This window comes from Hymenobacter daecheongensis DSM 21074, assembly GCF_900141805.1.
GTDB classification, from domain to species: Bacteria; Bacteroidota; Bacteroidia; order Cytophagales; family Hymenobacteraceae; genus Hymenobacter; species Hymenobacter daecheongensis.
The window spans coordinates 1-56,692 of the sequence record NZ_FQYN01000013.1; the positions used below are offsets into that span (position 1 = coordinate 1).

Consider the following 56,692-nt stretch of genomic DNA (forward strand, 5'->3'; position numbering starts at 1 on the left):
AAAACCGCTTCCCACACGCCTTTTTGGGCCAGGCGACGGAAGCGACGACAGACGGAATTGGGCTTACCGAAACGCTCAGGCAGGTCCGCCCACGCGGCCCCAGTGCGCAAGAGCCACACCACGGCGTTGAAAAACAAGCGGTTGTCGGCTGCTGTCACGCCGCAATCCGTGGTTTTGCCCGGCAGCAGCGGCGCGACCAACCCCCATTGCCGGTCCGTGATTTCATGACGATGCATCTTCTCCTTGTAGTTTACCGAAAGGTAATTGTCCTCACGCTCTAGACTCGCTTTGGGAAAACGCATCGACAGTTGACACAAAAAGCGGCACCCGATTCGTCGGGTGCCGCTTTTTGTGTCAACTATAAAACGTAGCGGCTACTTCTTCTCCGCCACCTTCGTCTCAATGCTCAGCTCCTTGAGCTGAGCGCCGGAAATCACCGAGGGCGAGTCGATCATCACGTCGCGGCCGGAGTTGTTTTTGGGGAAGGCAATGAAGTCGCGGATGGAATCGGCGCCGCCGAAGAGGCTGCAGAGGCGGTCGAAGCCGAAGGCGATGCCGCCGTGGGGCGGCGCGCCGTACTCGAAAGCATCGAGCAGGAAGCCGAACTGGGCCTTGGCTTCCTCATCCGAAAAGCCCAGCAGCGAGAACATGCGGGCCTGCACGGCGCGGTCGTGGATGCGGATGGAGCCGCCGCCCACTTCTACGCCGTTTATCACCATATCATAGGCATTGGCCCGCACCTGCCCGATGGTTTCGGGATTGTCGAGCAGGGCCATATCTTCGGGTTTAGGCGAGGTGAACGGGTGGTGCATGGCGAAGTAGCGGCCCTCCTCCTCGATGTATTCGAGCAGCGGAAAATCGACCACCCACAGCGGCGAAAAGTCGTTTTTATCGCGCAGGCACAGGCGCTGGCCCATCTCCAGGCGTAGCTCCGACATGGCCTTGCGGGTTTTGTGAGCCGGGCCGGCCAGCACCAGCAGCAGGTCGCCGGGGTTGGCCCCCAGCGCCGCGCTCCACTTCTGCAGCTCTTCCGGCGAGTAGAACTTATCCACCGACGACTTCACGTTGCCGTCGGCATCCACGCGGGCGTAGACCAGGCCGGTAGCGCCCACTTGGGGCTTTTTCACGAACTCGGTTAGCTCGTCGAGCTGCTTGCGGGTGTAGTGGGCGCAGGTATGCGCGTTGATGCCCACTATCAGCTCGGCGTTGTCGAACACGGGGAAGCCCTGGCCTTTCACCACGTCGTTCAGCTCCACGAAGTGCATATCGAAGCGCGTGTCGGGCTTGTCGTTGCCGTAGAGGCGCATGGCATCGGCGTAGGTCATGCGGGGCAGCTTGCCGATGTCGAGGCCCTTCACCTCCTTAAACAGGTACTGCACCAGGCTCTCAAACGTGTTCAGGATGTCTTCCTGCTCCACGAAGGCCATTTCGCAGTCGATCTGGGTGAACTCGGGCTGGCGGTCGGCGCGCAGGTCCTCGTCGCGGAAACACTTCACGATCTGGAAGTAGCGGTCGAAGCCCGACACCATCAGCAGCTGCTTGAACGTCTGGGGCGACTGCGGCAGGGCATAAAACTCGCCGGGGTTCATGCGCGAGGGCACCACAAAGTCCCGGGCACCTTCGGGCGTGCTCTTGATGAGCACCGGGGTTTCGACTTCGATAAACTGCTGGCCATCCAGAAAGCGGCGCACGGCCTGGGCCATCTGGTGGCGCAGCATCAGATTCTGGCGCACGGGGTTGCGGCGCAGGTCGAGGTAGCGGTACTTCATCCGCAGGTCGTCGCCGCCGTCGGTTTCGTCTTCAATCAGGAAGGGCGGCAGCTTGGCCGGGTTGAGCACAGTGAGCTTTTCGACCCGGATTTCGATGTCGCCGGTGGGCAGCTTGTCGTTTTTGGAGTAGCGCTCGGCTACCTGGCCAGTCACGGAGAGCACGAATTCGCGGCCCAGGTGGCGGGCCTGCTCGCGCACTTCGGCGCTTTCCACGCCTTCTTCGAGGGCCAGCTGGGTGAGGCCGTACCGGTCGCGCAGCACAATCCAGGAGATGCCGCCCGCGTCGCGGGTGCGCTGCACCCAGCCGGTGAGCGTGACGGTTTGGCCAACGTGGTCGAGGCGAAGTTCGCCGCAGGTGTGGGTACGAAGCATAAGCGGAGGTAGTCAGGGGAAGAGGCCGGGGCCGGCCGCAAAGATAGGATTCATGGGCGGCCGCACCACACGCGCCGGGCGCGGGGGCCAAAATCGGCGGGGGAAGCGCCGGTTTCGGGCGTTTATTTGGCGGCGCGGCCAACTGCCGTCGCGCCAACTGCGTAGCTCAGACGCGCGGCCGGGCCAGCGGCCAACTTTGGCCCGGATTCTGCAATGCGCCTCCCCGACCCTGCTTTTTCGCCTTCTTTCTCCCTTCTTTTGCATATGAAACGTACCGCTCTCCTCGCCGCCGCCGCGCTGCTGACCTTCGCCACCGCCCAGGCGCAAACCACGCCGACCAAGGTCAAAACCAAATCGAAATCGGAGGCCACGGGCACCACGGTGAAAACCAAAACGGACGTAAATGCCGAGCCCGTCACGCTCAACGGTCCCATCAAGCGGGTAGAAACCCTGTCGGGCATCGACGTATTTCCGGACCCTAACTCGGGCACCATCTTCCTGAGCTTCACCCAGCAGTTTACCAAGCCCGGCACGCTGGTGATGACGGACTACAAAAACAAGGCGATTTACAGCACCGCCCTCGACCCGGCCAACAACACCGGCCAGCCCGTGGATCTGGGCCGCATTCCGGCCGGCACGTATATGGTAGAGGCCAAAACCGGCAATTACGTGTACTGGAAGAAGGTGCGCATCAAGTACCCTTCGGCCCCGGTATCGCGCAAGCGCCGCTAGCGCAGGCCCATTTTCAGCCTTTCTCACCTCCGAAATCCTTCTGGTTTCGGAGGTTTTTGTTTGGGGCCCGCGCCGGCCTGGGCGGCCGGGCGTTGGGCCGCTATTAGTACCTTGCCCCCGCAACTATGAAAACCAACCCGCTCCTTTTGCGCCTCGCCGCCCTGCTGCTGGTGCTCACGCTGGCCGCGTTCAGCAGCCCTAAGCTCACCAAAACCACTATCACCAAAAACCTGGCGGTGGGCGTGCCCCGCGGCTTTGTGCCCCTGCCCGATGATGGCATTGCGGCCAAATACCCCGCCGCTCGCCGCCCGCTGGCCGTGTTCACCGACCCCAGCGGCCGCATCGACTTCAGCGTGGCCCAGAAGCCGACCACTTTTAATGACCGCGACTACGGCCTGCTGCTGAAAATCTACAAGGCCAGCATTCAGAATATGTACTCCAAGGTGCAGTTTCTGGGCGAAGACATCCGCACCATCAATAAGCGCGACTTCATCATGCTAGAGTTCGTCTCGACGGTAAATGACACGCGGCGCGGCAGCAACTTGGCCCCCATCCGCAAGTACCAGCTGGTGCAGTATGCCATCCAGGGCGACCAGCTGTTCGTGTTCACCTTCGATGCCCCCGCCGACGAGCAGGCCCAGTGGCAACCCACCGCCCAAGCCGTGATGAAAAGCATTATGATGAAATGATTCTGATGTGCTGATTTTTTGATGTGCTGATGTGCTGATTGTTAGTTTTCAAAACCTGCTTACCTGCCTCTGTCAGCACATTCAGCAAATCAGCACACTAACACATTCAACCACATCAGCACATTAAAAAATCAGCACATCAACCCATGACCCTTTCCCTCTACTCCGACGAGCACTATATGCGGGAGGCGCTGAAGCAGGCGCGGTATGCGCTGGCGGAGGACGAAATTCCAATTGGGGCGGTGGTCGTGATGGATAAGCAGATCATTGCCCGCGCCTACAACCAGACCGAAAAGCTGCGCGACGTGACGGCCCACGCCGAGATGCTGGCCCTCACGGCGGCGGCTAACTTCGTGGGCAACAAGTACCTGGCCGACTGCACGCTCTACGTGACGGTGGAGCCCTGCGTGATGTGCGCGGGGGCCAGCTTCTGGGCCCAGGTGCAGCGCGTGGTGTATGGCGCCGCCGAGGAAAAACGCGGTTTCCGCCGCTACGGCAATCTTTTGCACCCGCGCACCGAGCTGGTCACGGGCATTTTGCCGGGCGAGTGCGCCGAGCTGATGCAGCAGTTCTTCCTGCGAAAGCGGAAATAATCTACTTTTGAGCGGCCCCGCGCCGGTGTGTGTAACCATGCACCGGCGCGGGGAGTTAGTACCTGAGTACTCACCCGTTTCCCTTTTCTTCCACTCCAATTCCCCAAGCTATGGCTTTCGAACTCCCAAAACTGCCCTACGATTACAGCGCCCTGGAGCCGCAGATTGATGCCCAGACGATGGAAATCCACCACGGCAAGCACCACCAGGCCTACGTTACGAACCTGAACAACGCCATTGCCGGCACCGATATGGAAGGCAAGAGCCTGGAAGAGCTGCTGCACAACATTGCGGCTGCTCCGGCTGCAGTGCGCAACAACGGCGGCGGCCACTGGAACCACTCCCTGTTCTGGACCATCCTCGGCCCCAACGGCGGCGGTGAGCCCACCGGAGCCGTGGGCGAAGCCATCACCAAGTCGTTCGGCTCCTACGAGAAATTCAAGGAAGAATTCACCAAAGCCGCCACCACGCGCTTCGGCTCGGGCTGGGCGTGGCTCTGCAAGCAGGCCGATGGCTCGATGCAGATCTGCTCGACGGCCAACCAGGACAACCCGCTGATGCCCGACACGGGCTGCAAAGGCATTCCGGTGCTGGGCCTCGACGTGTGGGAGCACGCCTACTACCTCAAATATCAGAACCGCCGCCCCGACTACATCGCGGCCTTCTACAACCTGATCAACTGGGACGAAGTAAACCGCCGCTTCAGCGAAACGAAGTAGCAGCAGCTATTTTTCCAGTAAAAAAAGCCCGCTCCGGTTCCGGAGCGGGCTTTTTGTTTGCGCCTTGCAGGCAGGTTCAGGCCGAGCCGGGCGGCTTGAGGTATCGCTGCAGCGCCTGCACGTACGTCTCGAAAGCGGTGACGCCCTGCGGGGTGATGGCGCAGCGGGTGAGCGGGTAGCTGCCGTTCATCTCGCGCGTCAGGGTCAGGTAGCCGGCGTCTTTGAGCTTGCCCAGCTGCACGCTCAGGTTGCCGGCGGTGGCGCCGGTTTTCTCCTTCAGAAACGTGAATTCGGCCTCACGCACACTCAGCAGCAGCGACATCACCGCTAGGCGCAGCTGGGAGTGCAGCAGCGGGTCGAGTTCCTCAAACGGCGCGGCCACGGCGGAAGCGAGCTTTGAGCAGATGCCCGGGAATGATGTAGCTCACCAGCACGGCGGCCGCTACCAGCAGCAGCTGCGTCGGAAACGGCACCAGGAAAGCCGCCGTGGCCAGCAGCCAGCACGCTGCCCCGCCATACACCAGCGGCCGAAACCGCAGCGCCCCGCCGCTCACAAACGTGCCCAGGCCATACAGCGCAATCAGCAGCGGGTAGGCCTGCTGCCAGCCGTAGCGCATGCCCACGCCCAGCACAATGATCAGCAGCACGCTGAAGCCGATCCATAGAAAGCTCATGAAGTCGCTGAGCGGGGTGCGGGCCGTGCGGCGCTTTTCCTGCCGGTAGTGGTAGATGCCCGACACCACGCCGCCCAGCGGCATCAGCGCCCAGGGCAGCCAGGGCTTGTCGAAGTGAGCGAGCAGCAGCATGTAGTGGGCCAGGCTGGCTACCATCACCAGCCAGCCCCAGAACAGCAGATCGAAGGAATTGTCGCTCAGGTCTTCTTTGGCGGCCTGAATCATCTGCTGGATGATAAGCAGGCTTTCGGGGCCGGTAAGCGGTTTTTCGGTGGTTTCCATGAAGGGAAGGAAAGAAGTATGAAGCGCGGTTGGCTTACAGGGAGGAAGTGAAAAACAGGTCAAAAAACGGATTGCAGCGCATTTCGGCGGCCGACAGCTGCGGGGCCGGCACCACGGCCAGAGCCGTCGGCTGCGGGCGCGGTGCGGTAGTGCCGGCTTCTGCAGCCCGGCCCCGCACTAGCGCGGCGGCTGCTTCCAGCCACGCCCCGCCCAGGCCGTGGCGCAGCCAGCCACTTAACGCAGGCGTATCAGCAGAGCTTGGCGAAGGATTCGGGAAAGCTTTCATGACGACAAACCAAAGGAAAAAGAAAGGACCGAAAGCAGGCCGCCTACGCCCGAGTGGCGGCGCGCAGCACAGCGCCGGGCAGCAGCAGCGCGGCAGCGGCACCGGCCGCCAGCAGCAGCATTTGGTCGGCGGGGGCGGGCAGGCGCAGGGCCATCGTGGCGAAAACCCAGGCGGCAGCCCCGCCAAAAATCAGGGTGCGGCGCTGTAGAATGCCACCGGCCACGAAGGTGCGCGTGCCCATGGCAAACAGAAGCAGCGGCAGCACTGTGGCCCAGCCCAGGCGCGGCACCAGCGCCGGCAACACGGCCAGCAGCACCCAAGTGGCCAGGCGCAGCAGCCGCACGGCCTCGCCCTGCCCCGAGCGCAGCTCCTGCCGCAGCCCCCGGTAGAAGTGAAACCCAAACGCCGCCAGTCCGGCTCCGGCCACGGCCACCCGGAAAGACAAACCCTCCAACTCCGGCGCTACGGCCTGCACGATGGCCGCCGTGCCCACGGCCGTGCCCCACAGCAGATAGTCGGTGGCATTAGTGGCCAGTTCCTGCGGCGTGATGGCCAGCGGATGGTCGGCGGCAGAAAGCTGGGCGGGCGAGAAAGTGGCGGGGGTTTGCATGGCGAAAAACAGTTGGGGTTGTGGATGACTGCTTGAACGATACAAACATAAACCACTTTACATTATAAACCAAACTATTCGGCAAACTTTATTTATAACCCCACGGCTCGCCCGAAAAAGGCCCGTAGCAGCGTTTCCGATTTTAGTTATCTTTGGCATTCCGGCCCTCATCACCGGAGTTGTGATTTGCCTTTTGCAGCTTTCTATGAACTGATTTACCGGACTGCCGGGCTGGTCCTGGCCTCCCTCCTTCCGCCGGGGGCGCGGCCACCTGGTGGCCCGACCGGCTCCCTGGCAGCTTCCCCGACTTGCCCGATTTCTCTTCCGCCAACTTCGCCTTCCCAAGGTAATCCGGCTCTCTCTTCAAACCCGGATTTCCTTTTTCCCACCCAACTCAACCTACCCTGCATGAGTACCAAGCTGCGCCTTATTGTATTGAGTTTCCTACAGTTCTTCATCTGGGGCTCGTGGCTGATAACCATTGGGGCATACTGGTTCCAGACCATGAAGTGGTCGGGAGCGGAGTTCGGGGCCATCTTCTCCACTATGGGCATCGCAGCCATCTTCATGCCCTCTTTAATGGGCATCGTGGCCGATAAGTGGGTGAATGCCGAGAAGCTTTTTGGTATCCTGCACATCCTGGGCGGCCTCGTGTTGTTCACCGTGCCCATGGTCTACAACCCGACGACCATGTTCTGGGTGATGCTGCTGAACATGATATTCTACATGCCCACGCTGGCTTTGGCCATTGCCGTTTCGTATTCGGTGCTCAAAAACAAGGGCGGCGACGTGGTGAAGGACTATCCGCCCATCCGGGTGTGGGGCACCATCGGCTTCATCGTGGCCATGTGGACGGTGAGTTTGCTGGGTATCGAGAAGTCGTCGAGCCAGTTCTATGTAGCGGCCGCGGCGGCTATTCTGCTGGGCTTCTACTCCTTCACGCTGCCTGCCTGCCCGCCGCCGTCGCGCAATGCGCCCACCCGCTCCTTCGTCGATGCGCTGGGCCTGAAGTCGTTTGCGCTGCTGCGCGATACCAAGATGGCCACGTTCTTTGTGTTTGCCCTGCTACTGGGCGCGGCTCTGCAGCTCACCAATGCTTACGGCGACACCTTCCTGCACGATTTCGACAAGGTGCCGGCCTACCAGGGCTCCCTGGCGGTGAAGTATCCGGCCATCATCATGTCCATCTCGCAGATTTCGGAAACGCTGTTTATCCTGGCCATTCCGTTTTTCCTGCGGCGCTTCGGCATCAAGCAGGTTATGTTTTTCAGCATGATTGCCTGGGTGTTGCGCTTCGGTCTGTTCGCCTACGGCAACCCCGGCTCGGGCCTCTGGATGATCATTCTCTCCTGCATCGTCTACGGTATGGCCTTCGACTTCTTCAACATCTCCGGCTCGCTGTTCGTCGAAACCCAGACCGACCCCAGCATCCGAGCCAGCGCTCAGGGGCTGTTTATGATGATGACCAACGGCTTTGGGGCCGTGCTGGGCAGCTCGCTGAGCGGCGTTATCATTCAGGAATACTTCACCCTGGCCGATGGCACCAAAGACTGGCATAGCATCTGGCTTTCCTTTGCCCTGTATTCGCTGGTCATTGCGGTGCTGTTCCTGCTGCTGTTCAAGCACAAGCACACCCAAGCCGTGGCCGTGGGCGAAGGCCACCCCGAGCAACTGCTGACCGTGGAGCAGGCGTAGGCCTGACCATTTCGGGCCGTTTAGCACAAAAAAGGTTTATAAATAGTCTACTTCTGGCAAATAAAAAATCCCGCTTTGCAGCCTGCAAAGCGGGATTTTTGTTGAAAAGCGCAGCAGGCTGCGGGCCGAAGCTTAGAACTGCTCGTCGGCAGCGAAGAAGAAGTCGCCTTCGATTTTGGCGTTGTCGTCGGAGTCGGAGCCGTGCACGGCGTTGGCTTCGATGCTCTTGGCGTATTTCTTCCGGATGGTGCCTTCGGCGGCCTGCTCGGGGTTGGTAGCGCCAATCAGGGTGCGGAAATCAGCCACGGCGTTGTCCTTCTCCAGGATGGCAGCCACAATCGGGCCTGACGACATGTACTTCACCAGGTCGCCGTAGAAGGGCCGCTCGGCGTGCACTTCGTAGAATTTGCCGGCGCGCTCGGCCGACAGATTGAGTTTCTTAAGCGCGACGATGCGGAAGCCCCCGGCCTCGATCATGCTCAGGATACCACCAATGTGGTTTTCCTGGGTTGCGTCGGGCTTAATCATCGTAAACGTGCGGTTCGTGGCCATGCGGAAAATAGTAAGGCTGAAAAATGAGAGGCTTGGGAAGGCGCAACTGTTCCAATTGCGGGCGCAAAAATAGGCGAATATTACCGGACAACTAAAAGCGCCGCCGCAAAACGCCGAAAACGCCGCCCTGCCCGCCCCTGCCGGCGGGGCCGCGGCCTCCAACACCGCGCTGCTACTCAGCCCTTCCCGAACCCAAACGCCCCTTGGGTTTGTTGGCACAACGCATATCTGGAGAATATTTCCGACTTTTGCCGCCTTGCTCCGGGCTTAACACCCCGAATTTCAGCCACCTATCAGTAGGCAATGTCCACCATCAGCGACCTGAAGGAGCTGCTCGCGCAGCCCCGGCAGATTTTCATCACCACCCACCACAAGCCCGATGCCGATGCCCTCGGCTCCTCGCTGGGCCTGGCGGGCTACCTGCGGAAGAAAGGCCACCACGTCACGGTGGTCACGCCCTCCGATTACCCCGATTTCCTGGCCTGGATGCCCGGCAACGACGAGGTTATCATTTATGATGCGCGGCGCAACGATGCGCAGGTCCGCGAAATCATTCGCACGGCGGAGGTCATTTTCTGCCTCGATTTCAGCTGCCTGGGCCGCATCAACGAGATGGGCGAGTACATCCGGCAGGCCCCCGGCACCAAGGTGCTCATCGACCACCACCTGGAGCCCGAGCAGTTCGCCGACCTCGACTTCTCGAACCCGAAAGCGGCGGCCACGGCCGAGCTGGTGTTCGAGGTAATCCGCGACCTGGGCGACCAGGATATGATTGACGTAGGCATGGGCGAAAGCCTGTACGCGGGCATCATGACCGATACAGGCTCCTTCCGCCACCCCAGCACCTCGCGCAACGTGCACCTCATCATTGCCGAGCTGCTGAATGCCGGCATCGACCTTTCCTCGGTGCATCGTCGCATCTACGATTCGCACTCCGAGATGCGCCTACGCTTTCTGGGCTTCGTGCTGAAGGATAAGCTGGTGGTGCTGCGCGAATACAACACGGCCTATATTGCCATTACCCAGGACGAGCTGCGCCAGTACCAGTCCAAAACCGGCGACACGGAAGGACTGGTGAACTTCGCGCTCAGCATTGAGGGCGTGGTGTTTGCCGCCGTGCTCATTGACCGCGGCCAGGCCGTGAAAATCTCCTTCCGCTCGGTGGGCGACTTCTCGGTGAACGAGTTTGCCCGCAAAAACTTCAACGGCGGCGGCCACCATAATGCGTCCGGCGGCATCAGCCACGAGCCGCTGGAAGCTACCGTGGAGCGCTTTCTGGCCCTGCTGCCCGAGTATCAGACCAAGCTTGTGACGGCTCCGCTAGCGGTTGCGCCGCCCGCGGCGTAACTTGCCCCAAAATCTCTTCCCCCAACTCTTCCTTTTTCATGCTTCTTCAACGCAATTTTCTGAGCCTAGCCCTGGCGGCCGGCGTTATGGGCCTAGCCTCCTGCAACAAAGGCGGCGGTGATTTCGCCAAAACGGCTTCCGGCATCGAGTACCAGGTTTTCAAAAACGAGGGCGGCAAGTACAGCAGCCGCGAGGTGGCCGCCACCGGCGACGACACCTACAAGACGCGCATGGGCAAAATTCTGGCCCTGAACGTGGAATACCGCACTTACAAAGATTCCGTGCTGTTCAACTCGCGCAAGCAGCAGGGCCTGCCAATGCGCATTGAGCTGCAGGACGTGAAGGTGAAAGGCGGCATTGAGGAAGCCATTGCCATGCTGCAGCCCGGCGACTCGGCCATCTTCCGCTTCAACGTGGATACCATTTTCGCCAAGTCGTTCAAGCAGCCCGTGCCGCCGTTTATGAAGCCCAAAGCGGCCAAGGATGCCAAAGCTGCTACTTCGTTCATGACGATGTATGTGAAGGCCGAGAAGCTGCAGACCCGCGAGGAGGCCACCGCCGACCAGCAGAAGCAGATGGAAGAGCAGCAGAAGAAGATGATGGCCTACGCGGAAACGCAGCTCAAAAAGGACGACATAATTCTGCAGGACTACATCAAGAAAAATAGCCTCACGGCCAAGAAAGACCCTTCGGGCATCTACTACGTGGTGACCAAGCCCGGCACCGGCGCTGTGCCCAAGCAGGGCCAGACGGTTTCGGTGCTGTATAAAGGCACGCTGCTCGACGGCAAGGTGTTCGACTCGTCGGAGAAGATGGGCAACAAGCCGATTGACTTCCCGCTGGGCGTGGGCCAGGTGATTCCGGGCTGGGACAAGGGCATTGCCCTGCTCAACAAAGGCACCAAGGCCACGCTGCTCATTCCCTCGTCGCTGGCCTACGGGCAGCGCGGCGCGGGCGCCGACATTCCGGCCGACGCGCCCCTGCGCTTCGACGTGGAACTGGTTGACGTAAAGTAGTCGTTAGCTTCTGAGTACAGGCCGTCGTATCCTGCGCCCTTGGGACGGGTACGACGGCCTTTTTTTTAGATAAAGCACTCCATGAAAAACCGCGTTTCGGGGCCGGCCTTCCGGCTTTTGCTCCTGCTATTGCTCGGCTCGGCCAGCTTGCTCACGGCCTGCAAAAAGGACTACGAGAAGATTGATGAAGCCCTCATCAAGAAATACATCGACGACAACAAGCTGACCGGAGCGCAGCGCCAGAACTCGGGCCTGTACTACGTGCCGGTATCGTCGGCGGCCAGCACGGTGCAGCCCAAAACCGGCCAGACCGTGTCGGTGCTCTACACCGGCCGCCTGCTCGACGGCACCGTGTTCGATGCCTCGTCGCGCAACGGCAACAAGCCGATTGAATTTTCGCTGGGCCGCGGCCGCGTTATTGCGGGCTGGGATGAAGGCATTGCCCTGATGCACAAGGGCGACAAAGCCATGCTGCTGATTCCGTCGGCGCTGGGCTACGGTAAGCCTGGCTCGCCGCCCACCATTCCGGCCAATAGCGTGCTGCAGTTTGAGGTGGAGCTGGTGGATGTGAAGTAAAACTCGGAGGCGTTGTCGCGCTTGGGCAGCCTATGCAACTCAAGCAGGCAGTTTTTCCTCTACTTAAGCATGAAGATGAACATTTCAACGAACCGACTGGCCCTCACGCGCCTGGTGGCGCTCCTGCTGGTACTGCTGCCGCTGCTATCGGCCTGCAAAAAGGAAAACGACTTTCAGAAGGAAGCGCGCGAGTACGAGGAGAAGCACAAGATTATCGATGAGGCCCTGATTCAGGGCTATTTCACTCGCAACGGCATTGCCAGCGGCAGCTACACCCGCCTGGAATCGGGCGTGTACCTCATTACGCTGGCCGAAGGCACCGGGGCTACCATCGTGGCCGGGCAGAAGGTGCAAACCAAATACACCGCCCGCTTTCTGAGCCAGGAGCTGAACGACGTGGTATTTGAAAACACCTATGACAACCGCACGCTCTGCAAGTGCGTCGAACTGATCGTGGATCAGAGCACGTCCATCATCAAAGGGCAGCACGAGGCGCTCAAAACCATGAAGCTGGGCGGGCGCAAGAAGATTTTTATCCCTTCCTACATGGCCTATGGCCGCGGGGGCTATGCCCAGTTGGGCGTGCTGCCTGATGAGCCCGTATGGCTCGACCTGGAAGTCACCAAAGTTCTCTGATCCGCTTGCGCGCTGCCGCTATGTCCCGCTTTTGCTCTTTCGCAGCCTTGGTCTGCCTGCTGCTGGCGGCTGCGTCGGCGGCCCACGCCGGCCACCGCGCCATGCCCACCGACACCGTGCGGCTGGCCAGCGGCGTGCGCTACGTAGTGCGGATGCCAGGCTCCGGCGCGCCGGCCCGCCCCGGCGACCGGATGGCGGTGCATTACACCGGCTTTCTGCCTGATGGCCGCATGTTCGACTCGTCGGCGGGCCAGGGCCGGCCGCTGCGGCTGCGTGTGGGCCGGGGCGAGGTTATCCGGGGCTGGGACGAGGTGCTGCTGCTGCTGCCGGCGGGCACCCGCGCCTGGGTTTCCATTCCGGCCGAGCAGGCCTATGGCAGCCGGGGCGTGCGCAACCCCGACGACGAGAGCCGCTTCCTGATTCCGCCGAATGCCAACCTGGTTTTTGAGCTGGAAGTAGTTCGAATTCGGTAGATGATGAAACGAAAAAAGGCCTCTCTACATCGGAGAGGCCTTTTTTGATTTCATCTGTTTAGGTGGTCATTCCTCGGCTGCGCTCGGAATGACGTGCTTTTGACCTCCCGTTTCTACTCAGCCAGCACTTCCGACAGCACGGCCAGGGAACGAATGTCGCCGAGCTTTTCGACGTGGAGCTGGTAGTAGCGGATGAGCACGGCCAGCAGCTCGCGGCGCACGCGGCCGTTGGGAATGGTGGTGCGCGTAGGGTCCAATAGCAGCTCATCGAAATAGTGGTCGAACTCGCGGAAGCGGAGCGCGACGGGGCCGGCCGTATCGGTGGCGGTGGCGGGTGCGGCGCCGGCGAAAGCCACCTGCGTGGTCACCTCGGCCCCGGTTTCGATGCCGAAGCCCAAGTAGCCGGCCAGCTGGAGCAGGAAGCTCAGGGCAAAGTTTTCGTAGCCTTCCGTCTGCTGATCGAAGGCCAGAATGGAGTCGTGCAGGAAGTTGAACAGGGGCTCGTTCTCCTCCTCTTCCAGCAGCGTGCGGCCCACTATTTCGGCCAGCACCAGCACCACGCTGCTCTTATACACATCGTAGGGCAGGCTGCTGAAGGGAATGGCGCACCGGTATTCCGACAGCCGCGTGATGCCGCCCTGCCGCGAAGTGTACGCCACCAGATCGAGCAGGGTGAAGGGCTGAAACAGCGCAATGCGGCCCGGCGGCTTGGCCTTGCGCACGCCGTTCACGATGTACGTCTGCAGCCCCAGCCGCTCGGTATACACGCGGGCAATGATGGACGTTTCGCGGTATTTGATGTAGCTCAGAACGATGCCCCGGGTTTTGATCAGCATAGGGTTTCAATTAAAAATTAAGAATTGAGAATTAAAAAGCCGGCGGTAATTTCGGAAACCTGAGCCGGCGGCGGCCCGACAGAATAACCGTTGAGCGGACATTTTTAATTTTTAATTCTCAATTTTTAATTGCCTCAGCGAGCTACCACCGCCACTTTGCTGATGCAGCCATTCTTGCCATCGGCATCCGACGACAGCACCAGATACACGCCCGACTGCACCTTGCGGCCGTTGTAGTCGGTCAGGTTCCAGACTACGGTGCCGCCATTGGGGCGCGTCTGATACACGAGCTTGCCGGTCACGTCCGTAATTTTCACGTAGCCGTTGTTGGCCAGACCCGAAATACCGACCTCGCCGCTGAAATCGGTGCGCACGGGGTTGGGCGAAACTTTAGCGCAGCTCACCTCGCCTTCCGTGACGGTGGCCGAGCCCCGGTACGCCACCACGCCGCCCGTGGTGGCCACGAATACTTCGCCGGTGCGGTTATTTATATCAATATCAACGATGTTGTTGGAGGGCAGCGGGCTGTTTTCGGTGGTGAAGTGCTGCAGTTCCTCGTCGCCATCTTCGTTGAACAGCCACAGGCCGCGGTCGGTGCCGAACCACTTGCGGTTGCCGCCATCCACGGCAATGGCGTGCACCACCTCATCGCGCAGCACCGGAAAGCCCGCGCTGATGCCGGTGCGCACGATGGGCGTGCGGAAATCCACGGTATTGCCGGCCAGCAGCGCCTGGCTGGGGTCGTTGTACACGGCCACGCCCTTGATGGTAGCGGCCCAGATGTCGCCTTTGCGGTCTTTCACCAGGTCATATATCTCGCCGGAGGGCAGGCCCGCCCCGCCCGAGAAGTGACGGGCAGTTTTGGTCTTGTCGTCGTAGCAGTCGATGCCGTTGCCGCCCAGCCGGGCCTGCGAAACCCAGGCGAAACCATTGTCGTCCAACACAATACGGTCCAGGTTTTCGGAGCCCGCGAAGTAGGCGGCGGTCCGCCAAGTATTGGCCCCAGGGCTGTAGATGTGCAGCCCCGGCAGCCCCGGCCGCTGGTGGCGGTTGACGACCCACACGCTGCCGCCCGCATCCACGGCCACATCCGTAACGCGCGTGTAGGCCGGATCGGTGGGGATGGCCGAGCGCAGCGGCGAGCCGGCCGTGCCCTGCGTGAACTGCGTGAATTTCCCCAAGCCCTTCCATTGCAGCACGCCGTCGCCGTAGGTGGCAATGTAGAGGGTGCCGTCCGGGGTGCGCACGCCGCGGGCCAGGTCCTTGATGTTGGGGTATTGGGCGCGGTCGGGGTAGTTTTCGGCCGTGAAATTGGTCCACTGGCCTTCCTTGTACTCGTAGAAGCCCGCCCGGTAGTCCTGCTGCACGTAGCGGTCCTGATAGCCGCCGCTGAAAATGTCCACGGTGTTGGTGCGGGCATCGGCCAGCACGCTAAATGAGCGGGCATTGGCCGGGGCATTGGTCACGAATTTCTCTACCTGCTGGCCGTTGGTGGTTTTCAGGAGCCCATTTTGAGAATCGGCAATGTAAAAAGCACCTTCCTTGTCCTGCAGAGCCATCTGGGGGTTGGGAATCTGAGCGACGGTGCCCAGTCGGCTAAGCGTATTGTCGGCCTTCAGCACCGACAAAATCCGGTCGCTCAGAATTTCGCTGGTAATGAGCAGACCTGCGGCCGAGGGCGTAAACTGCCGGTAGCGGTCGGCATACACCGAGAAAACAGGCTGCCAGCTCACGCCGCCGCAGTTGTAGCAGTACACATTGCTGTAATCGATGCCGGCATACACCCGGTCACCCAGCACGGCCAGCGTGCGAAACCGGGAGTTGGTGCGGCCCGTCGGGTCGGGTATGTCAATGGTCCAGCGGCGGTAGTCGAACAGGTTGTCGGTGAGGCGGCCGCGCATCAGGCCGTCGGCGGTGGCGGCGAATAGGCTGCCATTGGCTACGGCCGTAGCAAATACCGGCGTAGGCTGGCCGTTGCGGCCGATGTTGCCATAAGTGTCGCGCACTTCCAGCTTGCTCATATCGAACACCACCAGTCCGAAGCTGCAAGAGAGATAAGCCAGCCGGGAGTTGAAGAAAATATGGTAGACGATCTTGTTGCCGGTGAGCTGCTTGCGCAGAATATCCGTCACGTTCAGAATGGAGCCATCCTCGCGGATTACGTCCAGATTGCCGTTGTTGTAGGCAATCAGGGTTTGTTTGGTGGCAGCATCGTAGGCCAGCGTGCGCACGCCCACGTCGTGCAGACCGTCGCGGCGCGAGAGCAGCTGCGTAGTGTTCAGGGCTTTATCGTAGAAGAAAAAGGCATCCTCGGCGGCCACGTACACGCGCGGGCCGGTATCGGCCAGGGCGCGGGCGCGGTTGTTGGGCAGGTGCAGCTGCCAGTCGCCGAAGCCGGCGGTGCTCTGCGCCTGCGTAGTGGCGGCCGTCGCCGCAGTCAGGAGCAAGAAAGACAGGATGCCGGACCAGCGGCGGGCGCGTAGCAGAACACTCATGGGCACAGGATAGCAGCGGAATAAAAACCTGCGACGATAACGCCGGCCAGGTCAGTTTAGTGCTTGGCGGCGGCGCTCAGCGGCTCAGTTGTTTTCTCCCGCATACCGTCCAGAAAGCAGGGGCGGCAGCGGGCTTCGTAGGAGTCGGTTTCGCCGAGCAGAATCTTGCTTTCCGAGGCCGTGATGCGGAACGAGTAGGACGCAATTTCGCCGCAGCACACGCATACGGCGTGCACTTTGGTCACGTACTCGGCCACGGCCATCAGGGCGGGCATGGGGCCGAAGGGCTTGCCCAGAAAGTCCATATCGAGGCCGGCCACGATGACGCGGGTGCCGCGGTTGGCTAGCTGCACGCATACATCAATCAGCGATTCGTCAAAGAACTGGGCCTCATCCACGCCCACCACGTCGCAGGCGCCGGCCAGCAGCAGCATTTCCTGGGCAATGGGAATGGGCGTGGAGCGGATGCTGTTGGCGTTGTGCGACACCACATCCAGCGCGTGGTAGCGGGTATCGAGGGCGGGCTTGAAGATTTCGACCCGCTGGCGGGCAATCTTGGCGCGGTTGAGGCGGCGAATCAGCTCCTCCGTTTTGCCCGAAAACATGGAGCCGCAGACCACTTCAATCCAGCCCCGGCGGGCATTCATCTCGCGGCTGGTGCCGACGCGGGGTTCTATAAACACAAGACGGTCAGTTGGGAGTTGTCAGTTGCCGGTTGCCCGGCTTCCATCGGAACCTCTAAAGTACGGCTTTCGGCGGGGAGGGCCAAAGACGAAGCCGGAACGGCTGGTGGGCGGCCATTGCCAAAGCAACTGTCATCCTGAGCCTGCGAAGGACCTTATACCGGTGGAACAACTGCCGTAACAATGATTCGCTCTGTCGTGATAAGGTCCTTCGCAAGCTCAGGATGACAGTACCGTTTCCCAACTTCACCTTTCAGAACTTCCCTCCTACTCCTCATACCGCTGGTGCGGCAGCTTGGTGGCTTCGGGGGTTCGGCCTACCACGTCGCCTTCTACTAACCGCGTCTGGCAGGTGAGGCGCTCGTGGGGCAGCAGGCGGCCGGCGGCGCGGTAGCGCAACTCCGCGTCGGTGGGCGGCGTTAGGTGTTCGAGCCCGCTCAGCACGTCGAGGCGGCAGGTGGTGCAGCGGCCTTTGGCCCCGCAGGCGTGCATCCAGTCGTGGCCGGCGGCTTGCAGGGCGGCGAGTAAGGTAGCGCCGGCGGGTACGGAAAGCACGGCACCAGGCAGGTTTTGCACGGTCAGAGTGGGCATCTTTACCTAAATTGCCCGTTGAATCAGGCTTTCGATGAAAGACAAATATAGCCAACCCAAGCGCGAACAATACGGCCGCCGACTGGCCGCTCACCTCTGCGACCAGCATTTTGCCGCCCAGCCCACCGCCACCCTCGACGGGCCGGCCGTGCTCCGCTTCACGCCCATCCGGCAGGTTAATCTGTTTGTGGTGCAGCAGCTGCTGGCCCAATGGACCGGCGAAATGGCCCGCCTGCGCAGCCCCTATTTCGACTTCGAAGCCGAAGATGTGCGCCAGGCTCTCACGCAGTTTATGAACACCCTGTCGCGGCGCATCCGGCTGAGCCGGGAGGCCTTCGAGCCGCTGCTGGCCCGCGCCATCAGCGACACGCTGGGCGTGGTGATGGATTCGGCGCTGACGTTTGAGGAGAAGCTGCTGGGCGCGCAGCCCACCGCCACCCAGGAGCAGCTGCGCGAGCCGCTCCGCTACCTCGATATCGACAAGCCGCTGTTTCAGGGCTTCATCGACACGCTCACGCCGGGCACGCCGCTGGAGCGGGAGTTTTTGCTGAACCGCTTCCGGCTGTATCAGGAGGCCAACTACAAGAACCACCAGCCGCTGGAAAAGCTGATCGGCGAGTTCAGCGCCCTGCTCCCGATTACGGTGGCCGACCTATGGACCGATGGGCCGGTGGCCACGCCGCCAGCTCCGGTGCCGGCCGCCGCGCCGGTAGCCCCGGCCGCGCCCGCCGCGCCCGCCGCCGAAGCCGCCCCGCAGCCAGCCGAGTTGGAACCGGAACCCGCGCCGGTGCCGGCTCAAACGGCTCCAACAGCCGCAAAAGCAAAAGCAGAAGCAGTTCCGGAGCCCGTAGCACCTGCCGTTGCGCCGCCCCAGTTCACTATCCCGGCCCCGGCCACACCGTCGGCAGCGCCGGCCCCGGAGGCTACCGCCGTGACGCCGGAACCAGCACGCCGGCCGCTGAACGAAGCGGCTCCGAACGGGACCGTACCGCTCTACGAGAAGCTGAAAGCCGAGCACGCGGCCCCTGCTTCACTCAGCGAAACGCTGCGCCCGGAAAATACCGTCACCACGCTGGCCGACAAATCGGCTCCCAAGGTGGAGTCGTTGCGGGAGGCCATTTCCATTAATCAGCGCTTTAGCTTTATTAATGAGCTGTTTAACGGCGAGAATATGGAATACCACACCGCCATTCAGCACCTCGATTCGCTGCACAGCGCCGAGGCGGCCAAGCGCTACGTGACCCAGGAGCTAGCCGGCAAATACGGCTGGGTGCGCAAGGAAGAGCACATCAATAAGCTCCTGAAGCTGCTCGACCGTAAGTTCGCCTAAGTGCCGCCTCTCGTGCCTGCCTCCCTCCCGCTGTCGTCTGGACTCATGCTACGCTGGCGGCAGCTGCTGGTGGTGTATCTGTTGTGCGTGGGCGTGCTGGCTGGCAGCGCCTACACTATGTATGTGCACTACGATTTCTCGCACTCGCTCGACACGCGCAGCTACCTGAGCGTGGCGCGGGGCGAGTTTCGGGGCGTCAGCATTACGCGGCGCTACCGGGTAGTGGTGCCGGCCGTGGCGGCGGCCATAGCGTGGCCGCTGGAGCAGGTTTACGCCCGCATCTGGCCCCAGCGCGCCGCCACCGACTGGCCCCTGCGGCTGGCTTTCTACGTAGTCAATACCCTGATTCTGGCCCTGGCGGCGCTGTTTATGTTTCGCAGCTGCCTGCTGTACGGAGCCTCGCCGGGCGCGGCGGCGTTGGCCGTGGTGGCCGTGCTGTGCAGCCGCTGGGCCGTGTACATTGCCGGGCTGCCGCTGGTCGACAGCCTGTATATGCTGGTGTTTGCGCTGGCGTTTTATGGTGCAATCAGCGGCTCGGGGTGGGCGCTGGCGGCGTGCATTCTGCTGGGCCCGCAGGCCAAAGAGTCGTTCGTTTTTCTGGCCCCGTGGCTAGTGGTGTTTGGCCGCCGGGCCCTGCCCTGGCCGAAGCAATTGGCGCTACTCGCGCTGGCCGGGGCGCTGGCCTACGGCGTGCGCCACTGGATTGATGCGCAGGTGGGCGCGACCCCGCAGGAAAGCATGCACAATGCCTTGGACCATCTCAACAACCTCCTTTACTCGCTCCGGCGGCTGTTTTCGGTGAAGGGCGCGGGCGAAATCTTCAGCATCTTCGGCTTCTTCTGGCTGGTGCTGCTGGCTGGTTTGCGGGGCCGTTCCGCAGTTCCGGCCGGTCAGCCGGCACTTGGTCTGGCTGCGTGGGCGCTGGTGGCGGTAGTCGTGGTCCACATGCTGCTCTCCAGCGACTTGGGGCGCATGGGCTACCTGGCGGCCCCGGTTTTCGCGGCATCTTTTTCGCGGCAGCTCACCTGGCATCCGCTGTTTGCCTGGCTACGGCTCGGAGATAATGCCGTAGGGACGCGCACGGGGGCTAAAGGTTGAGCGAAGAAGCCGCATAGCGGCTTTGGATTGCTTGATGCACAATTCTCGTCTGTATTCTCGGCTTTTGTTGACCGATTGCCACGCTGCAGCTTGCCTTTAGGCTTACGGCTTGCTGCTTATTTTCGTGAGGTAGCGTGGGCCGAAGAATGTGGGGAAAGAGTCGAGGCGGGTTGTGCGGAAACCCTGGAGTAGCTCGGCGTTCTGGTCGCCGTATACGAGCTGGGCGCGGTCGAGGAGCCGGGGGCCGCCGAGGCAGTCGGTGAGAATGGGGCGGCCGGCCTGCTGCTGGGCCCGCAGCCATGCCCGCAGCCGCGCCGCCGACTGGCCGGGCCGCCGCACCAGCAGCGTGGGAGCCGGCAGCACGTTGGGTGGGCCGGTAGGACGGCCGGTGCGGTAGTGCAACTGGTTCAAGACCAGATTCGGGTTGTCGAGCAGAAACCAGGTGGCCGGCCGGGCCGGAATTTCGGTCAGCAGCCGGTCGGTATTGCTGAAGCGCAGAAAATAGCTTGGTCCCAGACCAAAAGCCAGGTTCCAGAGCAGCAGGGCCACACCCAGGGCTGCCAAAGCCCGGGCCGGCATCCAGCGCAGCCCGCTCCCGACCACGGCCACCAGCGCCGGCACCATCACCATAAACTCCGCATTGCCCTCCGAATACGCCGCGAAACCCAACTGGGCCAGCAAAATAAAGCCGTGCGTGCGCACCACGACCGCCCGAAAATCGGGACTGCTGCTGCCCAAATCCGGCTCCGCGCTACGTAGCGTGACCCGGTTACGGGAGGACTGCCAAGCGGCCCGCATGGCCCAGCCAGCCAGCCCGGCGCACACCACCGGCACCACCGCCAGCAGCGGGGCCGCCCGCAGCAGCGCGGGCATTGAGCCGTGTATTTGCAGAAACGTACGCACCAGATTGGCCACCGCCAGCAGCCCGCCGTGCGCCGAAAGGCTGCCGCCCGCGAGGCCCGCGTAGTAGTCGTGAAATACGAAGCGCCACAGCGCGGGCAGCGTGAGCGGCTCGTGCCAGGTGGGCAGCGCGGCCACGTAGGCGGCCGGCACCAGCAGCGCGGGCAGGCCGAAAAGCAGCACGGCGCGGATTTTTTTCGCCGCGTACCACCCCGTGCCCAGCAACAGGCCCAGCCACCAGAAAAAGTGAATCTGGTGAAACAGGCAGGCTACGGCAGCCCACACACCCGCCCACACCAGCCCGGCCGGGCGCGGCGCGGCGGCCAGCTGGTAGCGCGTCCAGCACCAGCTTCCCAGCAGCGAAAACAGTACCGGCAGCACGTAGGCTTCGTTTTCGGTGGCAAAGCGCAGCAGCCCAAAGCTGGCTCCCACTACCAGCACCCACGCCGCCCCGGTAGCCGGCGACAGGCGCAGCCGCTGCAGGATGCGGCCCAGCACCCACAGGCTGGCTCCGGCGGCCAGGGCATTCATCATTTTCAGCGCCGCCAGCGTATCCAGGTGCAGGCCCAGCAACTCCAAAAACCGCGTCCAGAGCAGGCCGGCGGGGTTGTAGAGCAGATGGTGCGGCAGCAGCAGCTCGTGCTGATGGCGCACGCAGGCCGCGTAGTACCAGGCATCCAGCGTAGAATTCTGCGTGGGCAGCAGCAGACTTATTAGAAGAATTGTGAGTGTTGGGTGTTGAATGTTGAATGCCGGATTATTCCACCACCGCACGCTTAGACGCATCATTCAACCTTTAAAATTCAACATTCAACACTATCTAACAAGGTCCTGTTTGCGGTAAGCATCAATGGCCAGTAGGATAAACAGCAGCGTGGTGAACGACCACAGCGAGGAGCCGCCGTAGCTGAACAGCGGCAGCGGAATGCCCACCACCGGGGCCAGCCCGATGGTCATGCCGATGTTGATGGCGAAGTGGAAGAAGATGACGCTGGCCACGCAGTAGCCATAAGTGCGCCCGAATACGGATTTCTGGCGCTCCGCCACGTAGAGCACCCGGCCCAGCAGGGCCATAAAGAGAATGATGACCACGGTGGTGCCCAGCCAGCCCCACTCCTCGCCCACGGTGCAGAAAATGAAGTCGGTGCTTTGCTCGGGCACGAAGTCGAACTTGGTTTGGGTGCCCTGCAGAAAGCCCTTGCCCACCAGCCCGCCCGAGCCGATGGCAATCTTGGACTGCGTCACGTTCCAGCCCACGCCCAGCGGGTCGGCCGAAGGGTTGATGAGCACCTCGATGCGCTTGCGCTGGTGGGGCTGCAGCACTTGGTTGAAGAAAAAATCGACCCCAAATACCATCCCGATGACCACCGCCCACACGCTGAGCGCCACCGGCAGATGGTGGCGCAACACCTTGGTATTGAATGCAAAAACTCCGACCAGAATCAGCGTGAAAGCCCCGATGAGCCAGACCTTGGGCACCAGCAGCGCTAGAATGAGAATGACACCCGCCGCGGCCAGAATAATAAGGATCAGCGGCGACATGCCCTCGCGGAAATACGCCAGCAAAAAGGCCGCAAACACCAGTGCCTGCCCGGTTTCATTGGCCGCAATGATGAGCAGCGGCGGCAACAGGGTGAGGCCGGCCAGCACCAGCTGGTCGCGGAAGTTCTGGTAGCGCAGGTTGATGCTGGCCATATAGCGCGACACGGCCAAAGCCGTGATAAACTTGGCAAACTCGGCCGGCTGCAGGCGCACCGGGCCCAGCTCCAGCCACGAGCGGGAACCCGCAATGGGCCGCGCAATGAAAGGCGTGATGATCAGCAGCATAATCATGGCCCCGTAGAGCACGAAGGCGAACGTGTCGTAGGCCTTGTAGTCGACCACCAGCAGCACCACGATGAGCACCAGCGCCGTGCCGATCCAGAGAATCTGCTTGAACCAGTTGTACTGCATCAACTCGGCGAAGCTCTGGCCGCTGAACAGGCCACCGGCCGGCGCGTCGGGCGAGTAGCTGGCCGCGTATACGCTCAGCCAGCCCAAGCCCAGCATGAGGGCATAGATGAGCACAGTGACCCAGTCGATGCTGCGGCTGTAACGAGCGGGAGAAGAGGCCATTTTAAACTATTGGGCAAAGATGCGGGAAATTCCAGCCGGCTGGTGTGGACAAAGGTATTGTCATGCTGAGCGCAGTCGAAGCATCTCGCGTGCTGACGTTGAGTTACTAATCCTGTGTCAGCACGCGAGATGCTTCGACTGCGCTCAGCATGACGTTCTGTTAATCAATTAGATCAGTGCCGCACAATAAACCGCTCGGTGCCGGGGCCGATTAGCCAGTTTTCCCAGCGCGGATTGTTGACTTTGCCGCGCAGGTATTTTTCCATCAGCAGGGCGGCCATGGGGGCGGCGGAGCTGCCGCCGAAGCCGGCGTTTTCGATGAACACGGCAATGGCGATTTTGGGGTCGTCGGCGGGGGCGAAGGCGGCGAAGGTGGCGTGGTCGTCGCCGTGAGGGTTCTGCACGGTGCCGGTTTTGCCGGCCACGGCAATGCCGTAGCGGGCCAGGCTGGCATTGCTGCCGGTAGCGCCCCGGCCGCCGTCCACCACCGCGCACATGCCCGGAATCAGGGCTTCGAAGTGCTGCTGATCGACGGTGGTGATGTGACGCTGGGTGTATTCGGGCAATGGCCCGCCCTGCCCGATGCCGCGCACGAAATGGGGCGTGTAATAGTAGCCGCGGTTGGCAATGGTGGCCATCACATTGGCCATCTGCAGGCCCGTAATGCCGATTTCGCCCTGCCCGATGCTGAGCGAGTACACGGTTTTGAAATTCCAGTGGTGGTAGCCGCGCAGCTTATCGTAGAACTCTGGCGAGGGAATCAGACCCTTTTTCTCGCTGGCCATATCTACGCCCAGCTTGTTGCCCAGACCAAACGACATCACCTGCCGCCGCCACTCGGCCAGGCCCAGGCGGGCATCCTCAAACTTATTGGTGGAGCGCCCGCGCAGCACGCTGGCCCGCATCACCTGGTAGAAATACGGATTGCAGCTGTTCTTGATGGCGATGCTCAGGTTGCGCGGCGGCTCGTGGCGGTGGGTGCAGCGCACCAGCTTCCAGTTGCAGTCGAAGCCGGTTTCGGGCGTCACCACGCCCATCTGCAGGGCCACCAGCTCATTCACCAGCTTAAACACCGAGCCCGGCGGGTAGGTGGCCATCAGCGGGCGGTTGAACAGGGGCCGCTCGGGGTTGTTGAGCAGCTCCATGTAGCGGTTGCCCATTCCCTTGCCGCTCAGAATGGAGGGGTCGTAGAGCGGAGCCGATACCAGGGCCAGAATCTCGCCGGTTTTAGGGTCGAGGGCCACGATGGAGCCGCGCTTGCCGGCCATCAGCAGCTCGCCGTATTTCTGCAGCTCAATGTCGATGCTGGTGTGCAGGTCCTGGCCGGCCACCGAAAGCGTATCAAACTCGCCGTTGCGGAACGCGCCCTTCTCGATGCCGCGCACGTTCACCATGCGGTACTGCACGCCGCGGCGGCCCATCAGCTTCTGCTCATAATACGACTCCAGGCCCGTGATGCCCAGGTTGTCGCCGGGCTGGTACTTGGCGTATTTGGGCTTTTCCAGAAAGGCCGGCGTGATGGCACCCACGTAGCCCAGGGCGTGGGCCATGTTTTCGGTGCGGTACGAGCGGGCCATGCGGGCCTTGATGCTGAAGCCGGGAAAGTCGATCAGGTTGTCCTGAATGGCGGCCAGTTCGGGCGTGCTCAGGTTTTGCACCAGCGGCGAGGCCTTCACGCGGGAGTAGGCGCGGGCCGTTTTCAGGGCCGTGCGCAGCTCCTCCAGCGGCAGCTGCAGCAGCTGGCAGAAGCGGGCCGAGTCGAGCTGCTTCACCTCGCGCGGCACCACCATCAGGTCATACACGGGCGTATTCTGCACCAAGATCTGGCCGTTGCGGTCGTAGATCAGGCCGCGGTAGGGCACCTGCACCAGCCGCTGCAGCGTGTTGCGGTCGGCGGCCAGCTTGTAGCTGCCGTCGAGCACCTGGATGTAGAAAAGACGAACCCCAAATACCAGCGCCACCACCAGGAAGATGGCGTGTACCACGTATTTGCGGTCTTCGAGGTATTGCAAAGCAAGAAGAAACTGAGGATGAACACCCTACGGCCCACCGGCCGGATTTGCAAAGATAAGTGGTAGGTAGTGAGATAGTGAAATGGTGAGATGGTGAGTTTGATGTTCGGCCTGCGCAAGTGGCGCATTTGGCGCAATCTGAACATCAAACTCACCATCTCACTATTTCACTACCTCACTATCTCACCGCTTCCGCCGCGAGGGGAAAAACAGGAGCTGGATAATGAGCAGCGTGATACCCGTGAACAGGGTGCTGACCAGGATTTTGGCCAGCGTGAGGCCGAAGGTGCGGAAGCTGCCCAGTTCCAGCAGAAAGAATGCCGCGTGGTGCAGCACCACCAGCAGGCCCAGATACACCACAAACCACTGCCCGCCCATCTGGTGAATATTCACCGAATCGGCCGCGTCGTAGCCGTCGCGGGGGGTGAGCAGGCGCAGCACCCAGGGCCGCAGAAACGCCAGCAGCACCGCCGCCGCCGCGTGCACGCCGCCCGTGTCATAAAACAGATCCATGCTGAAGCCCAGCACGAAGCCCAGCAGCAGCTGCACCACAATGGGCGTGGTGATGGGTAAATACAGCAGAAACCCCAAGTAGAAGAAGCACCAGCCCACATCAAACAGCACCAGCTTGCTGATAATCAGCGTGTGCACGGCCACGTAGGCCGCCAGCCGCAACAGCTGAATCAGAACTACGCCCAGCTCTCTCATGGCCGCACCTGCTCCCCTTCCGGCTTCAGGCCCGCCTTTACTTCCAGGGTGTCGCGCTCCATTTTGGGCCGGCTCTTGATGACGTACACGTAGGTCAGCTTGGTAAAATCGACGGCCAGCCGCACGCGCACTGTCCAGAAATTCTTGTCCTGCTCCTTCACAAACGAATCGATGATGCCGATGCGCACCCCTTCGGGGAAAATGGCGTTGTAGCCGGACGTCACCACCGTGTCGCCGAGCACGAGCTTGTTCTGGCGCGGAATGTAGTCGAGCAATACGTGGGTGGCATCTTCGCCGGGCCACTTGATGCTGCCGAACGTGCCGTCGCGCAGAATCTTGGCCGAAATCGAGGTTTTGGAGTGCAGCACGGAAGTCACGGTGGCGTAATGCTCGCTGGTCACCTTCACCCGGCCCACCACGCCGGCGGCGGCCAGCACGCCCATGCCAGTCTGCACGCCATCAAGGCTGCCCACGTTGAGCGTTAGGTAGTTATCCACATTTCGGAGCGAATTGTTGATAACCCGGGCCGGAATCAGTGGATAATCCGGGTCGCGGGCCGGTAGCTGCCGCAGCCCGAGCAGCAACGAGTCGGGCCGGCCCGACTGCCGCAGACGGGCCTGGGTAGCGCTGTCGGGGCTGACGGGCAGCACCGCGGCCACCCGGCCGGCCGTATCGGCAGGGTAGAGCTGCTGGCGCAAGGCCGCGTTTTCGGCCACCAGCCCCTGGTTTATCTGCACCAGCCGGAAGTAGTCGTAGATGCGCGTGCGCAGGTCGAGCACCTGCCCCACGTAGGCATTGGAGGAGTTGAAAAACGCCGCCCCGTGGTAGTTACTGTTGCGAATCAGAAGCGTCAGACTCAGCACTTCCAGCAGCCCGAATACCAGCACACCCCGGTAGCGGAAAAGGAAAGCGAAGAGGTTACGCATGCTTCAATTAAAAATGAAGAATTAAAAATTAAGAATTGATACTCCTTCTATCCTCCGGTTCATTAGCCTCAAAGCCAATCGGCGTAAGCAAGAGCAATTTTTAATTCTTCATTCTCAATTTTTAATTGCTGACTACGTCAGCAAAACGCCTTTGAAAGCGGCCAGGTCGCTGATGGCTTTGCCGGTGCCGCGCACTACGGCCCGCAGCGGGTCATCGGCAATGTGGATGGGCAGCTTGGTTTTGGCGGCCAGGCGCTTGTCGAGGCCGCGCAGCAAAGCGCCGCCGCCGGTGAGGTGAATGCCGTTTTCGTAAATATCGGCCGACAGCTCGGGCGGGCTGATTTCCAGCGCCTTGAGCACGGCTTCCTCGATTTTGGCCACCGACTTGTCCAGGGCAATGGCAATTTCGGACGACGTGACCTTGATAACTTTCGGAATGCCGGTCATCAGGTCGCGGCCGCGCACCTCGAAGTCGGGCGGCGTATTTTCCAGCTCCGTGAGGGCCGCGCCCACTTCAATCTTGATGCGCTCAGCGCTCCGCTCCCCAATCAGCAGGTTGTGCTGCCGACGCATGTAGTCGAGAATATCCTGGTTGAACACGTCGCCGGCCGTCTTGATGGACTGGTCGCAGACGATACCCGACAGGGCAATAACCGCAATTTCGGTGGTGCCGCCCCCGATGTCGATAATCATCGAGCCCACGGGCTGCTCCACGTCGATGCCGATGCCAATGGCGGCAGCCATGGGTTCCTGAATCATCCAGACTTCCTTAGCTCCGGCGTGCTCGGCACTGTCGCGCACGGCCCGTTTTTCTACCTCCGTGATACCCGACGGAATGCAGATAACCATGCGGTGCGAGGGCTGAAACAGACGACGACGCGTATCGATCATCTTAATCATGCCCTTGATCATTTCCTCGGCGGCGTGGAAGTCGGCAATAACACCGTCTTTGAGCGGCCGAATGGTTTTTATGTTGTCGTGGGTCTTCTCGTGCATTTGCTGCGCTTGCCGGCCCACGGCAATTACTTTGTTCGTTGTGCGGTCTTTGGCAATGATGCTCGGCTCGTCCACCACGATGATGCCGTTGTGGATAATGAGCGTATTGGCCGTCCCCAGGTCAATGGCGATGTCGCTGGTAAGGAAGTTGAAGAAACCCATTGAGTAGCGGCAGGTTAGGAGAGAATGCGCGGGTTGAGTCCGTGCAAAGTGGGCGCAAAAGTACGCAAGTTTCGCCGAAGCGCAGCCGGTAGAATACGGGCCGAAGCGCTGTCCTTACGAGCGAAGCAAAGCAGCCCGTCCGCTGAAATGCGCGAAACTCCTTTTACCCGAAAGCCCTGACGTGGGGCATACGTCAGGGCTTTCTACGGCAGCAAGGGCAGCGGCAGCGGCCGATTTATGACTTGCGCTGGGAGTTGGCCAGCTTAGCCTCCAGCTCCCGGTTGCGGGCCTGCAGCTGCCGCGTGCGCCTGAAAGTGAGGAGCTGGCCCACGCTGCCCAGCAAAAAACCGCCGATCAGCAGCGTGAAGCCGGTAGCAGCGCTGCTCAGATGCCCGATCCGGACAACTGCGCCGGCAATGACCAGCAGCGCCCCCACAGTATACAGAAGCGTTTCAAATCGGATGGGTTTCATAGCAGGCAGCAGCTTGGGGTAAGAACAGTGGTTTGAACAGACAAGATACTTTATCCATTCAACTCACGCTTTGGCCCCAGATTTTAGTGTTTGAAGTGGCGCACGCCGGTCATCACCATGGCCATGCCCAGCTCGTCGCAGGCCGCTACGCTGTCGGCATCTTTGATGGAGCCACCGGGCTGCACCACGGCCCGGATGCCGGCCGCGCCGGCAATTTCCACGCAGTCGGGGAAGGGAAAAAAGGCGTCGGAGGCCATCACGGCGCCGTGCAGGTCGAAGCCGAAGGCGCGGGCCTTCTCAATGGCCTGGCGCAGGGCATCTACCCGCGAGGTCTGGCCCACGCCGGAGGCCAGCAGCTGGCCGGCCCGCGCCAGCACAATGGTGTTACTCTTGGTGTGCTTGCAGATTTTGGCCGCAAACACCAGCGCCTCGGTTTCCTGGTCCGTCGGCGCCGATTTGGTCACGACCTTAAAGTCGACAGCAGTTTCGGTCCGGCGGTCGAAGTCCTGCTCGATAGTACCGTTGAGCAGGGTCTTGATTTGCTTTTTAGGAAATTCGACGGGCTTCTGACGCAGTAGAATCCGGTTTTTCTTGCTTTGCAGCAGCGGCAGCGCGGCTGGCTCAAACTCGGGCGCGATGAGCACCTCGAAAAACAGCTTGTTCAGCTCCTGGGCCGTGGCCTCATCTACCGGCCGGTTCACGATAATCACGCCCCCGAAGGCCGAAACCGGGTCGCAGGCCAGCGCGTGGGCGTAAGCTTCGGCCAGCGTAGCGGCCTGGGCCACGCCGCAGGCGTTGGTGTGCTTGAGAATAGCGCAGGCGGGCTCACCGTCCTGAAATTCCTGCATCAGCAGCACGGCCGCGTCCACGTCCACGAGGTTGTTGTAGCTGAGCTGCTTGCCGTGGAGCTGGTCAAACAGCGCGTTCAAATCGCCGTGGAAGGTGCCGGCCTGATGGGGGTTTTCGCCGTAGCGCAATGGGAATTCTGAATTCTGAATTTTGAATTCTGAATTGCTATTGTTCAGGTAGTTGAAAATGGCCATGTCGTATTTTGAGGTGACCTCGAAGGCGGCGGCGGCGTAGCGGCGGCGGTCTTCCAGGTCGGTAGCGCCATTCTTTTCGCGCAGCAGCTCGGTTACGGCCGCGTACTGGTCGCGGCTGCTGACCACCAGCACGTCGCGGTAGTTTTTGGCGGCGGCCCGCAGCAGCGAAATCCCGCCAATGTCGATTTTCTCGATAATGTCTTCCTCAGCCGCCTCGGAGGCTACGGTTTCCTCGAAAGGGTATAGATCCACAATCACCAGGTCGATGGGCGGAATGTCGTGCTGGGCGGCTTCGGCCAGGTCGCCGGCCTCGTGGCGGCGGTGCAGAATACCGCCGAACACTTTGGGGTGCAGCGTTTTGACCCGCCCGCCGAACACGGCCGGAAAGCCCGTCAGGCTTTCTACGGCCGTAACTTCGGCCCCCTGCTGCTCCAGAAACTGCTGGGTGCCGCCCGTGGAATAGAGCTTCACGCCATGCTCCTGCAGCAGCGCCACCAGCGGCTCCAAACGGTCTTTGTAATAGACGGAAACGAGGGCGGAGCGGATGGGCTGCGACATGGCACGAAGGGGTTGGGCTGAACGATTTGGACGCACGAAGGTAGGCACCCCGCCGCCGCGCCCGCAACCCCTCACGTTACCGAATTGTTATGCTGCTACCATCGCTGCAGCTCCGCCGTACGTAAGAGACTCCTCGCGCCTGACGGTTTTTATTCCAAAAGAGCTGGCAGCCAAGTTTCCGTTTTTTTCCTGCTTCGCTCATGTCGCTGCTCACCTATTCTGCCCCCGGCTCCGCGCCCGAAACGCCGGCCACGCCTTCTGATTCTACGTACCCTCGCCCCTCGCCGACTCCCGAAGCCGCGGCGGCGGCGCTGGCCGGCCGCCTGGCCGCCGCCGCGGCCCAAACCGACCAGGAAGGCGGCTTTCCCACGGCTGAGTTTGGGTGGCTGCGCGAGGCCGGCCTGTTCACGGCCCCGCTGGCCGCAGTGCTGGGCGGCGCCGACCTGATGGCGCCAGCCCACACTCTGACCATGCTGCGCACCTTGCGGCACATCGGGCGGGGCAATCTGGCCGTGGGGCGGGTGTATGAAGGCCACCTGAATGCCCTGCAGCTGGCCCAGCGCTACGGCCAGCCGGCGCAGGTGCGGCGCTGGGCGCAGGCGGCGCGGGCCGGGCATCTGTTCGGCGTCTGGAATACGCAGGCGCACGATGGCGTGCATCTGGAGCCGCTGCCCAACGGGCGCTTTCGGCTGCGGGGCAGCAAAACCTTCGGCTCCGGAGCCGGCCACCTCACCCGCCCACTCATCACCGGGACGTTGCCCGAAGGCGGCTGGCAAATGTTCATTCTGCCTACCGACGAGCAGCCCGCCACCCTGGATGCCTCGTTCTGGAAGCCGCTGGGCATGCGGGCCACCGCCAGCTTCCGCGTAGACCTGACAGGCGCGGAAATTGGACCCGACGATCTGCTGGGCCAGCCCGGCGACTACTACCAGCAGCCCGCGTTCAGCGGCGGAGCCATTCGCTTCGCGGCCGTGCAGCTGGGCGGGGCCGAGGCCGTGTTCGACGAAACCCGCCGCTTTCTGCGCGAGCTGAACCGCCTCGACGACCCCTACCAAAAAATGCGCCTGGGCGAAATGGCTATGCTGGTGGAAAGCGGCAACCTCTGGCTGCGCGGGGCCGCCGAGCACGCCGCGCGCCCCACTGCCACCACCGATGCTGAGGCCACCGTGGCCTACGCCAACCTGGTACGCACGGCCATTGAGGAAATCTGCCTGCGGGTGCTGCCGCTGGCCGAGCGGTGCGTGGGGGCCCGCGGCCTGCTGCGCCCCGAGCCCTTCGAGCGCCTGCACCGCGACCTGACCCACTACCTGCGCCAGCCCGCCCCCGATGCCGCCATCGCCGATGCCGGCCGTTTCGTATTGCAACAACCTACCCCTGCCTATGCTCTCTGGAATGCCTGACACCGCCGCTCTTCATTTTGCTGAATTTCCCCTTCAACCCGCCGATTTTACGGCTTCATTAGGCGCTACAGTCGTGGTGGCCCCGCATCCCGATGATGAATCGTTGGGCTGCGGCGGGCTGCTGGCACTGCTGCGCCGGGCCGGGCAGCCGGTGCATACGGTGTTGGTAAGTGATGGGACGATGTCGCACCCCAATTCGCTCCGGTTTCCGGCCCCGGCCCGCCGGGCGCTGCGGGAGGCCGAACTGCGGGAGGCACTGGAAATTTTAGGAGTTGAAACCGCTCAGACGCTGCATATGGGCCTGCCCGATGGTGCCGTGCCCACGGCTAAAGCCACTGGCTTCGCGGCGGCCGTGGAGCAGCTTTCGGCTTACCTGGAAGCTCACCAGCCCCAAACCCTGCTGGTGCCCTGGCGGCGCGACCCGCACCCCGACCACCGCGCCACCAGCCAGCTGGTACACGCGGCCTGCGCCCGCCTCACCGCGTCCCCGCGCCTGCTAGAGTACGTGGTGTGGGCCTGGGAACGGGCCGACCCCGCTGAGCTGCCCCAGCCCAGCGAGGTGCGCGGCTGGCGCCTGGATATTTCATCGGTAGTAGCATTAAAGCAGCAGGCAATTGCCGCTCACCGCTCCCAGCTGCTGCCCATCATCGACGACGACCCAGCCGGCTTTCAGCTCTCGGAAGGTATGCTGGCCCACTTCGCGCAGCCATTTGAGGTGTATCTGGAAGCCGTATAGCATCGGGCATTGCTCTGTCCATTCCAACTTTTTCCCATGAACGAAAACCAGCCCAATACTCTTCCGCCCAGCTATTTCGACGAAGTATACCGCGCCAATCAGGACCCGTGGAATTTTGAAACCAGTGCCTATGAGCGGGAGAAATACGCCACCACGATGGCCGCGCTGACCAAGCCGCAGTACGAGCACGCATTCGAAATTGGCTGCTCGCTGGGCGTGCTTACTGAGCAGCTGGCTCCGCGCTGCGGCCATTTGCTGGCCATTGATGTGGCCGAGGCGCCGCTGCTACGGGCCCAGGAGCGGTGCCGACATTTGCCCCAGGTAGAGTTTCAGCAACGCCGGCTGCCCGAGGAATTTCCGGCCGGCCAGCACTTCAATTTGATTGTGCTGTCGGAGGTAGGCTACTATTGGGCCCTGCCTGATCTGAAGCGATCCGCTGCCTTGTTGCTGGAAGCGCTCAATCCCGGCGGTCAGCTGCTGCTGGTGCACTGGACGCCTCCGGTCCACGACTATCCGCTTACCGGCGACGAGGTTCACGATTTTTTTCTGCGAACCGCCACGGCCACCGGCCCCTTGCGCCTGCTCAATAACCAGCGCCACGAAACCTACCGGCTCGATTTGCTGGAGAAAATCTAGCTAACTGGTACTGCCTGCCTGCTCTCATGGCAGGCTACCTGCTGGCGCAGCTCCGCTACAGCGCAGCTCAGTGGCACCAATGGCCAGCGTTGGGACCGGCCGGCCTGGTCTTGCTCCTGCTGCACCCACGCCCACAGCTCTCCGAAAGCCGCCATCTGGCGCAGCCGCTGGGCCAACAACACGATAGAAATGCCTAGGCGCTCCGCCAATATCGGCACGGTGAGTTCTGATGGGAGCGTCTGGGCCGGGGCAGAAGACAATAAGGTTTGCTGCCAGAATTGGCGCAGCGCGCGGCGGTCTTGCCAGCCGGCCAGCAATTGCGCCGCACCTTCTACCATAGGCTCCCGCTGCTGCTCGTGCAGCGCCGACCATTGCCGTAGCTGCCACGAAAGCCCCACTTCTACGCGGCCCTCGTGCCGGTCGGAGGTGAAAACGCGCACGGCGGGGCTGTGGCGCACGCGCAAGTCGTGGCGGCACAGCGCCTGGTACAGCGCTTCATCTTCCAGATACGCTACTTCCGGCAGGCCGCCCACGCGCCGGTATGCCCGTGCCGTGATGGCGAAGCTGGCCCCGAAATGCTGGTGGTGGCGCGGCCAGGGGTCGGCGGGATTTGGGTCAATCAGGCTTTCGAGGCGGGCCCGCAGCAGGCGGTAGGCCGTATCGCGCAGGTGGTAGCGGCGCTCGGCGGGCCGGTCGTTGGCTTGGGGCGTAAGAATCCGGCCGCCCACGGCCTCTGCCTGATGGGTGCTTATCTCGGCCAGGGTGGCGGCCACCCAGGTGGGCGCCACGCGGGTATCGCCATCGGTGCTCAGGATGACGCCCTCCGTGGCAGGCACCAGCTCCAGGCGGCGGCAGGCTTCATCCATCAGCAGGCGGCGAGCCCGACCCACATGGGCCTGGGCGGGCGGCAGCGTGATTTCGCCCACATGCAGCGCCAGATGTGGATGCGCGGCGGCAAAACGCCGGGCCACAGCGGCCGTCTGGTCGTGGCAATTATTGGCCAGCACGATGATTTCGTAGCTATCCGGGGGCAGCGGCTGCCCTGCCAGATCGGTTTGGGCGGCCAGCGCGGCCAGCGTATGGGGCAGGTTTTCCGCCTCATCCTTCACCGGAATGATGATGGCCGCCTGCAGCGCGGGCCGGGGCAGCGTGGCAATACGCCAGGTATCGGCCAAAACCAGGGCTGCCGTGGCCTCTTGGGCAGCATGAAAGCGGAGCGGGGAGACGTGGTCCATCAGGAGCCTTTACGCCGAACTTAGCCCCCAGGATGAGCGAACGGAGCTTTTCTCGGCTGGAGCGCCGGGAGCGGCGAGTGAATCCACAAGCTGCTCAATCGCTAATCCACTGTTTACCTGATGATTTGTTCTTTACAAATGCGCTAAAATGCTTCGCCGATGCTGAAATAAATACCGGAAGAACCGTTCAGTCCACGGCCGTAGTCGAAGCGGATGTTGAGGCGGTCGGCGCGGTTGAACTTGAAGCGGATACCAGCCCCAGCGGTGGCTTTCAGGCTATTTTTGCCTAAATCGGCCAGGGTGTTGCCCACCTGGCCGAGGCCGCCGAACAGCACCCCGTTGAAGCGCCCGATGAGACGGCGGCGCAGCTCGGCCTGCACGGCCAGCAGCTGCCGGTCGCGGTAGCGGCCGTCGTAGTAGCCGCGCATCACTTTGTCGCCGCCCAGGTTAGCCAGCTCCCGGAAGGGCACCGTACCTGCATTGAACTGCCCGACCAGCTGCGTGGCCAGAATGGTTTTATTATCTGGGTCCAGAGGCTGAAAGTGGCGGACATCAAGCAGGTAGCGGCTGAAGCGGAAGTCGCTGCCCAGAGGTGCGCCGTTGAAGTAGCTGCTCAGCTCCAGATAGTTGCCGCGGTAAGTGCTCAAAATATTGTCGCGGCCGTCGTAGAGCAGCGAGGGGCCGATACCGGAGATGAAGGTATTCTGCTGGTATTCGCGGGCGGCGCGCTCCAGCAGCCGACTGGGCCGCTGCCGGGGCGTATCCTGGTCTATATTTTCCTTCACCTGCACGTCACGCAGAGAGGTGGCGCGGTATTGCAGCCCCACAAACAAATTGCGCCGCACCTGCCGCAGCACCCGCTGGTTGAAGATGAGCACTTTATACTGAATAACGGACTTGTCAGCGGCGCTGGTGGCCGGGCCGTAGCCGTAGTAGTTGATGGGAAACTGGTAGTAGTTGCTCACCTCGCCGGTCAGCAAAAACCGTTCGCCGGGCGTAAACAGGTTGTGCGTGAGCTGCACCAAGCTCTGGTTGCGCTGGGTGCGCCAGGCCAGCAGGCGGGCGTTGGATTTGCGCACCGTGCTGTCTTGACCAAAGCGCCACACCGGCAGCACTGCCAGCCCGTAGCCTAGACCGGTTTCGGGCTGCGAAAACACAATCGGGAACGGAATGAAGCTGGGCTTGTCGCGCTTGGTTTTGGCGGCCACGGGGGCGGCCGTGGCGGGGTCGTCGGGGCCGGGCGGACTGGTTTGGGCGCGGGCGGCGGGGGCTAGCAAAACGAGTAGCAGGCAGGCGTAGAAAAGGCGCATAGGCAATGACAGGAGAAATGGCAGTCTCCGCAGGAAGACGCTATAAAGGCGGAAGGTACGGCTTTGCCTGATACCTGAAACTGCTTTTACCGAACGCAAAAAGGCTCTTCCAACGCATTGGAAGAGCCTTTTTGGAGATAATAGACCCGTTTTAGAAGGCCTCGCCCACGGCGAAGATAATGCCCGAGTTGCCGCCCGAGCCCACGCCGTAGTCGAGGCGGATGTTGAGCCGGTCGCGGCGGTTGAAGCGGAAGCGGCCGCCGAAGCCGGCCGCTACTTTAGTGCCATCCAGGCTATAATCCGACAGGTTGCGGCCCACCTGGCCCACGGCCCCGAACACGGCCCCATCGATGCGCCAGAACAGCTTCTGCCGGATTTCGGCCTGCACCGTCGTGAACTGCCGGTCGCGGAAGCGGGCTTCGTAGATGCCGCGCATCAGGTAGGCATTGTTGTAGGCGGCCCCGCCCAAGGTAGCGCCCATGCCGCCCAGCTCGCGGAAGGGCACATCGCCGGAATGGTACTGGCCCATAAACTGAGCGGCCAGAATGGTATTGGTGGAGCCGAAAAGCGGCCGGAAGTGGCGGGCATCTAGCTGGTAGCGCGTAAACTGGTCGTCGCTGCCCAGGGCCGAGCCATTGAACAGCACGTGCGCATCCACGAAGTTGCCGCGGTAGGTGGCCAGCACGTTGTCGCGGTTGTCGAAGAGCAGCGCTGGGCCGAGGCCGGAGCTAGTGGTGCCATTGCGCTGCTCCAGGGGCAGCGGATCATAGACTTTAGCCGCGTTGCCCGATTCGCCACCATCCTTCAGCTCCACGTCGCCCAGGTCGGTGAGGCGGTAGCGCAGGCCCACAAACAGGTTGGGCGCCACTTTTTTCAGCACTTTCTCATCAAATACAATGAGCGGGTACTTAATCGTGACCTCGTCGCTCTTGCGGGTTTCGTTGCCGATGCCGTAGTATTTGAAAGCCAGATCGTAGTAGCTCAACTCGCCCGAGAGGAAGAATTTTTCCTCCGGCGTAAAGATGTTGTGCGTGAGTTGGAGGGTGGTCTGCTTCTTCTCCGAAATCCAGCCAATCAGGCGGGCGTTGGACTTGCGCACCGCCGTATCCTGGCCAAATCGCCACACCGGCAAAATGGCCACGCCCCCCGCGAAGCCGGTTTCCTGCTGATAGAAGGCAATAGGCACCGGAATAAAGCTCGGCCTTTTGTCGCGGCGCGGGTCATCGTCGGCCGCTTTGGGCGGCGCGGCAGCACTTGGGGCGGCAGGCGCAGCCACGGCGGCGGAAGGGTCGGCCGCGGCGGGCGCGGTTTGGGCATGAGCCACTGAGGCCAGCAGGCCCAGTGTCAGCAAGGAGTAAAGGAAGCGCATAGATGGGAAGGTTTGGCAGACAAAAAGTCCAACAACGACGGCGAGGCGGGCAGCCCGGCCCGGCGGCGGTTGTTTGTTTTTTTCTGCTAACGCAGCCAGTAGCCCTACGGTTTTAGCGCCCCCCGGCCAGCACCATCGACAGCACCCCGGCCAGCATAATCCACTTGCACCAGGCGCTGAGGCGGGCGAAGTCGCGGCGGCGGTCGGCGCGGGCCAGGTGGCGGCCCAGCAGCAGCAGCGGCATCAGCACGGCCAGCAGCAGCCAACTCCCAAACAGCCAGTGCCGCTGCTGCAGCGCCGCCCCGGCCGCCCCGCCCACAAATACCACCAAACTCAGCAGGAAAAAGCCCGCCACCCACTTCGTGCGCACTACGCCCCACACAATGGGCAGCGTGCGGCACTCGTGCTGAGCATCGCCGCGCATATCTTCCACATCCTTCACTATTTCGCGCACCGTGGTCAGCAGAAACGCGGCCAGCGCGTAGCCCCACACCGCGGGCAGGCCTGTGCGCAGCTGCAGCTCGGGCAGCAGCACCAGCGCCGCCGTGAGGGTAGCAATGCTGAGGTTGCCGACCAGCGCCAGCCGCTTAAACCGGGCCGAATAGCCCCACAGCAGCAGCGCCGAGCCCAGATTTACCAGCCCCAGCAGCGGCAGCAGCAGGACGGCCACCCCCACCCCGATGCCCGAGAGCAGCAGGTGCGCAAGCATGGCCCAGCGCCGGTTCACCACGCGCCCCACCACCAGCCGCTCCGGCCGGTTGATGGCGTCAATCTTCACATCGTAGTAGTCATTAATAATATAGCCGGCCGCCGCCACGCACAGGGCCGCCAGCGCCAGCAGCCCAAAGCGGCCGCTCAGCAGCGGGGCATTCAGCAGGCAGACCCGCACCAGCGCCAGGCATAGCGCCATAATCAGCAGGTTGGGAAAGCGCACCAGCCGCAGCAGCGCCGGCCAGCCATCGGCGCGGGCGGGGCCGGGCGCGGGCGCAGAGGCGTGAGAGGGAGCGGCAGGCAGCATAACGGATACCAGAGAGAGAATAAAGCGGGCGGAATCGGGCCTTGACTAGGTTGGCCGCACGGCGTGGCAAAGATGGCAAAACCGGGGCGCAACCGCCCCGCCGGCCCCAAAAAGAAAGCCTCTCCAGGCGGAGAGGCTTTCTGACAAGCTATAAATAACCTGGGTAGGCGAACCTACACTTTCTTCACGTTGACGGCATTCACGCCCTTGCGGCCTTCCTGCGTCTCAAATTCCACGCGGTCATTTTGTTGGATCTGGCCCCCGTTCAGGCCGGTAACGTGCACGAAGAAGTCTTCCTTCGTCGTGTCATCTGTAATGAAGCCGTAGCCCTTCGACTCATTAAAGAATTTTACGGTTCCTGTTTTCATGAAAAGAAAAAAAAGAATGAATGGATGATTGGGTAAATATAAAGGGATTTTACAAAATCACAATTCCATTTCCGTACGCTTCAGCTTCGCAAACCAGTGACGGAGCGCCTGTTATCTTTTGCCGGGCGGGCGGCTACGCCCAGGTCTGCTGGGTTTTCATCACGGCCTCGATCAACTCGCGCACCGCGCCGTGGCCCCCGGGCCGGGCGGCCACATAGTTGCTGATCTGGTGCACGTCGGCGGCGGCATCGGCGGGGCAGGCGGCCACGGCGCAGCGGCGCATCACCTCGATGTCGGGCATGTCGTCGCCCATGTAGGCAATGTGGGCGGGGTCGAGGCGGTAGGTGTTGATGTAGGTGTTGAAGATCTTCATCTTATCATCTACCCCCAGGAAAATATCGTGTACGTCCAGCGACTCCAGGCGCTTGCGCACGCCTTCTTCGTTGCGCCCCGAAATTACCACGATGCGGTAGCCGCGGCGTAGCGCGTGCCGAATGGCGTAACCGTCGCGGATGTGGAAAGCGCGGGCCTGCTCGCCGGAGTTCAGCGCCAGCAGCGTGCCGTCGGTCAGCACGCCGTCAACGTCCAGAATAAAGGCTTTAATAGCGGACAGATCAGGCATGGATTTTTTAATGTGCTGATTTTTTGATGTGCTGATGTGCTGATTCTTTGATGTACTGATGGGTTGATGTGCTGATGCTTCAATTAGGCCCCAATACATCAGCATATCAGCGCATTAGCACATTAAGCCTTTTGATTGTCGCGCCACTCGTACACCCACTTGGCTTGGATTTGTTCCAGATGGCCCTCGTTGGACTGCTCGCGTGTGCCGGCAAAGTTGGGCAGGCTCATAATCCAGTCGAGCAGCTCGGTGAAGCGGATGCGGTAGATTTTGGCTTCGCCGAATTCGTCGCCGAACTTCTCGTACAGCGCCATGGCAATGTCCTCGTGGTCATTCCACTGGATAGGGGGCTCGAAATGGGCCATGTTTCTGATGGGTTAATTTGGTTGATGTGCTCATGTGCTAATGGAAGGATGCACTGCCAGCCTACCGGAACAACATCCTTGGCTTATACAATCAGCACATTACCGGATCAGCACATTAAATCAATGGCCCAGGAATTCCTGCGTGGGTATCAGAATCACCAGATCCTGGCTGCCGCCCTGCACCACGCACTGGCAGCCCAGGCGCGAGTTGATGCGCGGATTCACGGCGCGGTCAATGAAATCTTCCTCCTTGTCGCTGATTTCGGGCAGGTCGTTTTCACCCTGCAGCACATACACGTGGCAGGTGCTGCACCCGCACACGCCGCCGCAGTTGTGCTGCAGCTGAATGTCGTTGTTCAGCGCTACGTCCAGCACCGACTCGCCCTGCGCCGCTACGTGCGTCTGTTCGGGCTGGCCGTCCTGAAATTTAAAGGTGATGTTAACGACTTTCACAATGGAGGAGCTTGGGAAGGCAAAATGCGGGCACGAAGGTACGCACCCCAGTTCCGGAATCAAAGCTGCGGGAGGTCCCCGTTGTTTGCCGTCAGCGCCCGGTTTTGTGCCTGAATACTGGCCGTCAGCTCATTATACACCGCCTGCCAGGCCGGATGAGCGGCCAGCGCGGCGCGGTGCAGCGCGAGCGTGCCGGCATCGTGGCGCACGGCGGGGCCGGTTTGCACGGTGAAGGGCGGGTGCAGCAGGGCTTTTTCCACCGTTTCGCGCACCAGCGGCAGCAGCAGGTCGAAGGGCAGGCGCGCCTCCCGAGTCAGGGCATGGCTGATGCCCAGCAGGTGGTTGGTGAAGTTGCTGGCAAACACGGCTGCCACGTGCAGCGCCTGCCGCTGGGGCGTGGCCACCACGTACACCATTTTGCTCAGGCTGTGCGCCAGTGCCAGCAGCGTGGTTTCATCGGTCGGGTGGGCCGCTTCCACGCACAGCGGCACGGTGGCCCAGTCGATGGCACGGCCGGGGCTGAACGTCTGGAGTGGGTAGAACACGCCGCCGCGCAGCGCGGGCTGGCCCTCGAACACTGCCAGCGGCAGCGCGCCGGCCGTATGCACCACCAGCGCCCCGGCCGGCAGCCCGGCAATGGCCAGCACCGCCGCTACCGCCGCATCGGGCACGGCCACAATGTAAACATCGGCCAGCGGCAGCGTGTGCAGCGGCTGGCCGCTGACGGGCGCGGCGCCCGGAATCTGGGCGGCCAGGGCCGCGGCGCTGGCGGCGGTGCGGCTCCACACGTGCGCTACGTGGTGGCCAGCCCGCCAGAGCGCCGGCCCCAGGTGGGCCGCCACTCGGCCCGCGCCCAGCAATACGATTCGGAGCAGTGGATAGTCTTCGTGCATAAGAACTGGGATAAAAGCTACCGGGAAGGTACGCGAGCCAAGCATTGCGGCCCGTTTCCGGTGGACTTTTTTTCAAAAGAAAATCCAGACTTCCGACAAGCGCAGTCACTCGGCACAGCCGAGCGACTGCGCCGGCCAAAATCGCAGAAAGCAGAAAGCCCGAATCAACCGATCCGGGCTTTCTGCTTTCTGCAAAAACCAGCCTACGCTATGGGCTGTGGCTGGCGCGCCTGCCGGCTTTTGGCGGGCGTGGGTGCGGGAGCCTGCGGGCTGCGGCGTCCTTCGCGCCGGTGCTTCACGATGGCCATGCCGAAGCCCAGGGCCATGAGCAGCGTGCCGCTCCAGAGCAGGTTGATAAAGGGCTTTTCGGTGGCTTTCAGAATGATGTAGTCCTTCTGAGTGGTGCTCACGCCGAAGGTAAACTTCTTGCTGGTGGGGTCCACGTTGAGGAAGCTCAGGCGCAGGCCCAGGTCCTCCACCTCATCGGGCACGCGGCCAATGAGACGGTTGCGCACCACGAACACGGGGTGCACGTGGTATTGCTTCTTCTCGCCCGATACCACAAAGTCGGCCTGAATGGCCAGATCGTCCTTGCTCAGGCCCAGGCCAGCAGTCTGGTGGGCGGGCTCCACGGCGCGGAACACGGCGAAATAGTCGTTGAGATAAATCGTGTCGCCCACGCTCAATACGTGCTCCTTCACCTCGCTCCAGTCCTTTTCCTTGCTCGGGTCGGGCACGGAACTGATGTGGGAGTAAATGTCGTGGTTGAGGAATTTCTTGATGTCGGGCGAAGCCAGCAGGCCGCCCATTTCCTCATTGGCCTGCGCCCTGGGGAAGAGTGTGAATTTGTCGCCCGACTTGCGGTCTTTATACTCGACGCGGTAGTAGGTGTTTTCGGGCAGGATTTCAACCGTGTCGCCGGCCTTATAGTATACTTTGTCGCCGAACTTGATGTCAGAGCGGGCCAGGGCCTTGTACTCGTCGTCGGTGCGGAACAGCACTTCCTTGTTCACGTATTCGGGCAGGCCGGGCACGTCGAAATACTGGCCGGTGTAGCTCACGTCGTAGCCATCCATGGGGGCCATTTCGTTGCGCCACAGCAGCACGTTGTCGCGGTTCAATTCTTCATCGAACTCCTTGGAATACACCATGCCCGACACGTTCTTGGAAATGATGTTGGAGTAGCCGGCTGAGGCCAGAATGCCCAGCAGCATCAGGGCAATACCGATGTGCGCCACCGCTCCGCCCGACAGGGCCACGCGCCGCTTGAGCAACGTGAAAATCATGCTCAGATTGGCCAATACGCCAAACAACGCCGTGGTGAGCAAAGCAATGTAGGCCGGGCTCATCGTAAGCTTATTATAGCGCACCAGCAGAATAACCAAGGCCGCGCCGAGCAGCGTGAGCACGCCCGGCACCGTCAGCGAGTTCGATAGAGTTTCCTTGTCGTTGCGCTGCCACCACATGATCTGGGCCAAGCCGGCCAGAAACGCTACCAACACACCCATCCAAAGCTGAATGCGGGTGTAGTGGGCAATCTGGTCGGCGGGCAGCGCCAGGTTCGACTTGATGCCCACGAAGCCCAGCAAGGCATTATACACCGGAATGCTGGTCGTCACGAATACCTGAAACGCGCCCAGGCACAGCACCGTGGCCCCGATGAATACCCACAGCTCGGGGCTGTAGGTGGTCAGCTCTTTGTCGGAAACCGGAATATCTTTCCAGCGCCGCGCCAGCAAGCCGATGGCCAGCACTACGAAGGCGCTCAGGTAAATCAGCAATTGGCCCGACAGGCCCAAGTCGGTGAAGGAGTGCACGGAGGCATTGCCCAGCACGCCCGAGCGGGTGAGGAAGGTGGCGTAGAGAATGAGCAGGAACGTGGCAATGACTAACACGAAAGCCGTGCGCAGGCCCGTGCGGCGCTTCTGCCACAGCACCAAGCCGTGCAGGGCAGCCACCAGCACCAGCCACGGAATGTACACCGCGTTTTCCACCGGGTCCCAGTTCCAGTAGCCGCCGAAGTTCAGCGTCTCGTAGGCCCAATAAGCGCCCATCACGATGCCCACGCCCAGCACCAGCCCGCCCAGCAACGACCAGGAAATGGCCGGCTTCACCCAGGCCGTCAACTCGCGCTTCCAGAGGCCGGCAATGGCGAAGGCAAACGGCACTAGCGTGAGGGCAAAGCCCAGAAACAGCGTGGGCGGATGAATTACCATCCAGTAGTTCTGCAGCAGCGCATTCAGGCCGGTGCCGTCTTTGGGAACGAAGTTGGGGTTAAGCTTGAAAACGGGCAGATCGGTCAGGAAGTCGCGCAGCAGAATGAAGGGCGAGGAGCCGATCTTCACGTTGAAAATGACCACGCCCAGAATCATGGACGTGAGGAACAGCTGCACGAAGGCAAACACGGCCATCACGGGGGCTTCCCACTTGCGGTTGAAGCGAATCAGGACCAGGCCGATGACGACGTGCCAGAAAATCCAGAGCAGAAACGAGCCCTCCTGCCCTTCCCAGAAGCAGGAAATCATGTAGTGCACCGGCAGATGGTTGCTGGAGTGGCTCCAGGCGTAGTAGTACTCGTAGCGGTGGGCGTAGATGATGTTGAACAGGCACAGAATGACGGCCACTACCGCCGCGCTGTGCAGGAAAAACGCCCCGCGGGCCAGCCGCAGCCACCCGGCGTCGGTGTCGCCCAGCGCCCGGCCCTTGCTGGCCATAAAGTAGGAGTACGCCGCCACCGTCGCCGCCACGAAGGCGACAATGACACTCAGGTGCCCCAGGTTGCCGATGAAAGTATTGAGCATTTTTTAGCCTCTGAATGTCATGCTGAGCTTGCCGAAGCATCTCGCCCGCAATGGTAATTAGTTACTCTAGCAACGTCAGCGGGCGAGATGCTTCGGCAAGCTCAGCATGACGTTCTTGTTGTGTCACAACCCTTACCGCGAAGCGGTTGCGCCTTTGATGTCCTTCTCCACGTACTTGGAAGGGCATTTGAGCAGGATTTTGTCGGCCACGAACACGTCGTTGCGCATGGCGCCGGTGATGACCACCTGCTCCGACTTGTCGAAATCCTGGGGCTTGGGGTTGAAGTAGATGACGCGCTGGGCAATGCGGTTGGTATCGACCAGCGTGAAGGCGAAGTAGTTGGGGTCGAGCGTGGGGTTGTACTCCAGACCCATGATGTTCTTTTGCCCGTCGCGCGGCAGGCGGCCCACTACGTGTACTTTGGTCAGGTTGCCGTCGGCGGCCCGCTCCCGGGCTTCCCGAAACGAGACGTACACGCTGGCGTCGCCCACGGTACTCATGATGAGGCCGATGGCAACGGCGATGACGGCAATGGCAAGGATGTGTGATTTTTTCATGATGCTTCCACGGCACCGCTCCCAGATGGGGCGGCAATGTTGAACAACCAGAGTGCCCCGAAAAATCCGTCGGGCCGGAATCTATTCGCAAAAAGCAAGTAGCAACGAACTGACAACAGCCGACCATGCACAATGTCACGCCGCCGCCTGGCAGATAGCAGCTACTCGTTGTTTATTGACTTTTCCAGGCGGGTCACTTTGCGGTCGAGGGCGATAAGCAGGGCCAGAAGCCCGGCCAGCAATACCGTGATAACGGCCACCACCACGTAGATTTTGCCGTCCTGGCGCAGCGCATCAGCCATTTCGGGCGTATCGGCCGCGGCCGACTGAGCCGCGGCGTTCAGCACCGGCAACACCGAAGCCAGCAGCAGCAAAAACGCCGAACGAAGCACCGCAGCCCCGCTTTTTAAACCAAGCTCCCAAGACCCGAAGACCCCAAGACCCCGGTTAAGCAATCTGTTTGTCATATACTTTGTGTTTGAGCAAGGAAATGCGGCTGGCCACCTGCGCCAGCCAGAAGGCCAGCAGCGTCCAGCCGATAACGGCGGGATAGAACACCAGCCGCATGTCGTTGTCGAGGTCGTAGCGGGCGAAGGCCGGGTTGCCGCCCGCGCCGGGGTGCAAGGAGTCGGTGAGGCGCGGCAGGATGTAGAACAGCGGCATGGCCGTGGCAAAGGCGAAAATGTTGTAGATGGCCGAAATGCGGGCCCGCTGCTGCTCATCGGTGAAGGACGAGCGCAGCACCAGATAGGCCCCGTAAATCAGCATAGCAATGGCCGCGCCGTTGAGTTTGGGGTCGTTGGTCCACCAGGTGCCCCAGGTGTAGCGGGCCCAGATGCTGCCCGTGGCCAGCCCCACGCAGCCCATCAGAATACCGATGCGGGCTGCCTCGTGCGAGCGAATATCCAGCGCCACCGACGGCGCGCGCAGGTAGCGAATAGAATACACCACCGACGCCACCAGAATGGCCGTCATGCCGAACCACATGGGCACGTGGAAATACAGGTTGCGGATGGTTTCATTCAGAATGGCCAGCCGCGGCACGGGCACCAGCAGGCCCGCCACCGCCACGTAGAGCAGCAGCACAACGGTCAGGCCTTTCCACCAGTTATTTTTCATGAGCGCCACAAAAAAGGAAACAACAGATACGACACGGCCACCACAATCATGTTCAGGGCCACCAGCGTGAGCAGGGCGCTGCGGCTGGATTCCAGCTCTAAACCATCCAAAGCGTTTTTAGATACTTTAATCAGCAGCAAAAGCATTGGAATCATCAGCGGGAAGCCCAGCACGGCCATCAGGGTGCTGCTATTGGTGGCTTTGGCCGCTATGCCCGACACCAGCGTGAGCGTGGTAGCGAAGCCCAGGGCGCCCAGCGCCACGTTGGCCACGAACAGCGGGCCGTCCTGCACGGGGTTGCCGAGCACCAGGGCATACATGCCAAAGCCCACCAGTCCCAGCCCCAGCAGCAGCAGTGCGTTGTAGGCAATCTTGGCCAGAATCACCGCCTGCGGGCGCACCAGCGTGTAGTAGTAGAGCAGCCGGCCCCTACTTTCCTGCAAAAAACCCTTCGCCACGGCATTCACGGCCGTGAAGAGCAGAATAATCCAGAACAATGCATTCCAGGCCGGCACCGGCAATTCGCCGCCGCGCAGCGCGAAGCTTAGGTAGCAGACGAACACCGTGCTGCCCACATACAGCAGCATTCCGTTGAGGGCCGCCCGCTGCCGCCACTCCAGGCGGAAGTCCTTCTGAATCAAATACCAAACCTCACGGAGGAGCAGCACGGCAGGGCAATTGGTGAACAAGGCCGCAAAGATACAACCCAACGCCCGGATAGGATACACCCCCGGCCATTATTCCGGCAGCGGCCGGTTTGCGCCGCGCCGCGCCCACTCATAAATAGGTGGTCAGGTATACAAGTCTCGAAATATGGATGGCCTGTATATCAACCTCACAGCAGCACAGCCGCAGCGCGGCGACAGGTTTGTAGCAATTCAGAGCAGGAAAAAACAAAAGCCGCGTGGCGGTGACAGAAACGTCCGAACGGCTCTGTCACCGCTACGCGGCTTGTTCTTTCTACCTCAATTGATCTACAAACCTGTCGCCGCTACGCGGCTGTTCTGTAGCGCGGCGGCTCTGCGAATAGCTACCGGGCTACGGCAAACTTCCCGGTGGCCACCGTTGCGCCCTGGGTGAGGCGGTAGGTGTACAGGCCGGCGGCCAGCTGGCCAACGGACCACGCGAAGCGGCCATTTACTGGTTTCACGGCAACTGTGGCCCGCACGCGGCCGGCCACATCATACACGCGCAGCTCTGCCGGGGCCGGGCTGGCGGGCAGCGCAAACGTGAGCTGCTCGGTAGCGGGGTTAGGGAAAACGGCGGCGGCCAGCGTGGCCGGCGCGGCGGCGCGGGTGGTAACCGGAGTCAGGAAGGGCTGAAAATCGACCAGGCCTAGCGCGGCGTTGTCGGGCTGGTGGAAAATGTGGGTTTCGATGACGGCGGCCGAGGCCGAGCCCCAGTCGTTGTTTTCGGCCGTGAATGCGTCGGCGGTGTTGTTGTAGAAATCGTAAATCTGGCCGCCGTTGCCGTTGCCGGTCAGGCGGTTGCGGCCCACGTCGGTGGTGTCGGGGCTGGCCAGGTTGCCGAAGCTCACGCGTGGGCCGGGCGCGGTGGCCGTGGAGCGCAGCATCGTCACGCCGTAGAGGTTGCCGCGGATGATGTTGCGCGATACCACGCCGGTCTGGGTTTGACCGCCCTGAAAGTTCAGGCCGCTGCCGCCGGTCTGGGCATTGGGGTTGATGTTGTTGTTTTCCACCATGTTCTGCGTGATGAAGCTATTGATGTTGCTCCCGACGATGGCCACTCCGTAGCGGTTATTGCGGATGACGTTGCGCCGAATACGCACCTGCGTGACGGCCGAGCTGCCCAGCAGGTTCGACACGCTCACGCCCCCGGCCATATCAAAGCGCCCCACCACCAAGTTATTCTCGATAATAGTAGGCGTGGCACCGCCCACCCCCAGATTAATCTGCGGCCAGTTGCCGTTTTCGGTGCTGTTGGCCACCAGCACGTTGTTGCGAATGATAGCCGACGTAGGCCGGTTGGAAGGACTCAGAATACCCGAGCGGGCGTTGCCATAAATCCGGCAGTTGGTGATGCTGGGCGCGCCGCCCGACAAGCTGATAGCTCCGCTGTTGGTGGCTTTGGAGCCAATGCGCGACACCTGGTAGCGCACCACGCAGCTGTCCAGCACCAGGCTGGCATCCACGGCCTTGAGGCCACCGCCGTACTCGACGATGGTTTTGCGCAGCCGCGAGCCATTGCTGGTGCCCGAAAACCAGAAGCTATGAAACGGCGCGGCCGGGTTGATAGCCGTTATTTTCACCGAGTCACGCGGGTTCACGAGCAGCACGCCATCCACGTAAAACAGCGCCAGCGAGGCCATGCGCACCGTGGCGTTGCTCATAATCACGAGCGTATCGGTGGGAGCCAGCCGGATGGTGTCGTTGATCTGGAACGTGGTGCCCGCGCCGGTTACGTAGCCGCCCGAGGCGGCGGCCAGCTGGGCCAGGTTCCAGCGCCGGCCGGTGCCGGGGGTCTGGTACTGGGCGTGGCCGGCGTGCAGCAAGGTGGTGAGCAGGGCAAAAAGGAGGAGAAGTCGTTTCATAGCAGTGTGAGAAGAGCGAGGAGTAAAAGGACAGGAAAGGTATCGTTAAAAATGCAAAAAAGCCGCTCGTACTGTCACGAGCGGCTTTTTTTCAATGGCTGGCTTTGTGGGCCGCCTGTCATCCTGAGCTTGCTCAGGATGACAGGCTTTTGTCCCTAAAAATCATACCCCAGCGTGAAGTAGAATTTGGGCCCTTTTTCCACGTAGTCTTCCTGGCCCCAGGCCACGTCAGCCTTACCATAGAAGCCCAGCAGCGTGGTGCGCATACCGAAGCCGTAACCAATCAGCAGCGGATTGCGGAAGTTGATAACCGTAGCCGAGAAGGCATTGCCGGGCGGAAACACGGGCTGGGTATTAAAAGAGTTGTTTTCGTTGAAGGGGTTGGACCCGGAATAGGCCGAGCCGGCATCGCCGAAGGCCGTGAGCTGCAGATTGCGGAAGAAGCCCGAGTAAATAGGCTTGCGCGAGAGGTACTGAATGATGGGCACGCGCAGCTCCGAGTTGAACAGCACATATTTCGGGCCGGTGCGCTTGCTGTAGTTGAAGCCGCGCAGGTTGGTTACGAACTGCTGATAGAACAGCCGGGTGGGGTCGGAGTCTCGGGTGATCAAAAAATCATCTTCGTCGTTCATATTGAGCCAGTTGTCCATGCCGCCGAGGCGGAAGGTTTGCTTGGCCTCGCCGAAAAAATGCCCGTAGCTGGCGCGGTTGGCCCAAATGATCTGGCGGTGCAGCTTCTGGTAGTGGCGAATATCCACGTAGAGCTTGCCGAAATTCTGGTTGCTTTCGTCCAGGTTGTTGAGCTTCAGCAGGCCCACTTTCATGCGGGTGCCCTCCATCATATTCACGCCCGTCGAAATGGAGTTATCGAAGACCAGCTCGCCACTGCCGCCCAGATAGCTGCGGCTGATGTCCTGATTGGTCACAAACTCATCCAGCGCCGTACGGGAGGTATGCACGAAACGCGGACCGCCCCGCACGCTCAGGTTGTGCGTCAGGGGGTAGGCAATGGTGGGCGATATTTCGTGCCGGCCAAACCGCACGCGCTTGCCTCCCTCTACATTGAAAAAATATGCCTGCTTCTGGTAGCCGATGCTCCAGTCGTAGCGTTTCGTCAGGTTGGTGTACTGCGCATACATATTACTGGTGCGCAAATCGGTGAGGGCGAAAATACCGGCCTGAATGCGGTGGTTTTCAAACAAATCCGACATGTTGGCCTGCGCCACCAGCCCAATGCCCAGCAGCGGGTCGGCCGCCAACGATGACACCACGTTGTCGATGCTGAAGCGGTTGTCGTACTTATACGGGCCAGCCACGGCCGCCGCGTCGGCGGGCGGCGCGGTGGGCAGGGCTACCACCGTGGCGGCCCGCCGTCGCTTGGGCTCGGGCCGGGTGGGCGTGTCCTGCTCAAATTGGTAGTCGTTGGTGTCGATGGTGCTGTCGCGCCGGGTGGGCGGGTTGGTCGGGAAGCTGGGCGCGGGCTCGCTGGCTACGGGCGGAGCCGGGGCCGGCACAGCGGCCGTAGCCTTCGAGCGGTCTTCCAGGGTTTCCTGGCGGGCGGTTTTATACAGCTTCACGTTCTCGGGCAGCGGGTAGCTGGGGTACAGATACACGATGTCGCGGGCGCGGTCGGTGGCCACGAAGCCCAGCGTGCCGGTGGCGGCGTTGTAGTCGTAGTCGTCGATGTTCTGCAGAAACGTGCTGACCGGATAAGCCTTACGAGCCCGGAACGAGTAGCGAAACAGGCTGCGCACGCCGCTTTCCTCCCCCAGATACAGCAGCTCGTCATCAGAAAGCACCCGCGGGCGGCCCTCGTTGGAAATGGTGCTCACCAGGGTTTCCACCGGCTGGGTGCGGCCATCGAGATGATACAGAAACAGGTCGTAGTTGTTTACCACGCTGCCGAAGGTGCCCTTGGCCGTGCCGGCCGAATCGAGCCAGCGGTTGGAGCTGAACACGATGCCGCTGCCATTGGGCAAAAACACGGGCTGGATGTCGTCGAACACGTCGGTGGTGAGTCGGCGCGGGGTGCGGCTGCCGGCCTGCAGCAGATACAGGTCGTTTTGCCCGTCGCGCACGCCACTAAATACCAACGACTTGCCATCGGGCGAGTAGCTCAGATCGAGCACCTGCGAGAAAGACCGGAAGATGGTGGAGCCGCCCTTGTTGAAGGGCAGCGCCTCTTTCAGCTGCTCCAGCAGCCCGCCTACGCCGCCATCGGCCGCGCGCAGGTGCAGGTTCATGAAGCCCTTGTAGTTCTCGGCCACGGCCACCTGCCCGTTGCCGCGCCAGGCCAGCACCGGCAGGCGCGTTTCTACCTGCTGATCGGGGGTTTTGTAGCCGCTGCGATGAATGCTGTGCTGCTTCGAGCCGTCGCGGTTCACCACCATCACGCGGTAGCGGCCCCGCTCGTTGCGCACGTAGGCCAGCCGCTGCCCGTTGGGGCTCAGCACCGGCTGCGAATACAGAATGTCCTTGCGGTTGTGCCGGGCCAGCGCGTGGTTTTCGTCGGGCAGTATATAAGGAGTCAGCGGCTGGGCGTTCTGCTGGCGGTAGTAGGCCAGCCAATCCTTCAGAAACACCTTATAAGGTACATTCAGCGAACTGCTGATGCCCACTTCCACGTCGCGGGTGATGCGCGTGAGGTTGAGAATGTTCTGGATGGTAGTGTAGCCGTAGCGCTCGGCAATGTAGTTCCACACGCTCTGACCAGCCAGCTGCGGATTGCGTAGAAAGAACGGCGCGGCGCGGTTGCTTTCCTCCTTCTGCGTCATGTCGCGCATGTAGTTGTCCATCTCCACGCTCCAGCCTTCGGCCGTGTAGGCCGAGGCCCCGCTGATAAACCACTCGGGCAGCTGCAGCAGGTAGCTGCTCTGAATCACTTCCTTCAAGGAGCCGCCATACATCATGTCGTTCAGCAGCACGCGGGTAATCTGGAAGCTCAGGTCGCGCTTAAACACGGTTTGCTGACCCTGAAAGGCAATCTGCACCTTGCTCATGCGCAGCAGCGAGGTTTCGCCGCCGGTCTGGTACTTATCTACATCGAGGCCGATGTTGCTCTGCCGCTGGTCGCCCACCGAGTTGTAGAGCATGATGGTGGTTTTAGAATACGGGTAGTAGCCGATCAGCGACGTGACGCGCTGCAGCTCCTTTTCCGCGTACTCGGCCGCCCGCCGGGCCGTCACTTCGCCGCCGGCGTAAAAGTAAAAGTTGAAGTTCTGGGTGCTCAGCAGCTGCCAGTCGAAATCCTTGTACTGAATCCGAACCCGGCCAAACGGCTCCTGCGCCGTTTGGGCCCGCGCGGCGCGGCCGGGCAGCAGCCCCGCCAGCAGCACCAGCGGCAGCACCAGCCGCCGCAGACGCGGCATCGGCAGAGAGTAGGATAAGTGCTTCATAGAGAGAGCTGAAAGCAGGTAAAATCAGAAAGAGCGACCAGCCAGCGCGAGGCTAGCTTCATACAACGCATGATAGCGCAGAATATTGACTTCGGGCCACAGTTCCGCCGTGCCCTCCAGCGCGTCGGCCAGGTGGGCGGCCAGCCGCGGGGCCAGCATCACCCCCTTCGACCCAAAGCCATTGCATATACTCACAACGGGCAGCGCCGGATGCGTGCCGAGCAGGGGTTTCCGGTCGCGCACGGCGGGCCGCACACCGGCCCACTGCCCGCTCACCCGGAAAGGCAGCTCGGTGATGGCCGCCAGGCGCTGACTCAGTTCTAGCCGGGCCTCGTTGGTGATGCCCGCCGCAAACGGCGGCCAGCGGTAGGTGGCCCCCACCCGAAACCGGCCCGCGCCCACGGGCACCACGTAGGCGCCCCGATTGAGCACCTGCGCCTCCGACAGCCCCTCGCACTGCACCTCCAGCACCTCGCCCTGGTTGGGCGTGATGGGCAGCCAGCTAAAGTACGGATTGTGGATGGCGGCGCTGCCTTCGCAGAATACGACGCGGCTCGCGCGCACGTCGCCCGCGTACGTGACGCCAGCCGGGCTGACAACAAGGTGCCGCGCCTCAAAAGTTTCGTGTCGCAGCCAGCCGTTTTGCCGGCCCTCGGCAGCCAGCGCGGCCAGCACTTCCTTCACCGCTACGTGCCCGCCGCCCCGCACCCAGACGCCGCCAAATTCCTGCCGTACGCCGGGTGGCGGGGCGGCGGCGGGCGCTATTTCTTCCACAAAATTCTGCCACGGATGGTCTGCGCTGCGGGCCAGCATGGTGTTCTGCTCCGCTACCGACGAGAAGAGCTTGAGAATGGGCGTTTCGAACAAAAACCGCTGCCCGAAATGCGCCTCCAGCTCGCGATAGAAGGCCAGGGCCGCGGGCAGCAGCTCGGCGGCCCGCCAGGCCAGGGCGAAGCGCTTGCCGGCCACCGGGTTCATCAGGCCCGCCGCCACGTTGGAGGCCGAGTGCGGATTGGGCGTATCCAGCACCAACACGCGCCGGCCACGCCGCCGCAGCTCGTAGGCCAGCGTGGCCCCGGCAATGCCGTGCCCGACAATCAGATAATCGTAGGTAATCATGCTGGGCAAGGTAAGACGAAAAGCCGCGCAGCGCCGTACATTTCCGGGCCGAGGCCGGCAAAACAGGCCCCGACGGCCCACCGGGCCACCAAACCGGCCGGCTACCAGGTAAGCCAACCGGCGCGGGGTCACGTATGTTCGCGCCAAGTCTCGTACCTTACCACCTCATTCTGGCCGGCTTCCGCCGGCATCATTTCCGCCGCCGCATGACCGTTTCCGGGTTTACTTTCAACGCTTTTTCCGAAAATACTTACCTGCTCCACGATGCCACCGGCCAGTGCGCCATCGTGGACCCCGGCTGCTACGACCGCGCCGAGCAGCAGGCGCTGCGCGAGTTCATTGCGGCTCAGGGCCTGCGGGTGGTGCTGCTGCTGAACACGCACTGCCACATCGACCACGTATTCGGCAATCAGTTTGTGCTCGACACCTATAAAGTGCCGTTTCTGATTCATGAGGCCGACCTGGGCACGCTGCGGGCGGTGCCGGCCTACGCGCCCAGCTACGGCTTCCCGCACTACGTGCCGGCCGAGCCCACGGGATTTCTGACGCCCGGCGAGCCGCTGACCTTCGGCGAAACGACGCTGGAGGTGCGCTTTGCACCGGGCCACGCGCCGGGCCACGTCGTGTTCTACCACGCTCCTACCCAAACCGTCATCGGCGGCGACGTGCTGTTTCAGGGCAGCATTGGCCGCACCGACCTGCCCGGCGGCGACCATGCCACGCTGCTAAGCAGCATCCGCACCCAGCTTTTCACGCTGCCCGATGCTGTAACCGTTTATCCCGGCCACGGCCCCGCTACTACCATCGGCGCTGAGCGCCGCTCTAACCCGTTTCTGCAATAGGGTTTCGGGGGCTTGGGGGCTTGGTTGATGTTTTATTAAGTGCCATCAGGCCGAATGAACGTCAACCAAGTCCCCAAGCCCCCAAGACCCTAAGTCCCCAACCAAGCCCCCAACCAACTTGAAGAATCATATTCCGAACGCCGTTACGTGTCTGAACCTGTTTGCGGGCTGCCTGGCGCTGTGCAACGTGTTTGCTGGCCACCTCGAAACGGCGGCTTACTTAGTAGGCTTGGCCGCCGCCTTCGACTTTGCCGATGGCCTGCTGGCCAGGGCGCTGCACGCTTCTTCGCCCATCGGCAAAGACCTTGATTCTTTGGCCGATATGGTATCGTTCGGGGTGGTGCCGGGGGCTATGCTTTTCCATCTGCTGGGCCAGTCGGGGGCCGGGCTGCCGGCGTGGCTGCCGTATGCGGGGTTCATCGTCACCATCTTCTCGGCGCTGCGCCTGGCCAAGTTCAACAACGACACGCGCCAGACTGACTCGTTTATTGGCCTGCCCACGCCGGCCTGCACGCTGGTGGTGGCCTCGCTGCCGCTCATCCTGGTCCACGACACGCTCAGCCTGACCTCCCTCATCCTGAATCCGTGGGTACTGCTGGGCCTCACCGTTTTGCTTTCGGGGCTGCTGGTGGCCGAAATACCGCTGTTTGCCCTCAAGTTCAAAAACCTGACCTGGGCCGACAATTCCCTGCGCTTCGTGTTTCTACTGCTGGCCGTAGCGCTGCTGCTGGTGCTCCAGGCGGCCGCCATTCCGCTGGTGGTTTTGCTATATGTGCTGCTTTCGGTGATGCGCCCGGCTTTTGGGTAGTATTTTGAATAGAAAGTCCACAATATTTCCTCGTTTCGGCAGTTAAGTAGCCGCCGCCCCGGTGAACCGCTTCCGGACCCCGCGTGTTGCGAAATCACTGTTACTCTGTTTTTCTCTAACAGCAACGAAACCACCTCTATGCGCTACTTTACTTTCTTCGCTTTCCTCTGCTTTGTGCTTGGTGGCGCGGCCGTTCCGGCCGCGGCGCAGCAGGCCGGGCAGGTGGCTAGTGGGCAACTTGTCTGGAAAGGCTATGCTCAGGCGCTGAAAGCCAATGGTCAGCTGCGGCAGGTGCCTACGTTCTACGGCGGCACAATCCGGCCGGGCGAAGAGGCCGGGCGCTACGTGGTGCGCATTGCCGGCAGCGTAGCCGATGGCCAGCTGCGCAACGCGGTGTACGCCCCATTTTCAGCCGCCGATGCCCGTTTGTTCGATCTGGCTAATCTGGCGGCCGCGCCCTCCGTCATTCTTGCTACCGGCACCGAAAAGCGCCAGCCCATCACGCTGGCCGCTATTCTCAGCGTGCGCCGCAACCCGCAAAGCGGCCAGCCGGAAAAGCTGATTTCCTTTGAATACGCCTATACGCTGGCGGCCAGTGGCACCGCGCAGCGGGGCACACAGAGCCGCAGCCACGCCCCGGCCTCGGTGCTGAAACAGGGCGACTGGTTCAAGATCGGGGTGCCCCAGAGCGGCATGTACAAGCTCGATAAGAATGCCCTGAAAGCTCTGGGCGTTGATGTGCAGGGTCTCGACCCGCGCCGCCTGCGCCTCTACGGCAATGCCATGGGCACGCTCCCGCAGCTCAACAGCACCTACCGCCCCGACGACCTGGTGGAAAACGCCGTGTTCGTGGCCGGCGAAAATGACGGCAGCTTCGACGACAGCGACTATCTGCTCTTTTACGCCCGCGGGCCGCACACCTGGAGCGCCGATGCCAGCCGCCGGCTGTTTCAGCACACGCTCAACGTGTACACCGACACGGCCTACTATTTCGTGACGGTGGGCAGCACGCCTGGCCGCCGCATAGCACCGGCCCCCGCTCCTACTGCTGCCCCCACGGCCGTCATCAGCCAATACACTTACCGTGACTTCTACAACCGGGATCTGATTAACCTGATCAAATCGGGTCGGCAGTGGCTGGGCGAAGGGTTTGGTAGCACTTCCACCGCCCGGGAGTTTGGCTTTGCCATCCCTAATCTGGTGCCGGGCGCGGCGCTGCAGGTCACGTCCTACACGGCGGCCAGCACGGCTCCCAATACCTTCAGCCGGTTCACGGTAGCGGTGAATGGTACGCCCATCGGCACCCAAACCATCAGCGGCCCCGACCCAATCAATAAGTATCCGGAAGCAGCTAACGGCGACTTATCAACCTTCAGCTATACCGTGCCCGCCAATGCGCCCGCCGATATCAAGGTGGGCCTCTCCTTCTCGGGTGGCCCCGATCCGGCCGCGCAGGGCTGGCTCGATTATCTGGAGGTGAATGCCCTGCGGCAGCTCCGCATGATGGGCAATCAGTTCGAGTTTCGCTCGTTCGACAACATCGCGCCGCGCGCCACCAGCCAGTTTGCGCTGGCCGCGCCGGGCACCACAGTGTGGGATGTCACCAATCCGCGCCGCCCCCGCGCTCAGGCCCTGGATGCCGCCGGCAACTTCGCCGCCACCACCGACACGCTGCGCGAGTTCGTGGCCTTCACGGGGAGCAGCTTCGCCACGCCGGTCAATTTTGGCCGCGTGGGCAATCAGAACCTGCATGCCCTGAACCTGGACGGGCGGCTGGATATGATGGTTGTCACGCATCCCATATTCTTCCAGGAGGCCGAACGACTGGCCGCCTACCGCCGCCGCCACGATGGCCTCGACGTGCGCGTGGTGACCACCACGCAGGTGTACAACGAGTTCAGCTCGGGTGGGCAGGACGTGACGGCCATCCGCGACCTGATGAAGTTGGTCTACGACCGGGCTCCGGCCAATAAAACGGTTTTTCTGCTTCTCTTTGGCGATGCTTCCTACGACTTCAAATCGGACCGCACCAACAACGCCGACCAGTTGCCGGCCTGGTGGAAGTCCCGCTCGCCCTTCAACGGCGACAAGATCAACCAGAACTTCGTGCCCACGTACCAGTCGCGCGAATCGTTTGCCCCGGCTTTTGGCCGCAGTAACTCCAACCCTGTAAGTGCCGGCCCGTCTTACAACTCTGACGACTATTTCGCACTGCTTGACGACGACGAGGGTTTCTGGTCGGAAAACGGCGGCGGCCTGACGGAGTTTATCGACATCGGCGTGGGCCGGCTGCCGGTGCGCACACCTCGCGACCAGCCCGGCTCTACCGCCCAGGCTGCGCTGGTTGTCAATAAGCTCATTGCCTACGACCAGCCCGCCGCCTATGGTAAGTGGCGCAACCGCATCACCTTCGTGGCCGATGACGGCGATTATAATTATCACGTCAATACGTCTACCGATCCACCGGCTGATCAGCTCACGCAGCAGCACCCGGAGTTCAATGCCCATAAGGTATACCTGGATCTGTATCCGCAGCTGGTTGCGGCGGGCGGCCAACGCTCGCCGGACTGCAACCGCGCCATTGATGAATCCATTGAGCAGGGCTCTCTTATTGTGCAGTACAGCGGCCACGGCGGCCCCAAAGGCTGGGCTGACGAGCAGATTCTGAACAACAGTTCGGTGCTGAAGCTGACCAACCGCGACCGGCTCACCTTCATGCTCACGGCCACCTGCGACTTTAGCACCTACGACAATCCGGAATTCGACTCGGCCGGTGAGCAGGTGCTTACCGATATTGAGGGTGGGGCTGTGGGCCTGCTCACCACCACGCGCTTGGCTTTCACGGGCGGCAGCTACAATGATGGTATTGTGCGCGCTTTCTATGAGGGCATGTTCACGCCCGTCAACAACAAGGTGCCCCGCATGGGCGACATCATGCTGCACACTAAGAATGACCGCAGTATTACGCCCATCGAAAACCGCAACTTCACCCTGCTCGGCGACCCGTCTATGCGCTTGGCTTACCCCGAGCAGGAAGTAACGCTTGATTCCATCAATGGCAAGCTGATAACGGCTACCCATATCGACACGCTCAAGGCGCTTGCCACGGTGACTATGTCGGGCAAGGTGCGAAGCGGTGGGGTGCTCA

Annotated in this window: 54 protein-coding genes (1 of these 54 cut by a window edge); 18 read left to right on the forward strand and 36 right to left on the reverse strand. The window is 61.8% G+C overall.

What is annotated here, in order from left to right:
- The coding region (locus BUB62_RS18165; RefSeq protein WP_143164275.1) for a transposase at positions 1–302 on the reverse strand (302 nt) is incomplete at its 3' end.
- 72 nt (positions 303–374) lie between these two features.
- A complete protein-coding gene (gene aspS / locus BUB62_RS18170) occupies positions 375–2,141 on the reverse strand; it encodes an aspartate--tRNA ligase (RefSeq protein ID WP_073112647.1) in 1,767 nt (588 codons plus the stop codon).
- Between the two features lie 264 nt (positions 2,142–2,405).
- Between aspS and BUB62_RS18175 the strand changes: the two genes are divergently transcribed.
- The 4 genes from BUB62_RS18175 to BUB62_RS18190 all read left to right on the forward strand — a co-directional run bounded on the left by BUB62_RS18175 (position 2,406) and on the right by BUB62_RS18190 (position 4,874).
- Positions 2,406–2,873 carry a T9SS type A sorting domain-containing protein gene (locus BUB62_RS18175; RefSeq protein ID WP_073112649.1) on the forward strand — a complete coding sequence of 156 codons (468 nt, stop codon included), beginning with the start codon at positions 2,406–2,408 and terminating at the stop codon, positions 2,871–2,873.
- Between the two features lie 125 nt (positions 2,874–2,998).
- Positions 2,999–3,562, forward strand: coding sequence for a hypothetical protein (locus BUB62_RS18180; protein ID WP_084539198.1), 564 nt, complete (start codon positions 2,999–3,001; stop codon positions 3,560–3,562).
- Positions 3,563–3,708: 146 nt separating this feature from the next.
- Positions 3,709–4,155 carry a nucleoside deaminase gene (locus BUB62_RS18185; RefSeq protein WP_073112651.1) on the forward strand — a complete coding sequence of 149 codons (447 nt, stop codon included), beginning with the start codon at positions 3,709–3,711 and terminating at the stop codon, positions 4,153–4,155.
- Positions 4,156–4,265: 110 nt separating this feature from the next.
- Positions 4,266–4,874, forward strand: a complete 609-nt coding sequence (locus BUB62_RS18190) for a superoxide dismutase (RefSeq protein ID WP_073112653.1) — start codon at positions 4,266–4,268, stop codon at positions 4,872–4,874.
- A gap of 76 nt (positions 4,875–4,950) precedes the next feature.
- On the opposite strand, the gene BUB62_RS18195 is transcribed toward BUB62_RS18190, so the two are convergent.
- From BUB62_RS18195 to BUB62_RS18210, 4 genes are read right to left on the reverse strand one after another with little or no spacing between them, the layout of a single operon-like run.
- Entirely contained in the window at positions 4,951–5,256 is a 306-nt protein-coding gene (locus BUB62_RS18195; RefSeq protein ID WP_234988818.1) for a winged helix-turn-helix domain-containing protein, read from the reverse strand.
- Positions 5,240–5,830 (reverse strand): hypothetical protein, encoded by a 591-nt coding sequence (locus BUB62_RS18200; protein WP_073112655.1) that lies wholly within the window; start codon positions 5,828–5,830, stop codon positions 5,240–5,242. The genes BUB62_RS18195 and BUB62_RS18200 overlap by 17 nt, the downstream gene beginning before the upstream one ends.
- A gap of 34 nt (positions 5,831–5,864) precedes the next feature.
- Positions 5,865–6,116, reverse strand: coding sequence for a hypothetical protein (locus BUB62_RS18205; RefSeq protein ID WP_073112657.1), 252 nt, complete (start codon positions 6,114–6,116; stop codon positions 5,865–5,867).
- Between the two features lie 43 nt (positions 6,117–6,159).
- On the reverse strand, positions 6,160–6,726 hold the full coding sequence (locus tag BUB62_RS18210; RefSeq protein WP_073112659.1) for a hypothetical protein: 567 nt from the start codon (positions 6,724–6,726) through the stop codon (positions 6,160–6,162).
- Positions 6,727–7,134: 408 nt separating this feature from the next.
- Between BUB62_RS18210 and BUB62_RS18215 the strand changes: the two genes are divergently transcribed.
- Complete coding sequence (locus BUB62_RS18215; protein ID WP_073112661.1) at positions 7,135–8,421, forward strand: nucleoside permease; 1,287 nt, start codon at positions 7,135–7,137, stop codon at positions 8,419–8,421.
- A 132-nt stretch (positions 8,422–8,553) separates the two neighbouring features.
- Here BUB62_RS18215 and BUB62_RS18220 read toward each other — a convergent pair whose 3' ends face one another.
- Positions 8,554–8,973 (reverse strand): nucleoside-diphosphate kinase, encoded by a 420-nt coding sequence (locus tag BUB62_RS18220; protein WP_073112663.1) that lies wholly within the window; start codon positions 8,971–8,973, stop codon positions 8,554–8,556.
- A 303-nt stretch (positions 8,974–9,276) separates the two neighbouring features.
- On the opposite strand from BUB62_RS18220, the gene BUB62_RS18225 reads away from it, so the two are divergent.
- The 5 genes from BUB62_RS18225 (at position 9,277) to BUB62_RS18245 (ending at position 13,021) form a co-directional block, all read left to right on the forward strand.
- The gene (locus tag BUB62_RS18225; RefSeq protein ID WP_073112666.1) at positions 9,277–10,320 is read left to right on the forward strand and encodes a DHH family phosphoesterase; all 1,044 of its coding nucleotides are present in this window, start codon (positions 9,277–9,279) and stop codon (positions 10,318–10,320) included.
- A 38-nt stretch (positions 10,321–10,358) separates the two neighbouring features.
- Entirely contained in the window at positions 10,359–11,336 is a 978-nt protein-coding gene (locus BUB62_RS18230) for an FKBP-type peptidyl-prolyl cis-trans isomerase (RefSeq protein ID WP_073112668.1), read from the forward strand.
- Between the two features lie 81 nt (positions 11,337–11,417).
- A complete protein-coding gene (locus tag BUB62_RS18235; RefSeq protein ID WP_073112670.1) occupies positions 11,418–11,912 on the forward strand; it encodes an FKBP-type peptidyl-prolyl cis-trans isomerase in 495 nt (164 codons plus the stop codon).
- Between the two features lie 75 nt (positions 11,913–11,987).
- Complete coding sequence (locus BUB62_RS18240) at positions 11,988–12,548, forward strand: FKBP-type peptidyl-prolyl cis-trans isomerase (RefSeq protein WP_159437493.1); 561 nt, start codon at positions 11,988–11,990, stop codon at positions 12,546–12,548.
- Positions 12,549–12,568: 20 nt separating this feature from the next.
- The gene (locus tag BUB62_RS18245) at positions 12,569–13,021 is read left to right on the forward strand and encodes an FKBP-type peptidyl-prolyl cis-trans isomerase (protein WP_143164276.1); all 453 of its coding nucleotides are present in this window, start codon (positions 12,569–12,571) and stop codon (positions 13,019–13,021) included.
- Positions 13,022–13,134: 113 nt separating this feature from the next.
- Here BUB62_RS18245 and recO read toward each other — a convergent pair whose 3' ends face one another.
- The 4 genes from recO to BUB62_RS18265 all read right to left on the reverse strand — a co-directional run bounded on the left by recO (position 13,135) and on the right by BUB62_RS18265 (position 17,626).
- The gene (gene recO / locus BUB62_RS18250) at positions 13,135–13,857 is read right to left on the reverse strand and encodes a DNA repair protein RecO (protein WP_073112676.1); all 723 of its coding nucleotides are present in this window, start codon (positions 13,855–13,857) and stop codon (positions 13,135–13,137) included.
- A gap of 134 nt (positions 13,858–13,991) precedes the next feature.
- A complete protein-coding gene (gene porZ / locus BUB62_RS18255) occupies positions 13,992–16,352 on the reverse strand; it encodes a type IX secretion system anionic LPS delivery protein PorZ (RefSeq protein WP_073112678.1) in 2,361 nt (786 codons plus the stop codon).
- A 56-nt stretch (positions 16,353–16,408) separates the two neighbouring features.
- Entirely contained in the window at positions 16,409–17,035 is a 627-nt protein-coding gene (locus BUB62_RS18260) for a thymidine kinase (protein WP_073112680.1), read from the reverse strand.
- A gap of 267 nt (positions 17,036–17,302) precedes the next feature.
- Positions 17,303–17,626 (reverse strand): 2Fe-2S iron-sulfur cluster-binding protein, encoded by a 324-nt coding sequence (locus tag BUB62_RS18265; protein WP_073112682.1) that lies wholly within the window; start codon positions 17,624–17,626, stop codon positions 17,303–17,305.
- 34 nt (positions 17,627–17,660) lie between these two features.
- Between BUB62_RS18265 and BUB62_RS18270 the strand changes: the two genes are divergently transcribed.
- Together BUB62_RS18270 and BUB62_RS18275 are read left to right on the forward strand one after the other, a co-directional pair.
- A complete protein-coding gene (locus BUB62_RS18270; protein WP_073112684.1) occupies positions 17,661–18,956 on the forward strand; it encodes a hypothetical protein in 1,296 nt (431 codons plus the stop codon).
- A gap of 12 nt (positions 18,957–18,968) precedes the next feature.
- On the forward strand, positions 18,969–20,054 hold the full coding sequence (locus BUB62_RS18275; RefSeq protein WP_143164277.1) for a hypothetical protein: 1,086 nt from the start codon (positions 18,969–18,971) through the stop codon (positions 20,052–20,054).
- Between the two features lie 102 nt (positions 20,055–20,156).
- On the opposite strand, the gene BUB62_RS18280 is transcribed toward BUB62_RS18275, so the two are convergent.
- The 8 genes from BUB62_RS18280 to purH all read right to left on the reverse strand — a co-directional run bounded on the left by BUB62_RS18280 (position 20,157) and on the right by purH (position 29,946).
- Positions 20,157–21,743, reverse strand: a complete 1,587-nt coding sequence (locus BUB62_RS18280; RefSeq protein ID WP_073112688.1) for a hypothetical protein — start codon at positions 21,741–21,743, stop codon at positions 20,157–20,159.
- 27 nt (positions 21,744–21,770) lie between these two features.
- Positions 21,771–23,069: a rod shape-determining protein RodA gene (rodA, locus tag BUB62_RS18285; protein ID WP_073112690.1), complete on the reverse strand. Its 1,299-nt coding sequence runs from the start codon at positions 23,067–23,069 to the stop codon at positions 21,771–21,773.
- Positions 23,070–23,242: 173 nt separating this feature from the next.
- Entirely contained in the window at positions 23,243–25,081 is a 1,839-nt protein-coding gene (gene mrdA, locus BUB62_RS18290; protein ID WP_073112691.1) for a penicillin-binding protein 2, read from the reverse strand.
- 183 nt (positions 25,082–25,264) lie between these two features.
- A complete protein-coding gene (locus BUB62_RS18295) occupies positions 25,265–25,789 on the reverse strand; it encodes a hypothetical protein (protein ID WP_073112693.1) in 525 nt (174 codons plus the stop codon).
- A complete protein-coding gene (gene mreC / locus BUB62_RS18300) occupies positions 25,786–26,715 on the reverse strand; it encodes a rod shape-determining protein MreC (protein ID WP_073112695.1) in 930 nt (309 codons plus the stop codon). The genes BUB62_RS18295 and mreC overlap by 4 nt, the downstream gene beginning before the upstream one ends.
- 132 nt (positions 26,716–26,847) lie before the next feature.
- Positions 26,848–27,873, reverse strand: a complete 1,026-nt coding sequence (locus BUB62_RS18305; RefSeq protein WP_073112697.1) for a rod shape-determining protein — start codon at positions 27,871–27,873, stop codon at positions 26,848–26,850.
- Between the two features lie 235 nt (positions 27,874–28,108).
- Positions 28,109–28,345, reverse strand: coding sequence for a hypothetical protein (locus tag BUB62_RS18310; protein ID WP_073112699.1), 237 nt, complete (start codon positions 28,343–28,345; stop codon positions 28,109–28,111).
- A gap of 83 nt (positions 28,346–28,428) precedes the next feature.
- On the reverse strand, positions 28,429–29,946 hold the full coding sequence (gene purH / locus BUB62_RS18315; RefSeq protein WP_073112700.1) for a bifunctional phosphoribosylaminoimidazolecarboxamide formyltransferase/IMP cyclohydrolase: 1,518 nt from the start codon (positions 29,944–29,946) through the stop codon (positions 28,429–28,431).
- 200 nt (positions 29,947–30,146) lie between these two features.
- On the opposite strand from purH, the gene BUB62_RS18320 reads away from it, so the two are divergent.
- The 3 genes from BUB62_RS18320 to BUB62_RS18330 are packed head-to-tail and all read left to right on the forward strand — an operon-like array spanning position 30,147 to position 32,718.
- A complete protein-coding gene (locus tag BUB62_RS18320; protein ID WP_073112702.1) occupies positions 30,147–31,346 on the forward strand; it encodes an acyl-CoA dehydrogenase family protein in 1,200 nt (399 codons plus the stop codon).
- Positions 31,339–32,082 (forward strand): PIG-L deacetylase family protein, encoded by a 744-nt coding sequence (locus tag BUB62_RS18325; RefSeq protein WP_073112704.1) that lies wholly within the window; start codon positions 31,339–31,341, stop codon positions 32,080–32,082. Before BUB62_RS18320 ends, BUB62_RS18325 begins: the two co-directional genes overlap by 8 nt.
- Before the next feature lie 36 nt (positions 32,083–32,118).
- Entirely contained in the window at positions 32,119–32,718 is a 600-nt protein-coding gene (locus tag BUB62_RS18330) for a class I SAM-dependent DNA methyltransferase (RefSeq protein WP_073112706.1), read from the forward strand.
- On the opposite strand, the gene BUB62_RS18335 is transcribed toward BUB62_RS18330, so the two are convergent.
- The 17 genes from BUB62_RS18335 to BUB62_RS18415 form a co-directional block, all read right to left on the reverse strand.
- Positions 32,715–33,953 (reverse strand): glycosyltransferase family 2 protein, encoded by a 1,239-nt coding sequence (locus tag BUB62_RS18335; protein ID WP_073112708.1) that lies wholly within the window; start codon positions 33,951–33,953, stop codon positions 32,715–32,717. The genes BUB62_RS18330 and BUB62_RS18335 overlap by 4 nt on opposite strands.
- A 143-nt stretch (positions 33,954–34,096) precedes the next feature.
- Complete coding sequence (locus tag BUB62_RS18340) at positions 34,097–35,263, reverse strand: BamA/TamA family outer membrane protein (protein ID WP_073112710.1); 1,167 nt, start codon at positions 35,261–35,263, stop codon at positions 34,097–34,099.
- A 151-nt stretch (positions 35,264–35,414) separates the two neighbouring features.
- The gene (locus BUB62_RS18345) at positions 35,415–36,632 is read right to left on the reverse strand and encodes a BamA/TamA family outer membrane protein (protein WP_073112712.1); all 1,218 of its coding nucleotides are present in this window, start codon (positions 36,630–36,632) and stop codon (positions 35,415–35,417) included.
- Positions 36,633–36,744: 112 nt separating this feature from the next.
- Positions 36,745–37,650 (reverse strand): geranylgeranylglycerol-phosphate geranylgeranyltransferase, encoded by a 906-nt coding sequence (locus BUB62_RS18350; protein WP_084539200.1) that lies wholly within the window; start codon positions 37,648–37,650, stop codon positions 36,745–36,747.
- Between the two features lie 173 nt (positions 37,651–37,823).
- Positions 37,824–38,018 (reverse strand): cold-shock protein, encoded by a 195-nt coding sequence (locus tag BUB62_RS18355; protein WP_073112714.1) that lies wholly within the window; start codon positions 38,016–38,018, stop codon positions 37,824–37,826.
- Positions 38,019–38,151: 133 nt separating this feature from the next.
- Positions 38,152–38,640, reverse strand: a complete 489-nt coding sequence (locus BUB62_RS18360) for a KdsC family phosphatase (protein ID WP_073112716.1) — start codon at positions 38,638–38,640, stop codon at positions 38,152–38,154.
- A gap of 122 nt (positions 38,641–38,762) precedes the next feature.
- Positions 38,763–39,005 carry a Fe-S cluster assembly protein IscX gene (gene iscX, locus BUB62_RS18365; RefSeq protein WP_073112718.1) on the reverse strand — a complete coding sequence of 81 codons (243 nt, stop codon included), beginning with the start codon at positions 39,003–39,005 and terminating at the stop codon, positions 38,763–38,765.
- Between the two features lie 120 nt (positions 39,006–39,125).
- Positions 39,126–39,458, reverse strand: a complete 333-nt coding sequence (locus BUB62_RS18370; protein ID WP_073112720.1) for a 2Fe-2S iron-sulfur cluster-binding protein — start codon at positions 39,456–39,458, stop codon at positions 39,126–39,128.
- A 59-nt stretch (positions 39,459–39,517) separates the two neighbouring features.
- The gene (locus BUB62_RS18375; protein WP_073112721.1) at positions 39,518–40,351 is read right to left on the reverse strand and encodes a Rossmann-like and DUF2520 domain-containing protein; all 834 of its coding nucleotides are present in this window, start codon (positions 40,349–40,351) and stop codon (positions 39,518–39,520) included.
- A gap of 203 nt (positions 40,352–40,554) precedes the next feature.
- Complete coding sequence (ccsA, locus tag BUB62_RS18380) at positions 40,555–43,152, reverse strand: cytochrome c biogenesis protein CcsA (protein WP_073112723.1); 2,598 nt, start codon at positions 43,150–43,152, stop codon at positions 40,555–40,557.
- A 132-nt stretch (positions 43,153–43,284) separates the two neighbouring features.
- A complete protein-coding gene (locus BUB62_RS18385) occupies positions 43,285–43,710 on the reverse strand; it encodes a cytochrome c maturation protein CcmE domain-containing protein (protein ID WP_073112725.1) in 426 nt (141 codons plus the stop codon).
- A gap of 161 nt (positions 43,711–43,871) precedes the next feature.
- Complete coding sequence (locus BUB62_RS18390) at positions 43,872–44,084, reverse strand: CcmD family protein (protein ID WP_200799952.1); 213 nt, start codon at positions 44,082–44,084, stop codon at positions 43,872–43,874.
- Positions 44,085–44,157: 73 nt separating this feature from the next.
- Positions 44,158–44,829 carry a cytochrome c biogenesis protein gene (locus BUB62_RS18395; protein WP_073112729.1) on the reverse strand — a complete coding sequence of 224 codons (672 nt, stop codon included), beginning with the start codon at positions 44,827–44,829 and terminating at the stop codon, positions 44,158–44,160.
- A complete protein-coding gene (locus BUB62_RS18400; protein ID WP_262490521.1) occupies positions 44,826–45,494 on the reverse strand; it encodes a heme exporter protein CcmB in 669 nt (222 codons plus the stop codon). The genes BUB62_RS18395 and BUB62_RS18400 overlap by 4 nt, the downstream gene beginning before the upstream one ends.
- Positions 45,495–45,859: 365 nt before the next feature.
- Entirely contained in the window at positions 45,860–47,380 is a 1,521-nt protein-coding gene (locus BUB62_RS18405; RefSeq protein WP_073112731.1) for a T9SS type A sorting domain-containing protein, read from the reverse strand.
- Positions 47,381–47,535: 155 nt separating this feature from the next.
- Positions 47,536–50,775: a hypothetical protein gene (locus tag BUB62_RS18410; RefSeq protein WP_234988820.1), complete on the reverse strand. Its 3,240-nt coding sequence runs from the start codon at positions 50,773–50,775 to the stop codon at positions 47,536–47,538.
- A 24-nt stretch (positions 50,776–50,799) separates the two neighbouring features.
- Positions 50,800–51,894 carry an NAD(P)/FAD-dependent oxidoreductase gene (locus BUB62_RS18415; RefSeq protein ID WP_084539202.1) on the reverse strand — a complete coding sequence of 365 codons (1,095 nt, stop codon included), beginning with the start codon at positions 51,892–51,894 and terminating at the stop codon, positions 50,800–50,802.
- Positions 51,895–52,028: 134 nt separating this feature from the next.
- On the opposite strand from BUB62_RS18415, the gene BUB62_RS18420 reads away from it, so the two are divergent.
- From BUB62_RS18420 to porU, 3 genes are all read left to right on the forward strand, one after another.
- Positions 52,029–52,736, forward strand: a complete 708-nt coding sequence (locus BUB62_RS18420; RefSeq protein WP_449544975.1) for an MBL fold metallo-hydrolase — start codon at positions 52,029–52,031, stop codon at positions 52,734–52,736.
- A gap of 118 nt (positions 52,737–52,854) precedes the next feature.
- Positions 52,855–53,544, forward strand: coding sequence for a CDP-alcohol phosphatidyltransferase family protein (locus tag BUB62_RS18425; RefSeq protein ID WP_073112735.1), 690 nt, complete (start codon positions 52,855–52,857; stop codon positions 53,542–53,544).
- Between the two features lie 138 nt (positions 53,545–53,682).
- Positions 53,683–56,692, forward strand: partial view of a type IX secretion system sortase PorU gene (gene porU / locus BUB62_RS18430; RefSeq protein ID WP_073112736.1) — the 5' portion only. 968 nt of this gene lie beyond the right edge of the window; only the first 3,010 of its 3,978 coding nucleotides appear in the window; the start codon lies at positions 53,683–53,685; its stop codon lies beyond the right edge, outside the window.

Excerpts from the sequence above, each read along its gene's own strand:
- aspS (WP_073112647.1), bottom strand. The coding sequence starts at position 2,141 with ATGCTTCGTACCCACACCTGCGGCGAACTTCGCCTCGACCACGTTGGC.
- BUB62_RS18175 (WP_073112649.1), top strand. The coding sequence starts at position 2,406 with ATGAAACGTACCGCTCTCCTCGCCGCCGCCGCGCTGCTGACCTTCGCC.
- BUB62_RS18180 (WP_084539198.1), top strand. The coding sequence starts at position 2,999 with ATGAAAACCAACCCGCTCCTTTTGCGCCTCGCCGCCCTGCTGCTGGTG.
- BUB62_RS18185 (WP_073112651.1), top strand. The coding sequence starts at position 3,709 with ATGACCCTTTCCCTCTACTCCGACGAGCACTATATGCGGGAGGCGCTG.
- BUB62_RS18190 (WP_073112653.1), top strand. The coding sequence starts at position 4,266 with ATGGCTTTCGAACTCCCAAAACTGCCCTACGATTACAGCGCCCTGGAG.
- BUB62_RS18200 (WP_073112655.1), bottom strand. The coding sequence starts at position 5,830 with ATGGAAACCACCGAAAAACCGCTTACCGGCCCCGAAAGCCTGCTTATC.
- BUB62_RS18205 (WP_073112657.1), bottom strand. The coding sequence starts at position 6,116 with ATGAAAGCTTTCCCGAATCCTTCGCCAAGCTCTGCTGATACGCCTGCG.
- BUB62_RS18210 (WP_073112659.1), bottom strand. The coding sequence starts at position 6,726 with ATGCAAACCCCCGCCACTTTCTCGCCCGCCCAGCTTTCTGCCGCCGAC.
- BUB62_RS18215 (WP_073112661.1), top strand. The coding sequence starts at position 7,135 with ATGAGTACCAAGCTGCGCCTTATTGTATTGAGTTTCCTACAGTTCTTC.
- BUB62_RS18220 (WP_073112663.1), bottom strand. The coding sequence starts at position 8,973 with ATGGCCACGAACCGCACGTTTACGATGATTAAGCCCGACGCAACCCAG.
- BUB62_RS18225 (WP_073112666.1), top strand. The coding sequence starts at position 9,277 with ATGTCCACCATCAGCGACCTGAAGGAGCTGCTCGCGCAGCCCCGGCAG.
- BUB62_RS18230 (WP_073112668.1), top strand. The coding sequence starts at position 10,359 with ATGCTTCTTCAACGCAATTTTCTGAGCCTAGCCCTGGCGGCCGGCGTT.
- BUB62_RS18235 (WP_073112670.1), top strand. The coding sequence starts at position 11,418 with ATGAAAAACCGCGTTTCGGGGCCGGCCTTCCGGCTTTTGCTCCTGCTA.
- BUB62_RS18240 (WP_159437493.1), top strand. The coding sequence starts at position 11,988 with ATGAACATTTCAACGAACCGACTGGCCCTCACGCGCCTGGTGGCGCTC.
- BUB62_RS18245 (WP_143164276.1), top strand. The coding sequence starts at position 12,569 with ATGTCCCGCTTTTGCTCTTTCGCAGCCTTGGTCTGCCTGCTGCTGGCG.
- recO (WP_073112676.1), bottom strand. The coding sequence starts at position 13,857 with ATGCTGATCAAAACCCGGGGCATCGTTCTGAGCTACATCAAATACCGC.
- porZ (WP_073112678.1), bottom strand. The coding sequence starts at position 16,352 with ATGAGTGTTCTGCTACGCGCCCGCCGCTGGTCCGGCATCCTGTCTTTC.
- BUB62_RS18265 (WP_073112682.1), bottom strand. The coding sequence starts at position 17,626 with ATGCCCACTCTGACCGTGCAAAACCTGCCTGGTGCCGTGCTTTCCGTA.
- BUB62_RS18270 (WP_073112684.1), top strand. The coding sequence starts at position 17,661 with ATGAAAGACAAATATAGCCAACCCAAGCGCGAACAATACGGCCGCCGA.
- BUB62_RS18280 (WP_073112688.1), bottom strand. The coding sequence starts at position 21,743 with ATGATGCGTCTAAGCGTGCGGTGGTGGAATAATCCGGCATTCAACATT.
- rodA (WP_073112690.1), bottom strand. The coding sequence starts at position 23,069 with ATGGCCTCTTCTCCCGCTCGTTACAGCCGCAGCATCGACTGGGTCACT.
- BUB62_RS18295 (WP_073112693.1), bottom strand. The coding sequence starts at position 25,789 with ATGAGAGAGCTGGGCGTAGTTCTGATTCAGCTGTTGCGGCTGGCGGCC.
- mreC (WP_073112695.1), bottom strand. The coding sequence starts at position 26,715 with ATGCGTAACCTCTTCGCTTTCCTTTTCCGCTACCGGGGTGTGCTGGTA.
- BUB62_RS18305 (WP_073112697.1), bottom strand. The coding sequence starts at position 27,873 with ATGGGTTTCTTCAACTTCCTTACCAGCGACATCGCCATTGACCTGGGG.
- BUB62_RS18310 (WP_073112699.1), bottom strand. The coding sequence starts at position 28,345 with ATGAAACCCATCCGATTTGAAACGCTTCTGTATACTGTGGGGGCGCTG.
- purH (WP_073112700.1), bottom strand. The coding sequence starts at position 29,946 with ATGTCGCAGCCCATCCGCTCCGCCCTCGTTTCCGTCTATTACAAAGAC.
- BUB62_RS18320 (WP_073112702.1), top strand. The coding sequence starts at position 30,147 with ATGTCGCTGCTCACCTATTCTGCCCCCGGCTCCGCGCCCGAAACGCCG.
- BUB62_RS18325 (WP_073112704.1), top strand. The coding sequence starts at position 31,339 with ATGCCTGACACCGCCGCTCTTCATTTTGCTGAATTTCCCCTTCAACCC.
- BUB62_RS18330 (WP_073112706.1), top strand. The coding sequence starts at position 32,119 with ATGAACGAAAACCAGCCCAATACTCTTCCGCCCAGCTATTTCGACGAA.
- BUB62_RS18335 (WP_073112708.1), bottom strand. The coding sequence starts at position 33,953 with ATGGACCACGTCTCCCCGCTCCGCTTTCATGCTGCCCAAGAGGCCACG.
- BUB62_RS18340 (WP_073112710.1), bottom strand. The coding sequence starts at position 35,263 with ATGCGCCTTTTCTACGCCTGCCTGCTACTCGTTTTGCTAGCCCCCGCC.
- BUB62_RS18345 (WP_073112712.1), bottom strand. The coding sequence starts at position 36,632 with ATGCGCTTCCTTTACTCCTTGCTGACACTGGGCCTGCTGGCCTCAGTG.
- BUB62_RS18350 (WP_084539200.1), bottom strand. The coding sequence starts at position 37,650 with ATGCTGCCTGCCGCTCCCTCTCACGCCTCTGCGCCCGCGCCCGGCCCC.
- BUB62_RS18355 (WP_073112714.1), bottom strand. The coding sequence starts at position 38,018 with ATGAAAACAGGAACCGTAAAATTCTTTAATGAGTCGAAGGGCTACGGC.
- BUB62_RS18360 (WP_073112716.1), bottom strand. The coding sequence starts at position 38,640 with ATGCCTGATCTGTCCGCTATTAAAGCCTTTATTCTGGACGTTGACGGC.
- iscX (WP_073112718.1), bottom strand. The coding sequence starts at position 39,005 with ATGGCCCATTTCGAGCCCCCTATCCAGTGGAATGACCACGAGGACATT.
- BUB62_RS18375 (WP_073112721.1), bottom strand. The coding sequence starts at position 40,351 with ATGCACGAAGACTATCCACTGCTCCGAATCGTATTGCTGGGCGCGGGC.
- ccsA (WP_073112723.1), bottom strand. The coding sequence starts at position 43,152 with ATGCTCAATACTTTCATCGGCAACCTGGGGCACCTGAGTGTCATTGTC.
- BUB62_RS18385 (WP_073112725.1), bottom strand. The coding sequence starts at position 43,710 with ATGAAAAAATCACACATCCTTGCCATTGCCGTCATCGCCGTTGCCATC.
- BUB62_RS18395 (WP_073112729.1), bottom strand. The coding sequence starts at position 44,829 with ATGAAAAATAACTGGTGGAAAGGCCTGACCGTTGTGCTGCTGCTCTAC.
- BUB62_RS18405 (WP_073112731.1), bottom strand. The coding sequence starts at position 47,380 with ATGAAACGACTTCTCCTCCTTTTTGCCCTGCTCACCACCTTGCTGCAC.
- BUB62_RS18410 (WP_234988820.1), bottom strand. The coding sequence starts at position 50,775 with ATGAAGCACTTATCCTACTCTCTGCCGATGCCGCGTCTGCGGCGGCTG.
- BUB62_RS18415 (WP_084539202.1), bottom strand. The coding sequence starts at position 51,894 with ATGATTACCTACGATTATCTGATTGTCGGGCACGGCATTGCCGGGGCC.
- BUB62_RS18420 (WP_449544975.1), top strand. The coding sequence starts at position 52,029 with ATGTTCGCGCCAAGTCTCGTACCTTACCACCTCATTCTGGCCGGCTTC.